This window comes from Alteromonas alvinellae (assembly GCF_902705805.1).
Genome location: NZ_CACSIH010000113.1, coordinates 1 through 57671, shown reverse-complemented (window position 1 = coordinate 57671; position 57671 = coordinate 1). Strand labels below are relative to the sequence as shown.

Genomic DNA, 57671 nt, shown 5'->3' with positions numbered 1-57671 from the left:
TGCGCATATCGCGCTGATACGTCACAAAATTGGTGGCCAAATTTAGTGCCAAGGTCAACGTATGTTGAGCAACGCTATCAGTGCCATAGCCCTCTACATTTTGAACGGTAATACCAGCCTGTTCGCAGTAATCACGGTCGATATTGTTCATGCCGGTCGCCGTTACGCCAATATAGCGAAGCTGACTGGCCTGCTGTAAATCTTTGGCTTGTAGCACGACTTTGTTAACCAGCACAGCATCGGCATTTTTAATGCGCTCGGCAACGTCTTCGGCTTGAGTTTGTTGATGAAGCGTAATCGCGGCGTCGAAATTGTTTTGTACGTCATCGAGTGAAGAGGTATCAAGACTGGGCAAATCCATGGTTTCGGCATCCAGAAAGACAACCTGCTTTTGTTTGCCGTTGCTCATCGCTTGTGATGCATTGTGCTTCGTCATTTTTGCCATGTTCTACATTACTTCCACAATCGACTCTAACGCTGTTTTCACATTAACAGGAATAGGAATGGCCTTGTCGGTTTTTCTGTCTACAAACACATGCACAAATTGGCCATGAGCCACGCGTCGCTTATTCTCTCCGGCATAAACCGATAGACCATAAGTCACTGAACTTCTGCCAATTTTGATAACGCGCAAGCCTACAAAAATGTCTTCAGGGTAGGCTGCCGGAGCAATGTACTGACACTGACTGCTTACCACATACGCCACGGATTGCCCGTTGTGTATATCTAGCCCACCTTCTTCAATTAAAAAGCGGTTTACCGCGGTATCAAAGAAACCATAGTACACAACATTGTTGATATGTCCGTACGCATCATTGTCTTGCCAACGCGTGGCGATAGTGACTTTGTAAGGGTAGTCGGCAAGTGTAGGTGTGATATCAGTCATGATCGTCCCTTAGTGAATAAATGTATCGCTTTGTTGTTGGCGCAAATAATGAAAATCGATGAACGACTAACGCCAATTAATGTTTAATGCGTGGTAGTCTATTGCAGCGATTCTTTTGAGTAGCGCTATGAGTAAAGCACCATATCGTCACGGTGAATGGCAACATCCGTTGTTTCATAACCTAACACACTGGCAATTTCTTTCGACTTTTTCCCTTTTATAAGCGTTAAGTCTTTTGCGTTATATAAGCAAAGCCCCTTGGCAATAACTTCGCCTTGGCACACCACTTCAACAGCGTCGCCTTGTTCAAACAAACCGGCGACATCAACAATACCCGATGGCAGTAATGACGCGCCTTTTCGCACTAACGCCTCTTTCGCACCGCTATCAACGTCTATTCTGCCAGCGGTTTTTAGAGTATGGGTAAGCCATAGTCTGCGCGCGCTGGCGGGAGTGCTGCTTGCATTGAATAAGGTTCCCGGCACTTTACCTTCAAGCAATGCATCGAAGGTTTCGCCTTTTCGCCCGTTTACAATAAGAGTTTGAATACCGCTACTGGTGCACTTATCTGCCGCTTCAATTTTTGTGCGCATGCCCCCTGTACCTACCGCTGTTCCAGCGCCGCCGGCAAGGCCGTAAATGGTGCTGTCTATTTTATCTACCTGTGAAATGAGTGTGGCGTTGGCGTCTTTTCTTGGGTCTGCGGTAAATAAACCGTCGATATCTGAGCAGATAATGAGGGTGTCTGCTTGGGCGACTAGGGCGGTGTAAGCACCCAAGTTATCGTTATCACCTACTTTGAGTTCGTTGACAGCTACCGTGTCGTTTTCATTCACAATAGGTAACGCATTGTGATTCAGAATTTCGCGCAAGGTATTTTTAATATTCACGTAGCGGGTTCTATCGCGCAGATCATCCGCCGTTAACAATACTTGTGCACAGGGAAAGTCGAAAAAGCGCTGCCAGTTGGCCATCATTAAATTCTGGCCAATCGCTGCCATGGCTTGTTTTTCTGCAATAGATGCGTTGTGGCGAATCTTCACTTTGCTGCGGCCCGCGGCAACACTGCCAGAAGAGACAAGAATAATTTCTTTGCCAGCTTCGCGACTAGCAGTAATAAATCGAGCAAGAGACAGCAAATAACGCCCGCTGCATTCGTTGCCTTCAGGAGCAATGAGCGCACTGCCAACTTTTATAACGGCACGTTGCCAATTAAAACGGTTCATATGGGAAAGGAAAAAGATAACAAGAGCTTAAGAATACGACAGTTAAAGCGCGAAACAAAACGATCTGTTACAGTTTTTTTGCGTTAAAACATGGTTAGTTTACGGTCAAAAAATTGGATTGTGGCAGGCATGCTTATATACTAAAGACGGTTATCTTATAACAATTCTAACTTACAAGTTGCAAGGAACCTGCATGAGCACCGCAAAACGACACTTTTTCTGGCTAGCGCCAGTGTTGTCTATGCTGATTTCTCTTCCTAGTACCGCCGCTATTAAACAAACTAAAGGCGATTTCGAAGATAAATTCCGTCAGCTGGACGAAGTTCTCCCTACTCCAAACGTATACCGTAACGCCGCTGGTGAGCCAGGCCACCAATATTGGCAACAACAAGTAGATTACGATATTGACGTAAAGCTACTTGAAGACAAACGCCGCATTGAAGCAAGCGAAACCATTACTTACCACAACAACGCGCCAGATACGCTTAAGTACTTGTGGATCCAGCTTGACCAAAACAAATTCCGCGACGATTCAATGTCTGCGCTTACTACCACGTTTGGCGGTATCGGTAACCGCGGGCCGGGTACGCAAGCTGCTAGCGGCGATGCGCCAGCTAAGCTAAGCATGGGTGCATTGCGCCGTCAGCAGTTTGTTGACGACAACGAGCTGGGCTATACCATTTCTCGTGTTGAAGACAAAGCGGGCAATGACTTACGTCACACAGTAGTTGGCACCTTAATGCGTGTTGACTTGGCTCAACCGTTGAAGCCAGGCAGCAAAGTTACGTTCGATATCGATTTTGCGTTTAACATTGTAGAAGAAGACGCTGTTTCAGCACGTGCAGGTTACGAGCACTTCCCAGATGACGAACGTGAAGGTGGTAACGACATCTTCTTGCTAGCACAGTGGTTCCCACGCCTAGCTGCATACACCGACTACGAAGCATGGACTAATAAAGAATTTATTGGCCGTGGTGAGTTCACGCTAGAGTTCGGTAACTACGAAGTAGATATTACAGTTCCTGCTGACCACATCGTATCGTCAACAGGTGTGCTTCAAAACCCGAAAGACGTGTTAACTAAAACACAGCGCGACCGTCTGAAAAAGGCAGAGAAGGCTGACCGTATCGTATTCATTGTTTCACCAGAAGAAGCAATTGAGAACGAAAAAGAAGGCACGACTAAGCTTAAAACCTGGACCTTTAAGGCAGAAAACGTACGTGACTTTGCATGGGCCTCTTCGCGTAAATTTGCGTGGGATGCGCGTGGTTATCAGCAAGGCGGTGACACTCAACCATTGGTAATGGCCATGTCTTTCTACCCGAAAGAAGGTGGCGAGCTATGGCAGAAGTATTCTACAGAATCAATCATCCACACCATGGATGTTTATAGTCGCTTCAGCTTCGATTACCCATACCCAGTAGCCCAATCAGTAAATGGCCCGGTTGGCGGCATGGAATACCCCATGATCACCTTCAACGGTCCGCGTACAGAGCTTCGTGACGATGGTTCACGCACGTACTCGCTGGCTGAGAAACGTTTCCTTATTGGCGTGGTTATTCACGAAGTAGGTCATATCTATTTCCCTATGACCGTTAACTCTGACGAGCGTCAGTGGACATGGATGGATGAAGGTCTGAACAGCTTCCTAGACGGCGTTGCCGGTCGCGAGTGGGATCCTACGATCCCTTGGGGCGTTGAGCCACGTGATATCACTGGCTACATGAAGTCTCAGACCCAGGTGCCAATTATGACCCAGTCTGACTCAGTTCTTCGCCTTGGCCCAAATGCCTATACCAAGCCTGCAGTAGCGCTTAACATTCTTCGCGAAACTATTCTTGGCCGTGAGCTGTTTGATTTCGCGTTTAAAGAGTACGCGCAGCGTTGGATGTTTAAACGTCCTACACCATCAGATTTCTTCCGTACTATGGAAGAAGCGTCAGGCGTTGATCTAGATTGGTTCTGGCGTGGTTGGTTTTACACCACAGACCACGTAGACATCAGCCTAGACAGCGTATATAAGCTTCGTTTAGACACTGAAGATCCAGATATCGATTTTGCTCGTGAGCGCAAAGCAGAAATGGAAAAACCGAAGTCACTTACCGACCTTCGTAATAAAGAAGAAGGCAAAAAACTTTGGGTAGATCGCTTTGAAGATATCAGTGACTTCTACGACGAAAACGATCGTTACACCGTAACTAACAAAGAGCGCAATAAGTACAAGAAATTCTTGAAAGATCTTGAGCCTTGGGAGCGTAAAGCGTTTGAGCGTGCGGTGAAAGAAGACAAAAACTACTACGTGCTAGATTTCAGCAACAAGGGTGGGTTGGTGATGCCAATCATTCTTGAACTAACGTTTGAAGACGGCACGAAAGAAGAAATGCGTATTCCTGCGGAAATTTGGCGTCGTACACCTAAAGCCGTAAGCAAGCTTATTGTTACCGACAAAGACAAAGAGCTGGTAAGCGTAACCGTTGATCCGCACTGGGAAACCGCAGACGTAGATGTGGAAAATAACCACTACCCGCGTCGTATCATTCCTTCGCGTATTGAAGCGTATAAGAATAAGCCGCGTAACACTTACGAGTACCGCGACCTTATGCACGACTCAAAGACCGAACTGAAAACCGACGACGAGGACAAAGATGACGAATAAGTTGTCTTTGGCTCGCTTGCAGCAGAGCGCGCATGCTCTGCTTGCAAGCGTAAGTGCATTCGCAATTACGGCTGCGTTATTAGTTAGCGCAATGTCGTACAGCTCTGCAGCCCACGCACATCAAATAAAAGCAGCAATTACCACGGTACTGTTTAATCCTAGAACAGAAAATATTGAGGTGATGCACCGCTTTAATTTGCACGACGCTGAGCACGCGGTTAAGGCGCTGTTCGACAAGCACGCAGATATTATGGACGACATAGAAACGCAGCAACAATTCGCTGATTACGTCGCCCATCACTTTGCGATTTTAAATGCGGAAGGCGATCCATTAAAGCTTGCTGATGTAGGTTTTGAAGTTGAAGGTAAACACTTTTGGGTTTATCAGGAAACTGCTGAACCGCCTGTGCTTGAAGGCATTAAAATTCGCCACGATGCATTGCGTGACTTGTGGCCGAAACAGGTGAATACGCTCAATGTAGAAGGCAAGGGTGATATCAAAACCCTGACCTTTGCTGATAGCGTAAATTTGCTTGAAGTAAGCTTCAAAAGCCAAAATAGCGACCATCACTAATACCTAACGGTATAAGTTTGTGAAAGCCCACCCGCATTCCTTGTCAAACGACAGTGATTGCGGGTGGGCTTTTTTGCTCGTGGTGTGAGACCGAAGTCGTATAGTCATCTTGGCATGCATGCTCTACCTTAACTATGAATAAACAGTTACTAAATTCAGTTAATGAGGTACATCATGACCCATAGCGCTACATCACCGTTGCCTTCACAGGTCAAGAAACCCCAATCAAGAAGTGAGCGTAGTGCACGAAAACTACGTGCATCCAAAGCAGCTCAGTGCGCTGTTCAACGAGAAAATGCGCAGCAAACGCAAGATGCCGATGCAAAGAGCGTCAAACAAAACGATGCGTTCGCTGATAAGAAAAATATCATGTGGGTGCTGTTAAGTGGCGCAATGGCGCTAACCTTTGTCGTCATGCTGTTTTTGCCAGATACAGGGATGGGCAGCGGCCTTGTTTCCACTTATTCTGCCATGCTTTGGTGTGGCTTTTTTGGTGCAGCACTTTGGCGTTATAGAGCGACAAGTGGCTGGGCTGGGTTTGCTTATGGAAGCGTTGTTGGACTAGTGATTCAATTTATTTCACAGATAATCTAGCACACAGTGTTTTTACAATTGCCTTGTACAACGTGCCTAGCAAGAAACCGCTGAGCGACTAGGAACGGCAAGTACACATTTCTTTTAAGTACATTATGGGCAATCTAAACGCGGCTTTTAAATCAGACTTCTGTTTAAACAGCTGTCTTATCCGTTGATCGCCCTGTAGGCAACCTCACTTCCTAAACATTAAGTCCTGTTGACCTTTGATGTACAGCAATGGTCAACAGGTCCTCAATGACTTTTGGCTGGAAACCCGATCCAGACGTTTTGTCCGGCAGTATAATTTATAAACTCCAGTTACTTTTTTAGGTTATGTTTAGCCAATAACAAACCAAACGTTCCCCTTCGTCTTTAATAAAACTGAGTGAGCCTATGGCAGAGAAGCCCAATAAATCCGCTGAATCACCGACCCGTTCTAGTAGAGCGGTACCGACGTCGCGTTTATCGCGCATAGGCCGCTTGGGTTCATTGGCAGGTAGAATTGCGGGTAATGTGGTGTCACAAGGTGCAGGGCAACTGTTAAAGGGTGAGAAGCCCGCGTTGTCTTCGCTGCTCTTAACGCCCAAAAACATTTCAAACATTGCAGATCAGCTTGCCAGTATGCGTGGTGCAGCTATGAAGCTCGGGCAGCTTATTTCAATGGATGCAGGAGATTTTCTCCCCGAAGAGCTCGCCGCTATTCTAGGGCGATTACGGGACGACGCTGACCCTATGCCAAAAGACCAGCTAATTACCACGTTGAATCAGTCTTGGGGCGAAAAATGGCAAGATGACTTACTTTACTTTTCCTTTGCCCCTATAGCTGCGGCCTCTATTGGCCAGGTGCATAAAGTCATTACGATGGACGGTCGGATGTTAGCAGTAAAAGTGCAGTATCCTGGCGTAAAAAAAAGCATAGATAGCGATGTAGACAACGTAGCTACACTTATAAAACTTACTGGCTTGGTACCTAAATCACTAGATATCAACCCGCTTTTACAAGAGGCGAAAGCACAGCTTCACCAAGAAGCTGATTACGTTCGAGAAGCTGACATGCTTAACCGTTATCGCGCGTTGGTTGAAAGCACCGACATCCAATGTAAAGGGAGTAAGGCGTTTGTCATTCCGCAAACCTTTGCTCCCCTTACCACCAGTACCGTGTTAGCGATGGATTTCATAGAGGCGCGTGACTTAGATGCGCTATTAAACGAGCCTCAGGACGTCCGAGATGCCGTGATGACGGCGCTAATGACTTTATTTTTTAATGAAATTTTTCATTTTAAGCTGCTGCAGAGCGACCCTAACTTAGCCAACTATCAGTTTAAACCCGATACAAAAGAAATCGTTCTGTTAGATTTTGGTGCTACACGGGACGTGCCTGACGCCATTTCAGCCCAGTATCAGGCGTTACTCAATAGCGCCGCAGCCAACGATAGAGCGATGATGCAGCAAGCCGCGTTTCGCATAGGATTAATTGACGAAAGCCACTCTCAAACGCAAATCGATGCCGTGATAAACATTGGTATGGAGGCGTGTGAAGCGATTCGCTGCGAGGGCGCTTATGACTTTGGCCAAAGCGATCTCATTGCAAGGCTTCACGAAAAGGGAATGGCGCTGACTATGGAGCACAATTTTTGGCATACGCCGCCAGTAGATGCCCTGTTTATACACAGGAAGCTAGGTGGCTTATTTCTGCTGGCTAAACGATTGAAAGCTAAAGTAGATATGCGAAAGGCAGCAGGCACATGGCTGAATCTATAACCTGCACTTCGTTGGTGTGTTAAGCGAGTAAGAAACTACTTATTACACAGCTTATATATCGTTTATATCGGTTTTGCGGTGCTGTGCCATGTTTTACCGTGAAAACGTTGCGCTGCGACCTTACAGAAGGTAATAGAGCCCACGTCAAAAGCCAACAGCGCTCTCAAAACTGTCTAATAGGGCAAATCCATACTGAACGGCAGCGCCATTTGCTCTTTACTTTTTGGCGGGTTGCCAATCATTTCATCATAAGGCGTATCGTGCTTCATTACCGCCTGCTGAACATGACAATGCGCGAAGGCTTCGCGAATGTGGCCGGCACTAAAAAAACGCATGGGTTTATCTTTGTTGTCGTAAAGCATGCCACTTTGACTGCCGATAGTGAGATAAACCAGGTAAACATTCATCTCATACGACTGAACTTCCAGATAATCTATCGCGGTTGGCGACTCATCAATATCTCGAAAATAGAACTTCTGCATTTTTCTACCTCATGAACCAAGTATGCACCTTGCACGCCCTATATTCTTATTTAATGATGGAAGTTAGGGCTAAAAAGCAGAATATATACGTTAGGCAAGGTGCTCAGGTTCATTAGATAGATCTAGCGGAGGTCGGTGGTTTTTAAACCGTACTGCATTTGCCAACACCAGTAAGGATGCAAGAGAGCAGGCACTGTATAGGAGTGCCGCCGTTCCCATTCCAGAAGCAATCCATAGTAATGGAAATACCAGCAACCTAGGGCCTTCAACAGCTAAAGCGACTTTCGCTTTAGACATTATAAAGCCATTTTGTATACTCATAACAATGACAGTCGCTACAGCAATGATCTGATGCTTGTTTGACAAGTTATTGATATTTATAAGGAGATAAAGCATTACTCCCAGCATGATTAGATGCTGCATTACACTGTAGCGTTTTACTGCTCGGTGTAATTTGGGGTGATACTGTCTAAACTTACTCACGCTAATTGTCCTATAAGTGCACATTTAAACTGAAACGGGGTCGTGAGGCTCGAAATATTTATTAATTGTTATAGATAACAACGAGCTAGCATTTGCTTTTCAATGACTAATCAACACATTAGTACACAAACCCAATTTGTTAAACATTTGTTTTAAAATTATTTTTTCATTTACATAATATCGGATGTGAATGAGAAGAAAAAATGGGGGTTTTCCACTAAATTTGTATAAAAAGAAATCGGAAAATGACTTTTTTACGTTCAAAAGTGTTCAAAATAAGGAATTTACAATCGAAGGGAACATTTCTATTGATTGATTTTCTAAATTTGGGTGTTATCTCTGGTAGTATTACCAAAAGGAAAGTTTTGTAGCGGAGTCATTATGAGCGAATCGTCGGAAAAGAAATCGTTAGGCCCACATTTTATTATTGTAGGCATCCTACTTATTGTTATTCTGGCTGTAGTGTTTTGGCCCAGCGACGATGAGCCTGTGCCTGTAGTTACTCCTGAGCCCGAATTGACTGAACCTGAAGTGACTACCCCAGAAGAGCCTGAAGTATTCGAGCCTACTCAGCCAGCCCCAACAGTAGAGCTTGAGGAGAAAGACGAGGTCGAGCCGCTTCCAGAGACAGTGGAACCAGAACCGGAACCTCTGGATACCAGCGATCCTGCGGTGAAAGCTTCACTTATTGAGAGTTCGTCTGCGAGCGAAGAAATGGTTAACCGCATGCTGGTTGACGAAGGTCTAATTCAACGCTTTGTGGTGTCGGTTACGAATCTAGCAAATGATGAGATGGCGCCTAACCACCAGTTACTAACGCCACCCGAGCAGAACTTCCGCGTATACTCTCAAGCAGGCAAGCAATGGATTGATGCAGCAAGCTATAAACGTTATACACCGTATGTAGATATGTTGGAGTCATTCAATAACGAAGCACTGCTTAATATATACGATATTTATAAAGACGATATTCAGGAGAAGTACGCCGAAATTGGAAGTCCTGACCAAGACTTCAACAGCGTATTACTAGATGCAATTGATCAGCTTCTTGATACACCTGAAGTACCGGTTCCTGTAGAGGTTTATACCGACTCGGTGGCCTACAAATATGCTGATGATCGTTTAGAGAGTTTAAACGAGCCACAGAAACAACTTCTTCGTACTGGCCCAGATAACATGCGTCGCATTAAGGCAAAGCTACGCGAACTAAAAGTATTGGTTGAAGAGCGTGGATCTAACTAGATTTCAACAACAGCTCAAGGGCACGTCGTCAAAAACGCGCCCTTTACCTCCTGTTGAACAATGGAATCCCGATTTTTGCGGTGACATTAATCTAACTATAGCGCTTGATGGAAGATGGTTTTACGAAGGCAGCCCTATAGGACGCGCAAGCCTTGTTCAGCTATTTGCCTCTGTGTTGAAGCGTGAAGGCGATAAGTACTTCTTAGTTACGCCCGTAGAGAAAGTGGGTATAACCGTTGAAGACACACCTTTTCTTGTAACTCAATGGCATAGAGAACAGGGTGAATCAGCGAGTGACAACACCTATGTGTTTACCACACAAACGGGCGACATTGTAAGGTTAGAGCGTTCTGATCAGCTCAAACTTCGCGTTCCGCCTAAAGCCATACAAGATCCAGAGGCAACGCCCATTCCCTACCTATGCGTTCGCAGAAACTTGTGGGCAAGACTACATCAAAATACCTATTATCAACTGCTTGAACAAGCTGATGAAAAACCGCATGACGCCGGCACGCAATTTAGTATTCAGTCAAACGGCATCACCTTTATTTTAGGTGAAGTAAGCAACTAGCCTAATTTTGTTGCTTCTGTCTCTTCGAACATATCAAAACGTAATTCATCTTCAATAAAGCACCGTTAACAGCGCTTTGTTTTGCGTTATCCCTCTGACTGCATTACATTCGATATAGTCTATAAAACAATCAACAAGAAGACCTATATCATGAACAAGCCTCTGATTACGCTGGCTGTTGCCAGTACCTTACTCTCATCGCCCTTTTCCACTGTAGCCGACACGCTTATACATGCAGGGAAAGTGTTTACTGGTACATCAAAAAACCTACAGGAAAATGTCACCATTGTTGTGGAAGACAATAAAATTAAGGCGGTTAAAAAAGGGTTTGCTGAAGCCCAAGAAGGCGACACTGTCATCGATTTAAGGTCGTCAACCGTTATGCCTGGACTGATGGACATGCACGTTCATTTATCGTCGCAGCACGGTGGTCCACAAACGTATCTGGAGCGCTTTTCACTAAATGAAGCCGACTATGCATTACGGGCAGCGAACTACGCTAAGATTACGTTAGATTCGGGCTTCACCACGGTTCGCAACTTAGGGGATGGCTACAACGAAACCGTTGCGCTAAGGAACGCTATTAGTAAAGGCTATGCAACAGGCCCGCGTATTTATACCGTTGCTAAATCTATTGCTACTACAGGCGGACATGCCGATCCAAGTAATGGCTTATCTCATTTACTTCGCCCAGACGTAGGCCCTAAGCAAGGTGTGGTTAATGGCGAAGCTGAAGCCCGTGAAGCAGTAAGGACTCGTTACCAAGATGGTGCGGACTTAATCAAAATCACCGCAACCGGCGGCGTATTGAGCGTTGCTAAAAGCGGCCAAAACCCGCAGTTCATGACCGATGAACTAGAAGCAATTGTTGAAACGGCAAAAGACTACGGTATGACAGTAGCAGTGCATGCTCATGGGAAAGAAGGCATGAAGCGGGCTATTGAAGCCGGTGTGGACTCTATTGAACACGGCACTTATATGGACGACGAAATTCGCACATTAATGAAGAAGCACGGCACCTACTATGTGCCAACAATACTGGCAGGAAAGTTCGTAGCAGACAAAGCTAAAATTGATGGTTTCTTTCCGGAATTGGTGCGCCCGAAAGCTGCAGCCATTGGCCCGCTTATCCAAAATACCTTTGAACAAGCGCATAAAGCAGGCGTAAAAATTGCTTTTGGTACAGACAGTGGTGTATCAGCCCACGGCGACAATGCGCAAGAGTTCTCATTAATGATTGAAGCCGGTATGAAGCCTGCCGACGCGCTGCTAAGTGCTACCGTGAATAGCGCGAGCTTACTAGGCATCAGCGGTATTCTTGGCACCCTAGAAGAAGGAAAACTGGCTGACATTGTCGCGGTTAAAGGCAACCCGCTTGACGATATATCGCTTATGGAAAGCGTGTCTTTTGTGATGAAAGACGGAGTTGTTTACAAGCAGTAGAGAAAATAAAGTGGTAGGGATTACATGGAACTAGGTAAAAAGGTTAAGCACAAAACCAAAAAACTTGTCGATTCTAAGCATATGTTAAAGGGCATCACTCTTGCCTCATTTTTAGAATCAACCATTGTTCCCATACCACTAGAAGCTGTTATGGTGCCGTTGATGCAAGCCAGGCGAGAGTCGCTATGGAAAATCGCATTAATGGCCACCGTAGGCTGCGTGATTGGCGCAGTCTTCGGCTATGCACTCGGCTATTACCTTTTTGACCTTGTTGGCCAGTGGGTTATCGATACCTTTTTTAGCCAAGAACAGTTCGAAAGCGTTAAACAACAAATGCAGAATCAAGGCTTTTGGTTTGTGATGACCTTAGGTATTGCCCCAATTCCTTTTCAGGTTGCGATGCTTGCGGCAGGTGCAACCCAATACTCACTTCCACTTTTTCTTTTAGCCACTGTTATTGCACGTTCAATTCGCTATTTTGGGCTCGCAGCTGTGGTGTATTACACAGGAGACAAAGCTGAGCAGCTCATTAAGCGCTACAAAATGAAAGCGGTTATTGCTATCACAGTTGCAGTGCTTCTTTTATGGTGGCTTTCAAATTTAATCAGCCAATAAGCTTGCCTGTACTAGTGACTCAAAGCACTTAATAGGCGAAACAAACGATGCCGTTGGTTCACGACAACGTAAATATCAAATCAACCCAATAGATTTTTTGAACTTTACATTTGATAATGATTCTTATTTGCACTAATGTAATAAAAAACAGGAGGTGCTTATATGAATGTTCAGCGGCTATGCCCAGTTTACAAAAAGTGGCTACAGCTAAACCCTTCAAACGCGCGACAGCATCGCTATGCTATGCAAGCGCAGACGCAGCAAGCCCATCAACAGGGTAGATTGGATTATGCGAGAGAGTTAGGCTATCAGACCTTTGAGGCCGCAAAGGTTATCCTTAATGCGCTTCAGCCTACCTCTTTGCAGAAAGTCAGTGTAGTTCAAGAAGACGTACTCGCTTTTTCCACTATGGGAATGTACTTATCTTCTCTGCTTGCCGAAGAACATAGGAAGCGAGAATCTCACGCTATTTTACAAGAATGTCAGCAACAGCTTATTGCCATATTACCCCTGCATGCCACCAATCCTTCTATATGCAGGCTAATCGCGGCCATTCAGCATACCCTTGAGCAAACCTATGTCCCCCAAGCAAGCAAACGACTCGCTTCTGTGGCCGTGCATTAAATACTTTAGATAAAAGGAGATAGTTATGGCGTCGAAACAAATTTCAAGCGAAGACGGCTTTGTCTCATTAAACGTTAGAGCTTCTGTACTTCAAAAAATGCTTAATGGTGAAGTGCTACACATGACAGATATTCACTGTACCTGTTCGCGAAGCAAGCAGGTTTTGAAGCAACTTTTATTGCAGGCTGCTAGCGGTCGCGAATAGAAACAGTAACAAAAAAGCGCTCAAGCGCGCCCTTTCTTAATAACGTATTGGTAAGGCATGGTCTCGGTTTGAGACGCAACCAGCGTGTGGTCCATAAAGCGGCAAAAGCTAGGAATATCTCTGGCCGTTGAGGGATCGTCAGCCGTGACCGATAAAGTTTCCCCATCGGCCAGCTTTCGAATATTCAGACGCACCATCATTACTGGCTCTGGGCAACGCAATCCTAGCGCATCTAAATGCTGACTAGCCGCGCTAAATGCGCTGTCAAAATCAGATGCCATAATTTTCACGATAGGTGTTAATGGCGCTGATTTCGCTATCAAACCCGCCTTTCTCGGTCAGATAAGCCACGACATCGGCAAGCGATACAATAGAGATAACCTGAGTGCCAAAATCGCGCTCGACCTCTTGAATAGCTGACAGTTCGCCATTACCGCGCTCTTGTCTGTCTAGCGCAATCAGCACGCCAGACAAGCTAGCCTGCTGCTGCTCGATTAAGGTCATCGATTCGCGAATAGCCGTACCCGCAGTGATCACGTCATCCACCAGCATAACCTTACCTTCTAGTGGACTACCAACTAGATTACCGCCTTCACCGTGGGTTTTCGCTTCTTTGCGGTTGAAGCAATAAGGCACGTCAAGATTGTGGCTATCTGCCAGTGCGACTGCGGTAGTAGTCGCAATAGGAATGCCCTTATAGGCTGGACCAAAAAGTACATCGAACTCAACGCCAGCGTCCATTAACGCATCAGCGTAAAAACGCCCCAACTTAGCCAAATCGCCACCGCGATTAAACAAACCTGCATTGAAAAAGTACGGGCTAACGCGGCCTGACTTTAAAGTGAATTCGCCAAATTTCAGTACGCCACGTTCAATGGCAAACTCAATAAAATCACGCTGAAACGCTTTCATGATGACCTCTTAATTTCTAATTTACGCGTTGGTTCTAACTACGTGTCGATGACTCGCTTACGCTAGCGCCGCTTTTTGAATGTCGAACAGTTCACGTAAACCGTGCTTACCAATTTTCAGCATCTCGTCAAGCTCTTCAAACGAGAACGGTTCGCCCTCTGCAGTACCTTGAACTTCAATCAGCTTGCCGGTTTCGGTCATCACGATATTCATGTCTGTCTCTGCCTCAGAGTCTTCGGTGTACTCAAGGTCAGCGATTGGCGTACCTTCGTAAATACCTACTGAAAGGGCGGCAATCATATGTTTAAGCGGGTTAGTTTTGATAATGCTTTTCGCACGCATGTAAGTAAGTGCATCAACAAGAGCTACACACGCACCGGTAATTGACGCTGTGCGCGTACCGCCATCGGCCTGAATAACGTCGCAGTCCAACGTAATGGTGTTTTCACCCAGAAGTTTTAAATCTACCGCTGCGCGTAGTGAACGCGCAATTAGACGCTGGATCTCTAACGTGCGGCCGCCTTGTTTACCGCGCGCCGCTTCACGGCCGCTTCGCGTATGGGTAGCACGTGGAAGCATGCTGTACTCAGCTGTAATCCAGCCTTTCCCTTGGCCCTTCATAAAGCGTGGCACACCTTCTTCTACCGTCGCATTACACAACACCTTAGTGTTACCAAACTCTACAAGAACAGAGCCTTCTGCGTGACAAGTGTATTGGCGAGTAATTGTAACAGGGCGAATTTGACTGGCGGTTCTGCCGCTTGGACGCATAGTGTTCTCCACAACGTAAGTGCTTAAAAAAGGGTAGCGTTTTACAGGTTTTATTGGCGATATGTGAATAGAAAGCCCAGTTCGCGGTCAAAACCTATAAATTCGATGTAGCTACGAAATTGCGCCTAAGTATAACGCAATACCCGCGGCCGTTAAAAACGAACTTTACATGTTTGCTTATTGAATTACGTAAATGTGCGCTAATATACAAAATACAAGAAAACCTGCTGTAGATATTCACGTATACAACACGACGTTCGGGTTGTTTTTGCAGGCTTTCAGTTAAATTTAAAGGATATTTATGATTTACAGCATGACAGCGTTTGCGCGCGTAGAAACCAAAAAAGAGTGGGGCTCAGCCGTGTGGGAAATACGCTCGGTCAACCAACGCTTTTTAGAAACTTATTTTCGCCTGCCGGAGCAGTTTCGCTCATTGGAGCCGGTTTTACGTGAACGATTCCGTAAAAAGCTAGCTCGAGGTAAGGTCGAATGTGCGCTGCGTTTTACTGCCAACGATGCTGCTGTAACTAAGCTAAGCTTAAACGAAGAGTTGGCTAAGCAAGTGCTTCACGCCGCTGACTGGGTGCAATCCCATGGCCAATCCACGGGGGTTAACCCGCTAGACGTTTTGCGCTGGCCTGGGGTAATCGCAGCGGAAGAGGCCGATATGGACACCATCCACGCTGACGTAATGGCCGCGTTCGACCAAGCACTTAACGATTTTATTAGTGCCCGCGCTACCGAAGGGGAAGCCCTTAAAGGTATGATCACCCAGCGCCTAGATGCCATTGAAGTGGAAGCTGAAAAAGTGGCCGCACGTATGCCTGAAATCATGGTGTGGCAGCGAGAAAAAGTGCAAACCCGCTTTGAAGAGGCAAAGGTTGAACTTGATGCAGGCCGTTTTGAACAAGAAATGATCATGCTGGCGCAAAAAGTAGATGTGGCAGAAGAGTTAGATCGTCTAAATGCTCACGTTAAGGAAACCCGCAATATCCTTAAGAAGGGTGGAGCAGTAGGCCGCCGTCTTGATTTCATGATGCAGGAGTTTAACCGCGAATCGAACACGTTAGGTTCAAAGTCTATCAGCACCGACATCACACAATCGGCGGTTGAACTTAAAGTCCTGATTGAGCAGATGCGCGAGCAAATTCAAAACATCGAATAGGTTTTTCACCCGTCCAAGAATGTCTTAAAAGCCCTGTTATTTGCTTGTAAATACAGGGCTTTTTTATTTTTCCCGTCCAAATCGGTTTGCAGATGTCCGTTACCAACTACCTGTTTAGTGGTGGGCAAAACCAGCCGGTAATGTTGGCATGTTGTTATTCAACTCATTGGCAGGTAAAGCGGTTGATGCTGATGGTTTATCCACGGCCATAAGCAGCACCGATACGGCGGGTTTCAATCCACTGGTCGATATCGCTTTCTAACCAGCCCACGGCACGCGCGCCAATCCGGATGGATCGCGGAAATTCACCATTGGCCATCAGGGCATAAATGGTGCTGCGGCCAAAGCCTGTTTTGGCCTTTACCTCGGGCAAGCGCAAAATCCGCTGCTGACGCGCTGGGTTTGTTGATGCGGTGGATGATTGTGTAGTTGGGTTCATCGTTTGCTTCCTCACTGATCTGTTAAGTTCAGTTAGGAGTTTGCCAGTACTAAACGGACGCAGTAGGCAAATAAATGCCCAGATCGTGCAGCTTTCTGAGGGTACAGGTAGCTAGCTGCCCCAGAATTTACATAATGCCCCAAGTAATAAATACCGTGTGGCCAGGGTTGGTGTGTGGCTAAGTGGCGTGAACTAAGGCTTTGCCCAAGCTGCCCCAGATGCCCAAAGGGTAAGTGCCCAAAGCCATCTCAAAAGGGAAAGCCTTGCCCAACGATAACGTCATAACACTTTTATGCGCATAAAAATGTAAAATAACACACTTTTCTGCGCGTAAAAGTGTAAACTGAGTTATACTACAGGCAGTTAACAGTCTTAATTGGCGGGAAATGACAATGCAGCGCAACTTACTCAACGACCTAATAGCATGGAAAAATCAACCTGTACGCAAGCCATTATTGATCGATGGTGCAAGACAAACAGGTAAAACCTATCTGCTGCAAGAGTTGTTAGGAAACACCTTTGCCAACATCCTTCGTATCGACTTCCTTGAAAACCCTGCCTACAAAGAGGCGTTTGATGGCTCATTGTCACCTGACGAGCTAGTAATGAACATTGAGTTGTTAACCAACCAAGCGTTCAACCCAGAAACCGACTTGCTGATATTAGATGAAATTGGCGAATGTGAACGTGCTGTTACCTCGCTTAAGTATTTTGCCGAAAAAGCCCCGTCCTATTTTGTCGCAGCCAGCGGTTCAAATATTGGTTTGCTCAACACCTTCCCTGTGGGCAAGGTAGAGCAATACAATTTACGACCACTGACCTTCCAAGAATTTATTTACGCATCCAACGAGCAAGCACTGATCAAAGCATTTGATAGTCAAGCAAGCACACCGGCGGTGCACGCTAAATTGATGGATAAACTCACTGACTATTTTTTTACCGGTGGTATGCCGGAAGCCGTTTCTGCTTGGTATCAGTTTAAGGATTCAAGCATTCTAGAGCGTGTTGAAAAAGTCACAAAAATTCATGCCGATTTAGTTGAAGGTTATCGCCGCGATTTCGGTAAGTACGCGGGCAAGGTCGATGCCACACTGATTGAATCGGTGTTTAATAGCATTCCAGCCCAGCTATCACTTGTCAGCGATGAGTCAGTTAAACGCTTTAAATTTAAGCATGTGCATGAGCGTAAATCTCGTTATAGCGATTTTGAAACCGCGATCCATTGGCTTAACTGCTGCCGCTTAGCTTTGCCAAACTACCCTATTGAAGGATTACCTAAATCTCCGTTGGCGGCCTATAAAAAAGACAATATGGTTAAACTATTTCTGTTTGATGTGGGCCTGCTCAATCATATGCTGGGCAGCAGTTATAAAGAGATTAAGCAACAAAACTATGAATACAAAGGCTATGTGGCTGAAAACTTTGTGCAACAAGAGCTCACAGCTATTGGCGTTGACCCAAGCTATTCATGGAATGACGCCCGCGCCGAAATCGAATTTATTTTGGCGACCGATGAAGGCGATATCATCCCTGTGGAAGTCAAAAGTGGTAAACGTACAAGAGCAAAATCGTTGGCATCCTACGTTGAAAAATGTACTCCAAATAAAACCTTTAAGTTAACGGGTACACAAGGCTCTTCAGCGTTAGAACAAACCAATATCGTGATGCCTTTGTATTTCACGCAGTATTTACCAAAGAGGTGGTAAAAGCGCGTTGCCTAGCCCCGAAGGTCTACACAAAGTGACTTCATAGGTAACAATTTGTAGACCTTTGGTGGGCTTACAACCTTTCAACCAACCCTCAATCGGTTTTTTGCTAACGTCATTTGGCCAGCCTATCGCCTCATCGTTTAAAGCAAATCACTCAAGCGATTTAACAGTGCTTTACGGCTATTATTCGCCACAACAAAGCGCTTAAAGCGTTGTTCAAACGCCGCTTCATCCGCTTTGAACTGATAGGCCTCAAACAGCTGATGCAGATAGCGTGATGCCGCATCGTAACCACTGGCGCAAGTTCGATCCGCTTGCTCTTGTGATTGCTGCCAGTAGTGCTCACGTTGATTGTAGATATCCGTCAACGCTTTTTCTTTTTCCGCTTTTTCGATAGCTAATTTTTTTGCGAGTGCTGCGGCTTGCTCTTGCTGTAATTGACTTTGCGCTTGCTCAATGAAAGGAGAAATGACGGCGGAGGTTAACCAGTATTGATAGATCTCGTCTGTGTTGACAGGTTCTTTTCGCGTCAGCGCTAAGGCTTGGTGACGGGTTAGCTGGCCTTGCTCAAACAACGTGCGTAATAGCGTGTCTTTCTCTGCTTGCGAGAGATTATGGATCCATTCATCAAATTGAAATTGGGTTTGTTTGGCTAGGTGACTGGGTTGCTCCTTCAGCACCATGGCGAGTGCCTTAACCAATGCTAAGGGAATATCATACAGCGCTGCAAACGCCTGCTCCTCTTCACTGAGGTGCTCAAAATCGAATTGAATTAACGGCACTCGCTCAACGCCATCATTAAAATCAAACGCTTTGAGCCACATAAAGTACACAAGGCGCCAATCCCCTTGCATTAACCCGCCGCGTAAAGCGGCTAAATGCTGGAAAAAGTCGTCAGCATGCTCATCGTCAAAATACTCATCATACTCATCAAGGGAAAAAATCAGCAACTGCCACTCATCGTTTTCGTGAACATGAAGTCCATCACTTGAAAAGCCAAGTAACGCATCTGGAAGCGTTCCTGCTGGTAGCTTGATGTATACATCGATTGAGCCCCAATCGGCATAGTAAAAACCGATATCAAAGTATTTTAACATCAGCTCAAAAGGCTCGGCCTTTAGATCACTGTAGGTGTAATACACCTGAAAGGCCGTAGCGCTGATCTCGGCACGGCTTGAAATGGCTCTGAGTGCTTGACGTGCTTTAGCATCTAAATACCCATCCAGACGCTCAAATTTATAGTATTGATATTCGCTCACGATGACCTTGCTATCTATTTATGGTGAATTGAAAAGTTTGTTTTAACAAAGGCTGTACCTGAATCACTCTAGCGACTTGTTCAGCGTTTATATAACGTCTTGGGTCAATCGTTACAAATCCCCAAAACTGCAAAAATCGCTCAATAAATCGTGATTCGATGAGCATACTTAAGTTTCTTTCTGGCGAGAAGTAATCATCCGTAGGGAATACCAGCAATAGATCAGGGAAAGCTGTCATCACCTCTTTCACAAGCTGATCCACACTGTTGTGGTTTTGAATACGCCACAGCATAAACAGCCAAAAAGTGCGCAAGTCGACATCGTATTCAAAACCGTCCAAATAGCTCCAGTTATATTTGCTGATGGCGACCTCTAACATAGGTTTGAAAAAGGCCTGTATGCCTAGCGCTTGATACTGCTTTTTTGCTGACTTTTTAACATGATAACGACCGCTTCGCCGGTAAATAATGCCGCTAATTTCGGCTAGCACTCTGGTGTAGTGCAAGGCATTGAATTTGTCTTCGTTGCTACCCGCAAACTCGCTAATGCTTATATCACGTTCGAATTGAGCAACGGCAAACTCAGGCAACAACTCACTGGCCTGTTTGACTAACTTAGCGGGTAAGTTGCCTTTACTTGTGGCTTTGAAGGAGCCTTCTTGCGCCATAGCTTCATCAAGAATGAGGGCTAAATAGCGCATCACTGGGCTGGCAGAAAGAGAGTCGGGAGTGCAAATTGTCACCCACTTTAATTCTTCAAAAGGCGCATAAAGCCAATTGGCCATTTGTGTTGGCGTTACGCCACAAAAATCGGGATGAGGTTGATTATTGCGATCTTGCACTTTGTGCTGCAAAGCGGCATTGAGTTCATCAAGACTCAAATTTGGGTTCATGGCCAGCATAGCTTCAACATCATCGAAAACTTGGGCATGTTGCTTGGAAACGCTGCTCATACAACAACGTTTAAATTTTTTACCACTGCCACAATGGCAAGGATCGTTTCGGCCGAGCTTCATTACTGTCCCTTCTTATTGTTATAGAAAAAGCGCTGCATTTTCTTGTTTACGCTGATCCAATGTCTTAGCAATCGCAGACACTGTTGTTTTACTGATCCCTTGTTGCTTGGCAAGATACGTAAATTGGCTGATGGCTTCTGCGACTTCTTCAAAAACTTGCTTTGCATCATTCCAATTCGCAAAGCCAGCACTAGTAGCAAGTTTTTGCATCACCTTAAGCGATGGCGCTTTGCCATAACCACCGAAAGCAGTGGCGTGTTCGTTGAATGGATGCGGGCTGTAGGTAACATCGTAAAAAGGTGCAGGGTTCCATTGACCGTCATCCGCTTGCAAAAACGCCCAGTTTTTACTGTGGTCGTCTTGATTAGACGACAGCAGGTTAAAAACGGCACGGCGAAATTGCAGCTGCCCAGCAGCGGGGGATTTACACAACTGACGGCTGGCTTTGATCAAGTCAATATAATCTAAACTTGGCGTTCGAAAGTCTGCATCCAGCAGCCCGCAAGCGCTGTGCATATGCAATCGACCTGCACTGCGCTTTCTGCCTAAGTCGGCCTGTTCAGTGACATAATCAAAACGCTTAAGCGCCAACCAAGCAGACGCACCGCTTGTAGGTGGTGCTTCAATGAGTTGCCATTGCGGCGGTTGACACTTAGCAACTTCTGCCATTTGTAAATAAACCGCCTCACACAAACCTTCTTCATGGCCAAGTGCGAGATTTTTAGAGGTAAACTTCACCAGCCAAGCCTCATCTCCAAGCAGAGCGAAGGTTCGACAATGCTTTATTTCCCCAGCAGGCATATAAATTTGTGCCTTAGGTCTGGCCCCACCCGAACTACCTCCGGCGACTAATGCAGCCAATACCTGTTGCGTATGCCCATCTAACTCATCGTGGTTGCTATCCATCAAATCTGACATTGAAGCATCGAACAGCGTTTGTGCTTCTAAGCCCAAGGTTGCTAAATCAATGTCCGCGTATGTCGTGGCTGAAAACTCAGACACCGGAGAAAAAGACAGCGCTCCCATGCCTTTATCACCGACAAAGGCCAGTCTATCCATCGCCGTTAATTGATTAGGTAGGATGCCCTTTTGCCGGAAAATACGATCTTGTAACAACATGCCCCAGCCATCGGGCAAACAATCTCCAAATACGCCATGTACACCTTGGTGCGGCGCTTTAGGTGCGGCTTGAACTAGCGTATTCGCTTGCAAGGTAAACGGTGATAAATTGCCAAACTGCTGCAAATAGTCGTCAGTATACTGAAAAAAAACGCCTTGCCGATTCTGCGCCAAGACTCCAACAGATATCTGCTCACCTGAGCTTAGCGTACGAGTAACATTAAGCTTCTGAATCGGTTTAAAACTCATCTTTTAGCACCTCATCAATACTCGTGGGTATAGCAGCACGTTCTTTGCTAGGTTGTGTGAGCTGATAGAGCCTCTCTAGCGAATCAAGGGTCTGCCATAGCAACAGCAATTGGCGAAATGAAATTTGCCCGGTCAGCTCAAATTTCTTAATGGTGGCCGCAGGTACACAGCTTCGCTCAGCCAATGCAGCGCGCGACAGCTTTGCCTGCTTTCGTAACTCACGTAAATAAGCCGCATAGGCTTGGCTTACATCGGTATCATCAAGTAAGGTAAATTTCATCCGCAAAGACCAAATAGATACAGTTATATCTATAATAGCAAAATAAAACAGAAAGTGGATATCATTGTATCCATTATAAAGTGAAATGTTGAAAAAATTACTCGATAAAGCCCTTCAAAACTGCTATGTTTTAGCTCTAACAGCAGCATAAAAACGGCACTGTTTTTCCATTGCTAACCACTAAGATTTAGTAAAAGCCATAGGCAAGTGGTGGGCAGTTTGGTGGGCAAACAGGCATTTTTGAGCGGTTTCTTTTCGATAACTTATTGAGTTTGTTAGAGTCTAGGCCGCTACTCAATGAGCAAATTCAGAATATTGAGTAATATCCGTTGGAGTCCAAAAGCCTCCGCTAAAGCCCAGCCATGCTGGGCTTTTTTATTTTTTATGAAACCCCATGAGTTGATGCACCTCAAAGATAATTTTATATATCGCGGCGAACTGATCGAACAGAAAGTTGAAAACCACCAGGCGCTAAAATTTTATTTAGTACCGAGACGCGAGGATCGGTATTCCCTTTCTCGATATCGCGCAATGTTTTATCAGACACCTTAATAAATTTCGCGTACTGTGTTTGGGTCATGCCATAAAGTTGGGTACGAACCTGCTTTACTAGATCGCCTATGCCGATAACATTGTTCGCAAGATCACTTTCAAGCTGAGCTAAAATTTCTTTTCGTCGTTCGCCCGTCAACCTAACCATCATAGACTCCCATTGCCACTAACTTAGTTTTAGTGTTACTAAAACCAATCGCCGGAAAATTTAATATCTCATCTGGGCAATGTAATCTTTTCAACCTCTCAGGCAGGTCGATTAGTTTTTCTGCCAGTTGCCGCAAAAATAAAATCATTTCATCAGGCTCACAAAAATCTGAAAGCTGCTCTGCAATGATTAAAAAATTAACGTGCCCACCTACTTCGCAACTTCGCCCCCACTTAAATAAACGGGTTATGCCTTCTTCATCGGCTTTCATAGGAGCAAAATCATAGATAGGTGCAAAACAAATATCGCCGTCAAATTTTAAAAATGAAATGTTGCGGCCGTGATTGTCTGAGTTACCGAAGACAATATTTAGAAAATCTCTCACAACATATTGCTTAGCAAATTCGTTTTTCGTCATTTGAGTTGCAGACTTTATTCTTCGCCACACCGTCTCCATCACATCAAAATGATCTTGATAGCTGCCAGGTTCGGCATTAATGATTGAATAAATACTTTCCAACCCAATACGACTAGCCACACCACTTTCTATGCGGACGTCAAAGCGAGGTAGCCATAAACTAGCTTGGCCACTTTGTTTATCTTCTAATGTTTTTAACTTTTCAACATCGATGGTGGAAACATTGGTACCTTTCAGGATCTCCGAAAGAGCCTTATAAAAAACGCCCTCAGCTTTTAAGATGTTGTTATCTCGTGCTGAGCGTCTATTTCTAGCAAACTTGGTTAAATAAGGTGTGGCGGTCAACGGCTTACCTGCAAAGTCCCCATCAATGAAAACATTATCGTCTTCAAGCATGAGTAGCAGTTTTGGGGCAACACCACCAGCTCCTGTCGCCCCTCCTACTGCGGCGCCTTGTTCATTAGCATACTCTAAAAAGTCATATTGCAATGAAATCACGTTCTCAATTGGAAAACGGCGAGAGTCGATATTAGCATCTGTCGGTACGGCTTCTTTTATTCTTAAGTTACCAACGGGCGACATACAAGCATTAGTCAGCAGTGCGTAATTTTGCTGAAACTCGTCTGAGCGACTGACATTAAGATAACTGAGCCACCAATCTCGAGACTTACCCACCGGCAAAATATCATCTAATAGAGCTGGCCAATGAGGGTAGTCTTTAGGAACAATGCTGATAGGTGCATTGACGGAGCATGCCCAGCAATCTTTGACCTCATAGCTTGCGACCTTAACAATATATTCATGCTCATAGTACAGCGAACAACTTGCATTGATCCGCTCATCAGAGAAACACAAAGTAGCAGCATCCCACCATTGACCTTGATTAAATAATTGCAGTGTGACTGTTTGCATCATTTATCCAGTAGTTTATTACCGTTAAGTACTAAATATTAGCAGAATTTCGGTACAATTCTACCGTTTAACTGCAAAGAAGCAATCATTTACAGTAACAAACTACCGTAAACTACAAAATGGATTATCTATTTCAGTACTTTGTATGCGTTTTTCCCAATTTAGATAGCACTAAACCCAGGCTTCTAGCTGGGTATGGTGCTGATGCAGTGTGTTTAGTAACTCTTTAGTTAGAATCTGCTTGGTTCATCGTTAACGCGCGACCTGCCGCCAACATCTAACGCTTCTAATAATTCAATTCAAATACTGTGTTAAAAAGGCCTCGTGCGAGGGAAGTTTAGCTACGTGATTATCCACCTGCTGCTTTAATCCTGCCATAAACTGCTTTAAAGACTGCTCACTCATTTCATCGGCAACACGATGGTACTGGCTTGGTGTCATGCCCTGGCCCATTAATACTTGAGTCCAGGAATCAACACGAAAAATATCACCGTCATCCAAAAACACGCGTCCAGTTTCGGCAAATAAAGCCAATTTATGTTTAAGTGACGGCGGAATCTCCATGCGTTGGCATTGCTGCCAAAAGGGGCTGTCCTCTCGCTGTGTCACCTTGTAATGCATCACAATAAAATCGAGTATGGCCGACATTTCGCTATCAAACTTATTATTGTATTCGTCGATTGCGCTTTGGGTGATGCCATCGAAAGGGAATAGGCGCATTAAGCGTATAAGGCCAGTCATGATTAGATGGATACTGGTCGACTCTAAAGGCTCAATAAAGCCACTGGATAGCCCTAGCGCCACGCAGTTTTTATTCCAACCACGCCTGCGTTTACCAGGCGTAAAACGAATCACTCTAGGCTCATTAATGGGCGCGCCTGTCACCTGAGCTTTAAGTGTATCTATGGCGTCTTCATCGCTCATAAAGCGGCTACAAAATACCAATCCATTACCCATTCGCTCTTGAAGTGGTATCTGCCAGCGCCACCCCGCCTTATGGGCCACGCTTTTGGTGTATGGCACAGGTGGGGCTGTAAGCTCAGTTTGCATAGCTACCGCACTATCGCAAAAAAGATAGTGTCGCCAATCGTAGTAACCGGTGTGAAGCGCCTGTTCAATAAGCAGCCCTTTAAAGCCCGTACAGTCTATAAAGAAGTCACCGTTTATCACTTCTCCGCTTGCTAATTGAAGGGACTGGATGTTGCCTGCTTGTGGGCATACAGTGACCTTTTCTATGTCTCCTTCCTTGTGCGTAACCCCAACTTCACACGCTAGAGACTTTAAAAATCGACCGTAGGCAAAAGCATCAAAATGATAGGCAAAGTTAAGCGGCATGGCTTCTGATGTGGCGAACTTGCTCTGTTTAGCGGCAATAAGTTCCGGGCAATAATCACCAAATTCACCACCAAATCCGTATTCTTTAGCCCTCAGCCAAAAATGGTGAAACTCGCCAGCCCAACACTCTCTTCCGGTTATACCAAAAGAATGAATATAGCTGTGACCTTGTTCACGCCAATTTTCAAACTCAATACCCAGTTTGAACGTGGCTTGTGTGGCACGCATAAATGCTTTTTCGTCGATGCCAAGCAACTTGTGAAATGTTCTAATAGGCGGAATAGTCGCCTCGCCCACACCTACAATACCAATATCTTTCGACTCGACTAACGTAACGTTTATTGACTTACCCAAAAGCCGTGACAGCGCTGTGGCCGCCATCCATCCCGCAGTACCGCCACCCGCAATGACTACGTTCTTAACGGGCGTTTGATTTTTACTGCTATCTAAACCCGATACGGTCATAAGAGGTGTCCTTTTTATCTGAAGTATTTTTTACGTCATTGCAACTCGAAGCTGAAGCGTGTTCGTTCTTTTCACGTTGAGCAAGCGAGGGCACGTGTTGTTTTTCGTTGCTGTAGCGCTTTGCAATATCATTGAGCAAAACTCTGTTAGAAGGCAATCCCTGCAGATAAGCGTTTTTAGTTTGTTGTAAGGTTTCGCGAATATGTAGAGCTTTAAGCTTATTCGCTTCGCTTAGCCGTAATAGGGGCGCAGACGTAGAATAGCCCATGCCGTACAGTACATACTGGTAGCTAGCAGAGGGAAAAATCTCTTCGTTCTCGATAAGATCTAAGCGTGAAGGGCTTTGATACTTCCACAGTTCAAGCAATTCAGCGAGTGAGTCGGGTATGGACGCCTTATCTCTTTGCGCTATCCAATACGGCTCTTCTCTATCGCTCAAAACATAATGTAGTTTTAGAAAGTCGATAACGCGCTGCCAGCGATATGCAAAGCGCGAGTTGTAGCGCTTACTAACTATTTCCATGTGCTTTTTATTGTGCGGAAACGCCTCGCAGAGCATACGCAAGCCAAGCTCGACCATGGCAATGGCTGATGCTTCAAGCGGTTCAACAAACCCCGAAGACATACCTAAGCTTAAACAGTTTTTTACCCAAAACTGTGATCTATAGCCAGGTTCAAAGGAGAGTGTACGAAAAGAAAGCTCTGCATCTTGTGCACTAGGGTAGCGTTCACGAACGTAGTCAATCAGCACCTGCTTTGCTTGCTCTTCATTTGTGAATTGAGAACAGTAAACCAGGCCTACACCTCGGCGGTGCTGCAACGCAATATCCCACGTCCACCCACAGGTTTGTGCAGTAGCTACCGTGGTACTCTTTATTTCTGTATCGGTATCAGAATAAGGCACTTGAAGCGCAACGGCGCGATCGTTAAGCATTGTGCGCTTAACCGGTATCCATGGCACATTAAAATGTTTATCTATAAGTAAGCCGCTGCTCCCTGAACAATCAATAAACAGATCGCCAACGATTTCTTTGCCGCACTCAGTTATCAATTTTTCAATATAACCATCTGAAGACGATTTAATAGACCCAATATGCCCGCTCACATAATCAACATTTAGCTTGTCTACGCAATGTTGTTTCAGCAAATCGGCAAGCTTTGTAGCGTCAAAGTGATAACCGTAATTGAGCACGTGGGCATAGTCTGGGGTAGCTATTTGTTTCGGCGCCTTGCCTGCTACACACATTGCGGCCTGTAACGAGAATGCATCTTGGTATGGCGTGTTTGGCGCTAGTGCCTTCCAGCAAGCATGGATGTCGAGTTCGTTGTAGGCAGCAGGAACAGTAAATGGATGGTAATAGCTGTGCGCATTTTTACGCCAATTCACAAAGCTAGAACCTTGTTTAAAAGCGCCTTGGCATAAAGTTAAAAACTCAGATTCACTAATGCCAATATCCAGAAGGGTATCGCGAAGTGACGGCCATGAACCTTCACCAACGCCGATGGATGAGACAGTAGGAGATTCAACAAGGGTAACTGAATGTTTTGTGCTAAGTTTTGCCCCAAAAACGCCAGCCGCAAGCCATCCTGCTGTCCCACCTCCAACAATGACGACCCGATGTAGACCGCATTGGTTTTGTGAATTATTCATAAGACGATAACCACGCTACATTGAAAAGCACTGTTTCTCTGACGTGTTGAAGCTTGTGTTTACTATTTAAACAGCACTATGACAAAAAAACCCGCTAAAGCGCAACCCTAAGCACTTTAGCGGGTAAACACACCCCAATATTTAAAATGTATATCTGGCGCTTAGCGCATATCTAGCGCCATATTCATCTAAGTTCCAAAGCATTGCGCTGGTACGCCCATGTCTGCGAATATTTTCTTCAGTGATGTTGATCCCTTCAAAGGCTACCGTTAAATCTTCGGTAACATCATAGGAGATACTTAAATCTATCTGTGAATACGCTTCGGTATAACCCGGCTCATTGATGTACTGAGAAGTTGTGTCTAAAAACTTGTCGCGCCAGTTGTATGCAATACGAGCTTGCAAAGCGTCTTTCTCGTACATGAATACAAGATTAGCAGTATCACTTAAACCTACTAGAGCAAATTGTGTAATTAACGGGTTAGCTTCATTGTCAAAACCGATATCTCCAGTAACCGTTGTATAGTTTGCCTGTACACCAAAGCCACTGTCACCAAAGAAGTGCTGTGCCGCGAACTCAAAACCATAAATATTCGCCGCTTTATTGTTAACCGGTTTAGCGTTGACGAAGGTAAGAAGCGGATCATCGCTGTTTGGCAATATATCGAATTGCTGCTCAAACTGGTCATCCGTTAGTGAGTCATAGTCAATACCGTTTTCTAGCGCGGCAACCATGTTGAATAAAGATGTGTCGCTTACTGGAATACCACGAGCTTCCAGTTCGGCCAAGGCTTCTTGTGCCCGTGGTCCGTTGGTTACATCACGCAATCCAAATACGTTTTCCTCTACCTGTTCATCACCAACAAAATTCTTAACTCGCTTGTCGTAGAAACCAATCGACACATAACTGGTTTCTTCGAAATAGTACTCAAACGACAGATCTAGATTATCGGATTCAAGTGGAACAAGCGTTGGATTACCCGAACTAGCCGTAGCCGTTGTGCCACTTCCAATAAGGGTAGGGAAACTCTGTGGCGAGACTGTTGAAGCGGCGCTCAGCCTTTCATAAGTTGGGCGCGCGATAGTCTTGCTATAAGAAAAACGAGCGATCATGTTTTCCACAATTTCTATATCAAAATCTAATGCTGGTAATACATGGTCGTAACTTGTTTTAACGGCAACATCTTCCATTTCACTACCAAAGCGCACGTTAAAATCATTATTACCTTCCCACGCAATACCGCTCGGTAAGCTTATGTTTGCAATAGAAGTAACATCAGTATTTTCATAGCGAACGCCAGTAAGCAGGTTATATTCCATGCCGTTCAACTCACCTGACAAGTCTAGCTCAAAGTAAACTGCGGTTATGTCTTCTTCAATAGTGCGGTTGGTCGCGAATGGATTGTTAGCCACTAAGTCAAATCCATATTCTTGGGCTGCAAATGCACCAATTTCTGCAACACTCCCGGTGAAGCCCTGTGAGAACATACCGCCGGTGTTAAAATCATCAAATTCGTTTACTAAATCGAGCGGAGTTAAAGAGCCCGCAGGAAGTTCACCGGGATTTTCAATACCCCAATTTCCCATTGTGTGGCGCGTTAGTGATTGAAGTGACGTACTTTCCATAGAGCGCGACTCTATACCAAAGTTAATGCTTCCGGTATCCATGACGTAAGACCCATCAAGACGAGCTTGGGTAATCTCGGTATCTTGCGATGAGAAATTCATGTCTAGTATCGATGTACCTACATCATCTTGGTCAAGTACACCATTACCGTTTAGGTTGTCTCGAGCAGCATCGTCAAAATCGACAAACATAATCGGGAAATCGCCTCTGAAATCGACGCCTTGTCCTTTGACCACGTTTGCGCCTAATCCTAAGTTTGTCCATGTTCCATAAGGCGCATCTGGCCGACCTTCAGCTGACGAATTATGAAGGTCAAAAAACAGGGTAAGATCATCATTTACTAAATACTCGAGGTTTAAACCAATAGACTTATTTTCGTTAACTTGGTTTAGCTCCTGGAGTGCCAAGCCTAGGTCGCGAGGCAGTAAATCTCTGCGTTCTTGAGTGATTAATACCGGTGTCCTTACTGCTTCATCGTCAAAGGTCAGTTCCGCAAAGTATCTGTCATCCATCCAAATTGACTGTTCAGCGCGCGCTTCAAATAGATCCTGCCTTGAATACGTGTAATCTAGCGTGGCCGTCATCTTATCCGACGGGGCAAACTGGATTGTTAGCTGTGCATTGGTTCTATCACGCTCGCGGTCTGCCATGTAGTAACGTAAATCAGATGGAATGCCGAAAAGCTGCCCAATAGCAGGGGCGTTGTTCAAAACTACAGGCTCGCCACTGTTTGAATTAGCAGGATCAGGAGATTGCGGTACCGTGCCGTCAAATGAGTTGACTCTCCACTGATTTACAAATGCCCCTTGCGCAGCACTGTCACGCTGTTGGAATGAGCCGGTAAACGTCACACCAAAAGTATTGTCGTCATTGAGGTAATTGATAAAGCCCGAGACTTCTGGCGTGACGTCATCACCAACGCGGTTAGTCGTATCATGCAGTGCCTTAGCACCTACGCTTGCAGTAAAACCGTTGTCTGCTGAATCGAAGGGTCTAGCTGTTTTGATATTAATTGAAGCACCAATCCCGCCTGTTGCGATACTTGCTCTGCCCGTCTTGTAGACTTCTACAGTTCTTACACTTTCAGAAGCTAAGTCAGAAAAGTCATAAGCTCTAGAGTTCGCGACACCGCCACCACCAGGTAATGCGGAACCCGGCATAGTACGCCCATTTAGGGTAACCATATTGTAGTCTGGACCGAAACCGCGAGCGGTTACCTGATTACCTTCACCATTGTTTCGGTTAATAGAAATACCCGTTATACGCTGGAGCGATTCCGCTAAGTTAGTATCTGGGAATTTACCAATATCTTCCGCCGAAATAGCATCGACAATACCGGCGGAGTCGCGTTTTATTCCCATCGACTTCTGAACACTACTTCGTATGCCTGATACCTGAATAACTTCTATGTTTTTTTCTGTTTCTTGCGCCGTCGCAGGTGACATCACGCCGCTACTCAAAGCGGTGCCGAATATCAATGACAAACTTGCTGCGATCTTGCTTTTAATTGGTGTTGTTTGTGTCACGGTCTTTCTCTCTTTAATAGTGGCTTTTATATGTGTTGTGAACCTTACGCGCTACCAGAAAGGGCTTTCTCGAAGAGAAACGATAACACCCATGCACAAGAAAGCGCTTTCCGAACATTAATTCAACAGAAGTTTAAGATCAACACATTTTTTACAATTAATTCACAGGGAGTATCTAGCCCGAGATATTGCAAGCCTCTTTAAAAATAATTTAAACAAATAAATATCAACACTTTACAAAAAAAATAAAAACTCTATGAAATGGCGATAAAAATCCCAAACAAACTATCAAAATTTCAGTTTTATTAACGTAAAAATGAAACAAAAATAAGAAAGCGCTTTCTAATTGATTTTTATTTGTGCTATAAACCGATTCACTATTTTAGATTAATTGTACTGCCAGCATCCTCTTAGAATTTGCGCAGTAAGAAAAAGGTTATCGACATATGAACAGCATTTCGCTTCCCGCAGGCAGTCCCTTACTCAAAAATTCGTTTCTTTATGGAACTGCCACGTCAAGTTTTCAGATAGAAGGGGATGTCGATAACCGTCTCGAATGTATTTGGGATAGATTTTGTGAACGGCCTTCAGCCATCGCTGATCACTCCAATGGCGATGTCGCCTGTGATCATATTGCTCGCTGGAGAGAAGATTTCAACATTTTGTTAGACTTAAATGTAGATGCTTACCGTTTCTCTATTTCTTGGCCGCGCGTTATCACTCAAGAAGGTGAGCTAAACCCAAAAGGCGTTGCCTTTTATAAAACGCTAGTTGATGCGTTAAATGAAAAAGGCATTAAGCCATTTGTTACCCTTTATCACTGGGATCTCCCGCAGCACCTGGAAGATAAGGGTGGGTGGCTTTACCGACAAACCGCTTTTGCATTTGAAGACTATGTTGACAAAATAACGCAGGCGTTAGGCGAGTCCGTTTTTTCCTATGCAACATTCAATGAACCTTTTTGCAGTGCTTATTTAGGGTATGAAATAGGCGTACACGCCCCTGGCAGAATAGGTAGAAAATACGGAAGAACTGCGGCACATCACATTTTGCTAGCACACGGCCTTGGGATGAAGATGCTTAGAAAAAATGTCCCAAATAGTGAAGCTGGCATAGTATTGAATTTTACGCCATGCTACCCCGCCACACAAAAGACTGAAGACCTATTAGCCACCCGCAAAGCAGATGACTATATCAACCAATGGTATATGCAGCCTGTAATGGAGGGAAGCTACCCCGAAGTGTTATTTGATATAGACGAAGCGGATAGACCACCAGTTGAAGCTGGTGATATGGAGACAATCTGTCAGCCTATCGATTTCTTAGGGGTAAATTTCTACACGCGATTACACTACTCTGCGCCCAAAGAGAAAGGCGCATTGTATTTCGAGCAGCCTCATCAAGGTCCATTGACCGATATTGGTTGGGAAATCTATCCAAAAGCGCTTTATGATTTACTTACTTCATTAAACGAACGATATACGCTTCCTCCCATTTTTATAACTGAAAATGGTGCTGCAATGGCAGACGAACTCAAAGATGGTCTTGTTAATGATGTGGATCGGGTTGATTACTACAATGCCCATTTAAACATGGTACACAACGCAGTGATTGATGGAGTAGAAGTGAGTGGTTACTTCGCATGGAGCCTGCTTGATAACTTCGAGTGGGCGGAAGGTTACGAAAAGCGATTTGGGCTAGTTTATGTGGATTTTGAAACGCAAAAGCGTACGCTTAAACTTAGCGCCAATGCTTATAAAGCGCTCATAGCAAGTCGAACATAACAACAGTGGAAATAGCAATGAACCATAAGCTGACATTAAAAGAAAAAGTAGGTTATGGCATGGGCGACGCTGCGGCCAATTTAGTTTGGCGGGGCGCACTTGCATATTTGGCGGTATTTTATACCGATACGTTCGGTATTACAGCCGCTGCAGCTGCGATGCTATTTCTTGTCGTTCGTCTTTCTGACGGTGTGACCGATATTATCATGGGAATGATTGCTGACAGAACCCAAACTAAGATGGGAAAGTTTCGCCCTTGGATATTAGGTTCTACTCCTTTTCTTGGCCTTTTCATGGTCCTTTGCTTTACCACACCTGATCTCTCGTATTCAGGCAAACTCATTTACGCTTACCTGACCTACATCGGACTAACCTTAGCGTATACGGTTAATAATGTACCGTACTCAGCGCTAATGGGCGTGATGACCAGTGATGATAGAGAGCGTACAAGTTTGTCTGGCTTTCGTTTTGCCGGGGCATTCTTTGGTGGACTGCTTGTTATGGGTTGTTTGCCTATGCTGGTGGACATGCTAGGCCAAGGGAACACTGCTGTAGGGTATCAATATACCATGTGGTTGTTTGCCACGTTGCTTGTCATATTAATGTGTGTAACAGTTTTTACCACGAAAGAGCGCGTAACGTTGCAGCAGGTTTCAAAGCCTCAAGACACTAAACTGGACTCTCCAAAAACAGAGACAGGTTCCCAAGTAGCGCCCGCTCCTCGTTCACTAACATCTGAACTCATCGACTTGGGAAAGCAGTTACCGTTAATTCTAGTTCCTCTTTCAGCAATAACCGCCTTCTTTTATTATCGAGACGTATTAACTGGGGCAATCTTCATTACTGTTATAGCGCTTACTACTATTGCAGTTAAACGGTTAACTCGCCGACCGGAAGCCGAAAACACCCGTTCTCAGCAGGATATTATCGACCTGCTTTCCAATAAACCCTGGCTAATTCTGTTAGGAATGGGTTTTCTAACCATGATGTTTAACGGCATCAAATATGGCGTTATTGCCTACTATTTCAAATATTACATGGGCAATGAGCTGCTCACAGGCTACTTTTTCATTTCACTGCTGGTGGTGTCGATTTTCGGTGCATTAGCAACGTCTAAATTAGCCGCTGTTTTTGGACGAAAGAAGCTTTTTATTATCGCGCTGTTAGCAAGTAGTGTATTGACCTCTGGCATTTATTTTGTTCCTCAGAAAAGCGTGAGCGCCATATTCATTCTAGGTTGCAGTGCAGAGTTTTTTGCAGCCATATTACCTACATTATTTTTCTCTATGCTAGGAGACTCAGCAGACTACAGCGAATATAAGACAGGTCGAAGAGCCACCGGACTCGTCTACTCTGCAGGCTCTTTTGTTCAAAAAACAGGGGGAGGTTTTGCAGGGGCGCTCGTCTTATTGGTATTAGGAAGCTATGGCTATAACGGTCTTGATATCAATACAATTAATCAAACGCTTCCGGGCATGAAGTCTTTAATGAGTTGGATACCAGCTCTATTTGGCTTTGCAGGCGCAGCGTTAATTTGTCTATACCCATTAAATGACGAAAAACAAAAAGAAGTTACACAAGCTTTACTCTCTCGACGTAGCGAACAACCGCCGATATCGGCATAATACAATCAATTAGAGTGATTGTTTCAGAGAACGAGGTCTTATCACGTGCCCACCATTTATCAAGTTGCCGAACGTGCAGGTGTTTCTTTATCTACGGTATCCCGCGTATTAAATGGTAAGGCTTCGGTAAACAAAGTACTGAAAGAACGCGTAGAGAAGGCGGTTAAAGAGCTAAATTACCGCCCAAATTCTGTCGCTCGTTCATTGGCAAATAACCGCACCGACAGCGTTGGGGTACTTGTACCTGAACTTAACGCTCCGTTTTTTGGCGACCTAATGCAAGCTGTAGAGTCAACGCTGCGTGCCGCAGATAAACATGTCATTATTTCGGTAGGACGAAATTGCCTAGAAACAGAGAAAGACGCGGTAGAGTTTCTCATTAGTCGTAACTGTGATGCACTCATCATGCATGCAGAAGCATTGCCTGATGAGTATTTATTGGAGTTAAATCAGTCGAAACTTCCCGTTGCTTTGGTTAACAGACGGGTGGAAGGGTTAGCTGAGGCATGCACTAGTCTCGATAATGAAAAGGGTGGATATCTGGCTACCCGCCATTTACTCGAGTTAGGCCATAAAGATATTGCATATATCTCTGGACCTGCTGGCAAGAGTGACGCGATGTTGCGCCTGGAAGGGCACAAGCGCGCCTTGTCGGAAGCAGGGTTGCCCATAAACCCACAGTTAATTTTTAACGGCGACTATTCTGAAGATGACGGTAAGATTGGCCTGTTAGAGCTGATGGCGCGCGATGTGCCCTTCACGGCTTTAGTGTGTGCCAACGACTGGATGGCATCGGGTGCGATAAGCTGCGCGAGAGATTTAGGCATGAGCCTTCCCCAAGACTTATCTATTGTCGGTTTCGATGACGTGGTATTTGCCCACCATGTTTTTCCTCGTCTTACCACAGTCATTAACCCCATTGCGGAAATGGCTGAAATGTCAGCCAAGTATATACTTAATAAAGTATATGGTCAGAGTAATAACGTTCAGCAGTATTTCGAACCATCCTTAATTGTTCGGGAATCTACGGTAAAACATGAAGGATGAAGCAAAGCTGGTAAGTCGTAAACCGACTTTCATCTAAACTCTTAATTAAAACTTTCAGTTAAGTGCCTTTCGCTCCCAATAGCACACTTTGCTATCCATCTTAATGATGGTAGAACCCTCCATAGACGCAAAGGGCTGTTTTATAAATATTTAAGCCAAGGTGAGTGGTGTTTGGATTTGTAGGCGCTAAACCATTTAACAGGGAAATAAAGCACTATACTAAGACCTGCAGCTATTAGCCAAATTTGATAAATGTGGTCTACGCCCACGTACTTTCCTTTATTTGCGCCCCAGATAACGAATGCAATGCCGTACATCACCAGCAATACGTACAAATGCAGGATGTAGAAAAACATCGGAACCGAGCCAAAGGTGTCAAGAAACGCAAACTGCGTTTCCTTAACGCGTTCGAAAGCAAACAACAATAGAAACATGCCGGCCAGCGTAAAGAGCAAAAATGCTAAAGACGGGGGGTATTTGGTTAAATTAAGTAATGACATCAACGTAGTGATGGCACTTTGTTGTAGCTCCCAAGGCAAGGTCTCACCGTAAATATTTAAACCGCGAAGTAGGAAAAATAGGCTGAGCGACACAGTAAATAAACCAAGTAACCACCAACCGCGTCGCGCTTTATCAAGCTGTTGACTGTAAAGGGGCCCACATGCATAACCGAGCAGTATTACCCCTATCCAAGGAAGCACGGGATAACTCACTTTAATGTTTAGGGCGGCTGACTGAAGTATATATCCTCTATCGTGCAGCATTGTCCAAAGCGTATAGCCTGTTTCATGTGGAACATAGCTAATTGACGTTAGTGCATTATGTCCAAAGACAATTAAGAGGCCTAAAATGAGCAACAGAGTTCTTGGAAGATAACTTAATATTGCCAGAGCAATCATACTGATACCTATGGCCCACATCACCTGAAGATAAAGCGTTTGGAAACTCGCCCCCCAGCTAAACGTAATAAAGGTGACCTCCAAGAACAAAATAAACAATCCACGCTTAATTAAGAACTCTCTGACATTGCGTGTCGGCTTGGCTTTATTCGCTGAGTCCATTGGATTGGCATAGAGCCATGCAGACAGCCCCGTCAAAAACACGAATGTGGGTGCACAGTAATGGGCGGCTAACCGTGTGAAAAATAGAGAAGGTGACGTGGTATCGATATCCATAGGATCAGATACCTGCAAATGCAGAAAAAAGCGCTCTCGCACGTGATCGATAAGCATAATGAGCATGACTAAGCCACGCATCATATCAATACTTCGAATACGGTTTCGTTGAATATTTGGAGACATTTTAGCCACTACTTCGATAAGAGATGTTTATTGCCAATATAACGTCGATTAAAAACGCAAAGGCTTTTAAGCTATTGATAACATCGAGAGCCACACTATTAACCCTATGCTATAACATTACACTAAAAAGTTATAATTGTTCGCTTCGAATATACGAATAATGCGTTCAGCAGCATAATAAGAAATCCTAAGAGAAAAACGGAGTCACTATGAAATATCTATTGTTAAGTCTGGTCATGCTTGCTGCAGCGACGGCAGCCGTTGCGAACGACGACCGCGACGCGGTGAATCAGACACTCAACGCCTTACATCACAACGCGTCAGTGGCGGACCTTGATGAGTATTTCAGTTTGTATCACGACAGTGCGATCTTCATTGGCACCGACGCATCTGAAGTATGGACCAAAGAAGCGTTTAAGGCGTACGCCAAACCTCACTTTGATAAAGGCAGAGGATGGACATACCACCCGCGAGACAGGCATATCTATTTTTCCCCTAATAACGACGTAGCCTGGTTCGATGAACTGCTCGATAATGAAAGCCTGGGAGAAACACGAGGCACAGGTGTCTTAATAAAAGAGGGAGCGAAGTGGAAAGTAACCCAATACCATTTAACTATCCCTATACCCAACGCGCTTGCAGATAGCGTTGCTAATCAAATTAAAACAATGCAATAAAAAAGCCCCGACGTCACGGGGCCTTTGTTTCTCTTTAGGTCTTAACTACCTTTAGGTATTAGACTGTGTGAGTGGTTGAATTTCCATCTCTACTCGACGGTTCATTGAGCGGTTTGCTGCACTATTGTTAGGTACTTTAGGTGCGTATTCGCCCATACCTACCGTTGTGATGCGCGTCGGGTTAACAGAATAGTTAATAAGTAAATTCTTAACCGCTCCTGCACGACGCTCAGATAAAGACTGATTATACTGCTCAGAGCCTGTGTCATCCGTATGGCCTTTAATCATAAGAACGGTTTTTTCGTAGTTGTTTACGACTTTGGCAACGTCTTGAAGAACCGGATTGAAGTTAGGGCTGATGCTAGAACTGTCAGTAGCAAAGGTAATGTCGCCCGGCATGATCAATCGTAGATTATCGCCTTCTCGCACAACTTGAACGCCAGTATCAGAAAGCTCATTTCGAAGCTCTTCTTCCTGTTTGTCCATGTAGTTACCTATCGCACCACCTGCGATTGCACCTACCGCAGCGCCCCACGCATAACGACTTTTGTCGTTATCACCTGTCGCTTTACCCAGCAACGCGCCTACTACTGCACCAATAGCGGCACCTTTTTGCGTATTATTCGGATCAGTTGCGCAACCTGCTACCGTTAATGATGCAGCAATCAAACTTACAGCAAGAGTCTTTTTCATAGCGTCCTCTTTTTTAAATTAAAAGCTTAATACTGAAGAGTTGCACTTATCCATTGCCACTCTCAATAAGCTCAGTGTTAATTTTGCCTAAAACAACTACAGTGATAGCAATTAGCGTTCCACTGGCAAATATTCTCTGTGTGAGTAATAACGAATACCTGATCGTCACGAGTTCGCATCCTGCTTAACTTTTCCTAAAGGTCAGCACTCAAAGACATTACAGCACTTCATGTATAGAGTATTGTAGGGCATCAAACCTGAACGTTAGCTAAATGAGCGTTGGAAGAAAGAAGAAAAAATGCGTTGGTGCACAGTGTAAATACTACACTGTGTTGCTAAAAAGTAACGTTTTAGCCTATTGAAACTGAACGCTCAAAAAATGCGTTCACATCAATCTTATAGTCAGACGCTATTACGGCTTTGTTGATACTGATTGTTTTATCCGATGATAGGTCAACATCTTTCGGCGTTAGATAGTGGTTACTGCGAACCGAATAAAAAACCTTCACGAGTGGCGTAAACGGGGAGTCTCTCTGTTCAAGCACCATCGCTAATTTATCATTTGATAATAGAACTAGGCTCCCCACTGGATAAACGCCCAGACACTTTATAAACTGTTGAACGAGCGACTGGTCAAGCCGCGTTGGCGCATCACTCATCAAAATAGAGAATGCCTTTTGGCTAGGCATACCGGCCTTATACACCCGGTCTGCTGTGAGTGCATCGTACATATCGGCAATGGCAAGCATTCGACCCGCTTGGCTAATATCCTCACCTTTGGTCCCAGCAGGGTAACCTAACCCGTCCAATCGTTCATGATGCTCACTAATCGCTTGAATCAGCGGCTGTGCAATTTCCGTACTTTTTAAATAGTCGACCCCATGCTTTACATGACCTTTCATGATTTCCATTTCGCTCTCTGTGAGGCGGCCTGGCTTATGAAGAATTTCATCTGGGATTTTGATTTTGCCCAAGTCATGTAGAAAGCCTGCATAGGAGAGATCTTGCACCTCTTCTTCAGACATTCCTAAATACTTGCCAAAATTGGCGAGTAAAATAGCAACGTTAAGAGAATGCTCTAATAAATAGTCGTCTTTCTCGCGAATTTTAGTCAGGCAAAGCAGCGCGTCGGGGTTTCTATCTACCGATTCAACTAATTTGTTTGAAAATGCTTTAGGAATACTTGCATCAAAAGGCGTCTCTTTTTGCACATTGGCAAGTAACAACTTTTGAAGTTCCTTGCCTTGCTCGTGAAGCTTTGCGGCTCTTACCAGCTCATTTTCAAGTGATATTTTTTTTGATTTTACCGGCTGATCAGAAGGCGAGTTTTGGTGCTTTTCCACAGTGGCCGATGAACTAGGTTGTTCAACGTTAAACGCCTTATCTGTATCAATGGCGAGTGTTTTCACACCTCTCTTTTTAAGCGTTTTAACCACATCACCAGACGTAACGCGCCCTTGGCTCGTTACCGTCAACGCACCTTTTTGCTCTAAAATTTGATGAACAAACATGCCTGGCACTAACTGATCAATAGTAATCTTTTTTATCATCTTATATGCACTGCACTATATTAATCGCCATATATTTGCTAACTGCTCTCATATAAAAAGTGAAAGTTCAGTACTCTAACTCTACTAGTATAGTGTGTAAATCTGGCTTCTAACCAAACTTCGTCATATTCACTCGGTAGTTTTTAACGACCACACCTTCCTCGGCTAATCGCTCTCTCTGCTCATCCGCTTTTTCAGAGCCAGCAGGAAAAGCAATTTTACCGTCAGCACGTAGTACGCGATGCCAGTGGCAGTCAGCATTTATTTCTCTTAAATACTTTCCCATCATTCTTGCCCTACCGGGTAATCCACACAGGTCGGCGAGCAAGGCGTAACTTATTACCTGCCCCTCAGGCACTAAAGAGAGCGTTTTCTCTACTCGAGATTGTACTGCTTCATGTGGCATGTTGTATATTATCCTATCTATTGAGGTACTTAGTTAATAAGTGCGATAAACGTTCAAGAGAGAATAAAGTAATTCAGTTATGCGCCTTTATTGTGAACACTGTGGATATCCTCAAAAAACCTGTATTTGCTCTCACATTAACACAGTAGATACATCGTTAGAGATTGTGATAATTCAACACGAAAAAGAAGCACTTCATGCCAAGAACACGGCGCGCTTAGTTTCATTGTGTATTCCATCAACGCGGATCATACCTGCTAATGATGTCATCGCTATGCAATCCCTATCCAAACACTGCTTACCTCAGCATTCAGTGTTAATTTACCCGAGTGAACATAGTACACCTATAGAAGATGTAAGCGCCGACGAACGTTCTAAACTCAGCAAATTAATTCTTATAGATGGTAGTTGGAAACAAGCATTTGGCTTAGTTAAACAGAATCCATGGCTAGCAAAGTTGCGAGCGTTTCACTTCAATTCTGCACCGGCGTCTAACTATGCTATTCGGCATACGACATTAAGTAACGCACTCTCTACGCTAGAGGCAACCGCTTATGCATTGCTGCGCTTAGATCAAAGCGATATTTCGGGGCTTCACGAGGCCCAAAGAGCCTTACAAGATAAGTGGCAAGGCCCCATGTCACATAGAAGGCATTTGTAGCGTATAACTTCGTTTAGCGCACATTACGCGTTCATGGGAATGAAGCCCTTTTGATCTTTGACTAAACTTATCCAATTTCGAATGGCAGGGTAGGCAGAAAGATCAAAACCACCCTCATGGGCAACGTGGGTATAGGCAAACAGCGAAATATCCGCAAGAGTTAGAGCATCACCAAGTAAAAACGGTGTCGTATTGAGTTGGTGCTCCATAACCGCCAGAGCACGATACCCCCCGGCTTGTTTAGATTCGTATTCCGCTTTCCTGTCCTCGGGTAGCCCTAAATAAACATTGATGTAACGAGCAACGGCGATATAAGGCTCGTGACTGTATTGTTCGAAAAACTGCCACTGCAAAAGCTGCGAAAAACTATAGGGAGAAGAGGGGATCAAAGGGGTATTAGATGCTAGATAGTGCATGATCGCATTAGATTCTGACAACACCCTACCATCATCGAGTTCTAGCAACGGAATTTTTCCGTTCGGGGACTTTTCTAAAAAAGACGGTGCTCTTGTCTCTCCCTTCATTATATCTACATCAACCCATTCGCAGATTTTACCTAATAAAGAAAGAAGCAGTTGGAGCTTGTAGCAATTTCCAGAGCGTTTGTCGCCATATATTCGCACAATAGTAATCTCGTTAACTTATGAACTTTTACCATAGCAATGCTTCGAATCAGCGACAATCAGTATGAAAGAATATATAAAACCATGTGGGCGATGTTTTGTATAAGCAGATGAGGTTGGCTTAAGAGGGGCCCTTCCGATGGCCGCAATTTAGTGGTACCGAGGCAATTGAATTAGCCACTCTACAACAAACAACAAAACCCAAGAAATAGGGATGAGAGCGAGGCATGCTGCAACCCGTGCTTTGTCCCTTGGTGCAAAGATACGAGCCCCCATCTTGAGCACGCGTTCTTTTTCACTTTCTAGCTGTTCGATAGAAACCGCCGTTACAGACTCTTGCTGTTTTGCACATCGCTTGATTCCATCTTCTATGTGTTCTTCAAGAATTAAAACCACTTCTTTTTGCTCGTCTTCCAGTCTTTTTTTCAGCTTGATTACAGGCCAAAATAAATAGAACCCGACAACCCCAGTGAAAAAAGTAACCACTAAAACATCTATAGAAGGTATGTCTTTTTTTAACCAGAAGATTGGGAAGATAGTAAGCGCGCCCATAGCGAAAATACTGTTGGTAGTTCCTAGCTTTAAAATTGTCATTATCGATTTAAGGCGGTCAATATTACCACCAGCATGAGGCAAAACTTTTTTAGTAAGGTATTTAATATTAGAGGATATCTGAAATAAAAATAAAATGGCTAAGAACCAAAAGGGGACTGCCGTTGCAGTGAGAAAGAGGACGTGAATTTCCTGCTTTACCGTTACCAACCCCTCAAACATGCAATACACAATAGTGATCATGATCGAAATAATGATGGCGTTGAAAATGTGGTGTTTGAACTCAAGAGAGAGTTCACTTCGGTGGGATGAAAACTGACTGAGTTGGTTTGTTTTGACAAGCAGGGAAATTAAAGTGCTCGCAACATTCTGATGCATTAAACGCAGTGCGAACCAAAAATACCCCGTTAACAACGACATGCCAATTGCAGAATTGAAGTCTCGCTGCGCTCTTACTTCCCCTACGCCGGGCCAGTCTAAAGCGCCCGTAAAGTAATGCACTGAAAGTAAGATCAGAGTCGCCAATAGAGGGAAAAAACCAATAGAGACTCCCTTTTGCATGTTGGAATACGGGTTTAGCTTCATTTATACAATTCGTTGAAGGCAGCAGCATTGCTATAGTAACCGCATGCTACGTTTTAATTTAATATCTTTAAAACGCATTAACGATAAGCTTTGTATGGCGGGATAGCAATAAAAATAAACGTAAGAGAATGTGAACGTTTACTTTTCGTTCGACAATAAAAAACCCGCCATTTGGCGGGTTTTTTCAAAGCTGTGCTTTTTACTTGCGTAACTTCTGAATAAGACGAAGTTGAGCAATAGCTTCTGCAAGCTCGTGAGCTGCTTCAGCGTAGTTAAAGTCAGCGCCTGGGTTGGCGATGTGCTCTTCTGCACGTCGTTTGGCTTCTTCTGCTGCCTGCTCGTCAAGATCTTCAGCTCGAACCGCGGTATCAGCCAGTACGGTAACATTGCCAGGTTGTACTTCTAGTACACCACCAGCAACATAGATTACTTCTTCTTCACCGTGCTGTTTAACCAAACGCACCATACCAGGTTTAATAGCAGAGATAAGTGGCGCGTGCCCTGGGTGAATACCCAGCTCACCTTCGCTACCTGTCACCTGAATCGCTTCAACGCGACCTGAGAAAATCGCTTTCTCCGCGCTTACTACGTCCAAATGTACTGTCATTGCCATGTGAACCTCCTGATTAGGTACGTTAGCATGATGCTAGGCTAGCAACTGCTAGCCCTGTCATTATGCTTTCTTGGCTTTCTCTAGCGCTTCTTCGATAGAACCAACCATGTAGAAGGCTTGCTCTGGAAGGTGATCGTACTCACCGTCTAGAATGCCTTTAAAGCCACTGATTGTGTCTTTTAGCGATACATATTTACCAGGTGCACCGGTAAATACTTCTGCTACGAAGAACGGCTGCGATAGGAAACGCTGAATCTTACGAGCACGTGATACCACTTGCTTGTCTTCTTCAGATAGTTCGTCCATACCTAGGATCGCGATGATGTCTTTCAGCTCTTTATAGCGCTGAAGAACAGTCTGTACGCCACGTGCTACGTCATAGTGCTCTTGACCAATTACTAGCGGGTCTAGCTGACGAGACGTTGAATCTAGTGGGTCTACCGCAGGGTAGATACCTAGAGACGCGATATCACGAGAAAGTACTACCGTTGCATCCAAGTGAGCAAAGGTTGTCGCTGGAGATGGGTCAGTCAAGTCATCCGCAGGTACGTATACCGCTTGGATTGAAGTGATTGAACCTGTCTTCGTTGACGTAATACGTTCCTGAAGTACACCCATCTCTTCTGCTAGCGTAGGCTGGTAACCTACCGCAGATGGCATACGACCTAGAAGTGCTGATACCTCAGTACCTGCTAGGGTATAACGATAGATGTTATCTACGAAGAATAGTACGTCACGACCTTCGTCACGGAACTTCTCAGCCATTGTTAGACCGGTAAGTGCAACACGTAGACGGTTACCCGGTGGCTCGTTCATCTGACCGTATACAAGCGATACTTTATCAAGTACGTTTGATTCGTTCATTTCGTGATAGAAGTCGTTACCCTCACGCGTACGCTCACCAACACCAGCGAATACTGAGAAACCGCTGTGCTCGATTGCGATGTTACGGATAAGTTCCATCATGTTTACGGTTTTACCTACACCCGCACCACCGAATAGACCAACTTTACCACCCTTAGCGAATGGACAAACCAAGTCGATTACTTTGATACCAGTTTCTAGTAGTTCTACCGAGCTAGACTGATCTTCGTAGCTAGGCGCTTCACGGTGAATAGACATGCGCTCTTCTTCACCAATTGGGCCTGCTTCGTCGATTGGGTTACCCAATACGTCCATGATACGACCTAGTGTCTTCGTACCAACTGGAACCATGATTGGGTTACCGGTATTTTCTACTGCAAGACCACGTTTTAGTCCGTCAGTAGTACCTAGTGCGATGCCACGAACAACACCACCACCTAATTGCTGTTGCACTTCCAGGGTTAGACCTGACAAGTCACCTTCGGTAACTTGTAGTGCGTCATAAACTCTTGGTACCGCATCTTGTGGAAATTCAATATCCACAACGGCGCCAATGATTTGGACGACCTTACCTTGACTCATAATTTGTCCTCGTTATCTCTTTTAAACCTTTGCCTACACCGCTGCGGCACCGCTCACAATCTCACTGATTTCTTGTGTGATTGCAGCCTGACGCGCTTTGTTATATACCAGTTGTAACTCATCAATGAGATTACCGGCGTTGTCGGTTGCTGCCTTCATGGCAACCATTCGCGCAGCTTGTTCTGACGCCGCGTTTTCTACAACACCCTGATACACCTGAGACTCAATGTAACGAACCATTAGTGCTTCCAAAATTTCTTTTGGATCTGGCTCGTAGATGTAGTCCCAACGATGTTGATATTCTTCGTCTTCTGACTTTGGCAAAGGCAATAACTGATTGATCACAGGTTTCTGTGTCATGGTGTTAACGAAGTCATTGAATACCAAGAATACTCGGTCAATTTGTCCTTCGTCGTACGCTTTAAGCATAACGCGTACAACACCCACTACATCGCTCACAGACGGCTTGTCACCTAAACCAGATTCAGCAGCAAGCAACTTGCCACCAAAGCGGTTGAAGAAACTGCACGCCTTAGAACCTAATGCAGCGAAATCCACTTCTACACCTTGTTCACGCCATTTTTTGACGTCTTGAGTGACGAGCTTAAATTCATTGGTGTTCAAGCCACCACATAAGCCTCGGTCAGTGGAAATCACAATGTAACCGACTCGCTTGACTTCACGCTCTTCCAAATAAGGATGGCGATATTCAAGGTTACCGTTTGCAATGTGACCAATCACTTTAAGCATATTTTGTGCATATGGACGGCCAGAAGCCATACGTTCCTGCGCCTTTTTCATTTTAGACGCAGCAACCATTTCCATCGCACTGGTAATCTTCTGAGTATTTTTGATACTCCCAATCTTACCTTTTATTTCTTTACCGCTGGCCATGACTATCTCTCCGATTACTCAACGAATTGCGCTGGTGGTTAAACACCAGCACCATTGATTACCAAGTTTGTGTCGCTTTAAAAGTTGTTAAAGCGTCGTTCAACTTAGAGGCAATCTCGTCGTTGTAGTTACCTGATTCGTTGATAGTCTTCATAAGGTCAGCGTGTTCGCTGTTCATGTAAGAGTGAAGAGCGGCTTCAAAATCTAGGATTTTGTTAAGCTCGATACCCTTAAGGAAACCTTTTTCTACCGCGAACAGAGATACACCCATATCAGCAATTGAAAGTGGTGCGTACTGCTTCTGCTTCATTAGCTCAGTTACGCGCTCACCGTGCTCAAGTTGCTCACGAGTTGCGTCATCAAGGTCAGAAGCAAACTGCGAGAACGCCGCAAGTTCACGATACTGAGCTAGGGCTAGACGGATACCGCCACCCAACTTCTTGATGATTTTAGTCTGTGCAGCACCACCAACACGAGATACCGAGATACCAGCGTTAACCGCTGGACGGATACCTGCGTTAAACAAGTCAGTTTCTAGGAAGATCTGACCGTCGGTAATTGAGATTACGTTAGTTGGTACGAATGCAGATACGTCACCAGCTTGCGTTTCGATAATTGGAAGCGCAGTCAATGAACCTGTCTTACCTTTCACTTCGCCGTTTGTGTAACGCTCAACGTATTGTTCGTTTACACGTGCAGCACGTTCTAGTAGACGTGAGTGAAGGTAGAATACGTCACCTGGGTAAGCTTCACGGCCTGGTGGACGCTTAAGTAGTAGTGAGATTTGACGGTAAGCAACAGCTTGCTTAGACAAATCATCATATACGATTAGCGCGTCTTCACCGCGGTCGCGGAAGAATTCACCCATAGTACAACCAGAGTAAGGCGCTAGGTATTGAAGCGCAGCAGACTCAGATGCAGATGCTGCAACCACGATAGTGTGGTCAAGTGCACCGTGCTCTTCTAGTTTACGTACTACGTTAGCGATAGTAGACGCTTTCTGACCAACCGCTACGTACACACATTTAATGCCTGTACCTTTTTGGTTGATAATAGCGTCAACAGCCATTGCTGTTTTACCACACTGACGGTCACCGATGATAAGCTCACGCTGACCACGACCTACTGGGATCATGGCATCAACTGACTTATAACCAGTTTGTACTGGCTGGTCTACCGATTGACGCTCGATTACGCCAGGTGCAATTTTTTCAACTGGCTCAAAGCCCGCTGCATCGATTGCGCCTTTACCATCGATAGGCTCACCTAGTGTGTTTACAACACGACCTAGTAGTGCGTTACCTACTGGTACTTCAAGAATACGACCAGTAGATTGTACTTTATCGCCTTCTTTAAGGTCCGCATAAGGACCCATAACAACTGCACCTACAGAGTCTCGCTCAAGGTTTAGTGCAATTGCGTAACGGCTTCCAGGAAGCTCGATCATTTCACCTTGCATTACATCTGCAAGGCCGTGAATGCGGATAATACCGTCTGTTACTGCGACGATAGTACCTTCATTACGTGCTTCACTGCTTACATTGAACTGTTCAATTCTTTTCTTGATCAGTTCAGCAATTTCAGTGGAATTAAGTTGCATGCTCTTATCCCCGTTATGCTTGCAACGCGTCTGCTAGACGGTTCAATTTCGACTTTACGGAACCATCAATAACTGTATCGCCGGCATTAATTACCATTCCAGCGATCAGGGCAGGGTCCACGTTACAATTAAGCTTCACTTTACGTGCCAAACGTTTTTCCAAAGATGCAACCAACTCATTTTGTTGTGCATCGGTCAGCGTAGTTGCTGAGGTTACGTCCACTTCTATTTCTTTGTCGTAATCTGCTTTAAATGCATCAAACAAAGTAGAAATTTCAGGCAACGCGGCTAAACGTTTATTTTCAGCCAAAACCTTAACTAGGTTTTGGCCGTGTTCGTCGAGTTGCTCACCACAAACATTGTTAAAAATGTCGGCAAGCGTGTCAGCGGCAACCGCACCAGACAAAAGCTGGTGCATGTCATCGTTCGCTGCTACAGCGCCTGCAAAGGCTAGCATTTCTTGCCATTTTGCAACGGCGTCTTTCTCGACAGCAAAATCGAAAGCAGCTTTAGCATAAGGACGAGCAACGGTTGTCAATTCAGACATGGCTCATCTCCCTATTAAAGCTCAGCGACAAGTTTTTCAACAATGTCGTTTTGTGCGTTTGCATCGATTTCACGTTGTAAGATTTGCTGTGCGCCAGCTACTGCAAGTGCAGAAACCTGCTTGCGCAAATCTTCTTTGGCACGATTGCGTTCAGCTTCAATCTCGGCATAACCAGAAGCGATAATCTTTTCGCGTTCCGCATGGCCTTTTTGCGTTTCTTCGTCAACCAATTGGTTGGCACGCTTTTTAGCCTGCTCGATAATTTCAGCTGCTTGCGCTTTCGCATCTTTCAATTGCTCAGTAGCTTTCGCTTGAGCAAGCTCTAGGTCTTTCTCTGCACGCTCAGAAGCTTCAAGCCCATCGGCAATCTTCTTCTGACGTTCTTCAATCGCTGCCATTAGTGGAGGCCATACATATTTCATGCAGAACACCACGAACACAGCGAAGGCGATTAATTGACCAATAAAAGTGGCGTTAAAATTCACAATCGCCCCTCCTCTTAAAGTTCGCTAAAAAAGTGTTTAGTAGAATTAGGCACCAACAGCGAACAATAGGTATAGAGCGATACCAACACCGATCATCGCGATGGCGTCGATAAGACCCGCTACGATGAACATCTTAACTTGTAGTTGAGGTGCTAGTTCAGGTTGACGAGCAGCAGATTCAAGGAATTTACCACCTAGTAGACCGAAACCAATAGCGGTACCTAGGGCACCAAGACCAATCAGTAGTGCAACAGCGATGTATAACATTTACGTCTCCGATTTAAGTTAAATTTAAAGTTAATGTTTAAAAGTCAAACTCTGTAAAAACGGTGTCGATTAAAAATCAAAACCGACACCCGTTAATGCTTAGTGGTCTTCACACGCCAGGCTTAAGTACACGATGGTAAGCATCATGAAAATAAACGCTTGAAGCGGAAGTACCAGAATATGGAACACAGCCCACATGAAGTGCAGTGGAAGCTGGAAATAACCAATTGTAGCAATCAAAATGAAGATTAGCTCACTGGCATACAAGTTACCGAACAAACGCAGTGCTAGTGAAAGCGGACGCGCAAGCAAAGTAACCGTTTCAAGAATAAAGTTCACCGGAATAAAGATAGGGTGACCGAAAGGCTGCATAGTAAGTTCTTTCGCAAAACCGCCAATGCCTTTCATCTTGATTGAATAGAAAAGAATAAGAATAAACACGCCTGAAGCCAGTGCGAACGTTAAGTTAAGGTCAGTGGTTGGCACTGCCTTGTTGTAAACGTCGTGTGGATCCATGCCAAAAGCCGCTTGTCCGATAAGACCAGATATCCATGGAATAAGATCAACTGGCACCAAGTCCATAAGGTTCATTAGCAATACCCATACAAAGATAGTTAGCGCTAATGGCGCAATAAGTGCGCTCTTACCATGGAAAGTGCTTTTAACGTTGTCGTCAACAAACTCAACAACAAGCTCAACAAACGCCTGCATTTTGCCAGGTACGCCGGTTGTCGCTTTTGAAGCAACGCTTCTAAAGATAATTAGGAAAAGAAGACCAAGACCGATAGACCATGCCAGTGTATCAACATGCCATGCCCAAAAACCGGCGTCAGAACACGCTTTGTTAAAAGCAATTCCGTTGTCAGTTGAGCACATGGTGGCATTGGTCAAGTGGTGCTTGATGTATTCTGAGGTAGTGTATTCAGATGCCATTGTTTAACCCAAGTTGTAAAGTGTAAAAATTTGGTGACTGGTTCTTTTGTCTCAATCGGTCGATTACGTTGTTTTCGTTATCGCAACGCCTAGCGCTGTCTTTATTCTTTCGTACCGTAATGAAACATGGCTAGCCCGTGGCTAGCGGTTGTAATCACGAATGCCATGAAAATTTCTAATGGCGTGGCATTTAAGCCTTTAAAAGCAATTACAAATAAAATGATTGTCAGTGCCAGCTTCAATTTTGAGCCTTGGCTAAAACTCCGTGCAACAAGGTCGTTTTTACTGGCACCTGCGTAGCGAAACGCGAAAGCCATAAAAACACTGTTAGGCAGTATACTAATTAAAGCACCTGCCGCTGCCGACATGGCGGAATGACTTCCTCCTGCGGCAGCTGCGAAAGCGGTAACGAATAGGGCCGTGACAGCCTGAAAAAGTAGCCCTTTCTTGGCGAGGTCTAACCCGCGTTTTGCTAACTTGTTCGTCACTTTTACTCGCAGCTTGTTCACGTCTTACAAAAAGCGTCAGAAGTATACTGTTTTACCGACAATTTTCAACAGTACAACGCTTTTTGAAAGTTATTCTGAAAATTTTCTATTGCTATAACCGGAAAGGAGAGTGTCCGGTGTTAGCACCGAACAGCGTATCAATTGCGGGTAGGCAAAGGGCGCTTCTCTAATAATTTATTTTAAGTTATTGAATTTTAGATATAATTCCATCTAATTGTTCAAGGTCGCTAAAGCTAATCGTCAGCTTACCTTTGCCTTTCGCGTTGTGATCAATGCTCACAGGGGTGCCTAAATTTTCTGAAAGTCGTGTCATAAGGTTTTGCACGTCGGGATCAACTTTCTTCTCAGGCTTAGGTTTAGCTGGCTCCAAAAGCTTTTTAACAAGCTTTTCCGTATCGCGCACGGTGAGACCTTTGCCCGATACTACTTGCGCAGTTTCTGACTGAGTTTCACCTTCTAGCGCTAACAGCGCTCTAGCGTGACCCATTTCAATATCGCCATGCTCGACTAACAGTTTCACGTCGTCGTTCAAATTATTCAGACGAAGTAAATTTGTCACCGTGGTGCGTGATTTGCCCACCGCTTCGGCCACTTCTTGATGGGTAAGCGCGAACTCATTCATTAAACGGTCGAGGGCTTGCGCCTCTTCCATGGCATTTAAATCTTCACGCTGGATATTTTCGATAAGGGCAATGGCCACTGCAGCTTCGTCAGGCACGTTCTTAACCAAACAAGGTACTTCGTCAAGCTGTGCTAATTGTGAAGCTCGCCAGCGACGTTCACCGGCAATGATTTCGTAGCGGTGCTCGTCGACTTTTCTCACTACGATAGGCTGAATAATACCTTGCGCACGAATGGACGATGCCAATTCTTCTAATGCCTCAGGTGACATGTCTTTACGAGGCTGATACTTGCCCGGCACTAAGTATTCAATAGGGAGTTTGCTTAACTCACCGTTAGTTGAATTTACCTCGGCGGCATCTTGTTCTTTTTGAGCAGATGATTGGCTGGTTGCGAGTAGCGCATCTAAACCGCGGCCAAGGCCTCTTTTACGTGCTGACATAGTGTCCTCTATGGCATGTGCTGATAGTGTTCAGCTTATTGTCGTTTAACTTGCTTTTGCCTGTGCAGGCGTTGTTTTGTCCCTACGACGCAGTATTTCACCCGCCAGTGCCAGGTAGGCTTTAGCCCCTGTAGATGACTTATCATAGTACATCGCTGGCGTCCCGAAGCTCGGTGCTTCAGCTAGGCGAACATTGCGCGGAATAACCGTGCGATAAACCTGCTCACCAAAATGGCGCTTCAACTGTTCTGAAACGTCGTTAGCAAGGCGGTTGCGCGGGTCGTACATAGTACGCAATACGCCTTCAATCTTCAATTCTGGATTCACTACGGACGCCAATTTTTGAATGGTATCCATCAGGGCAGTAAGGCCTTCTAGTGCATAATATTCACACTGCATAGGCACCATTACCGAATCGGCAGCCGCCAAGGCGTTCACCGTTAACTGGTTTAGCGAAGGCGGGCAGTCGATAAAGACAAAATCGTAGTAATCCATAACGGGCTTCAGCGCGTTGCGAAGCCTTACTTCACGGGCAAACATTTCCATCAGCTTAATTTCTGCTGCGGTTACGTCACCGTTCGCCGCGATGAGGTCATACTTGCCGCTTGTCGCTTTAACGATAACATCGTTAATTGGCTTTTCTTCAATCAACAATTCAAATGCCGTAGATTCAACGTCGTATTTATCAACGCCGCTTCCCATGGTCGCATTACCTTGTGGATCGAGATCAATGAGCAACACCTTACGTTTGGTTGCTGCCATTGACGCTGCCACGTTAACTGCAGTGGTTGTCTTTCCAACACCACCTTTTTGATTCGCGATCGCGATTACCTTAGCCACGTTAGATCCTGTTCTCGTCTATTTCTATTTTTCGGCTATTTCTTTTTTAGCCAAACCAGATGTCGTTCGCCTACCAAATTTGGCACAGTGAGGTTTTCCGTTTTGCTCACATGGAAGTGATCACTCACTTCGTCTATCTCATCTTGTGGAAACTGACCTTTAAGCGCCAAAAATTGACCTTCTGAATCTACCAGATGCTGACACCAGTGCAACATATCTTTTAGCGAAGCGAAAGCTCGGCTTAGCACAATATCGTAAGGCGTATCGCCATTGTGCTCTTCAACGCGGCTTTGCACAGGAGTAACGTTTGTTAATCCAAGTGTGTGCACACATTGGGTCATAAACCGTACACGCTTGCCCAATGAGTCAAGCAATGTGAATGATTTATCTGGAAACGCGATAGCTAACGGCATACCAGGAAGGCCAGGGCCCGTACCAACATCAATGATATTGTCACCATCAAGAAAGGGCACAATCGCCAGCGAGTCTAGAATGTGTTTGACCATCATTTGCTTAGGATCGCGCACAGAAGTCAGGTTGTACGCCTTATTCCATTTGTCCATAAGCAGCACATAGTCAACTAACTGCTGCTGTTGCTTATCACTTAAATCTAGTGAAAGGGCATCGAGTCCAGACACCAAAATGGTGTGCAATTCTTGCTGTATCGTCATCGAAAAATCTGTCTATTCGCGTTAATGTTTTTTGCTCTACACAGTCCATACCATAAACACGCGCGGCGAATCGTTATTTGCCGCTCATTTACAGCCGTTTGTTATTGCAGCTCTTCATGCTCGATACAAGTGCGCTTGAAGAAGACACATAAATTAATCAAAGCCGCACAACGAATGTAAATTGGTGCAATGGGACAGTGTGAAAAGCGCCGAGTTTTTCTAGTTTTCGCATAGTTTTAGTGATTATGATTATCATAATACGCGAATAAATAGGAAAAACTAAGCGCTGCGAGTAATGCGTTGAGTTAAGCGCGTGTTTTACGCGCTAATTTTCTCTTGCTTGCGCAACATGCCGTGTTTTTTAAGGTAAACCAGCAGTAAAGAGATGGCCGCCGGGGTAATGCCCGAAATACGCGATGCTTTACCGATAGTTTCCGGTCTGGCTTCGGTTAACTTGGCTACAACCTCGTTCGATAGGCCAGAAATCTTGCTGAAGTCCATATCAACCGGCAAGAGGGTGTTTTCGTGTCGCTGCGTTTTCGCGATTTCATCCATTTGACGGGCAATGTAGCCGGCGTACTTAATTTGAATTTCCACTTGCTCTGCAGCAATCGGATCTTCAAGACCTGGGCCAACACTTTCAATTTCCATTAACTGACCGTAAGTCATTTCAGGTCGACGGATCAGCTCTTCAAGAGAATGTTCACGACTCACCGGATTTTTCAGCATGGTATTAAGTTCCGGCGTTGCTGCGTGATCAGGGTGGATCCACTGACCGCGTAGACGCTGCAGTTCACTTTCTACCGCTTCCATCTTGTCGTTAAATTTTGCCCAGCGCGCATCATCAACAAGACCAATCTCTCGGCCCATCGCGGTTAAACGGCTATCGGCATTGTCTTCACGAAGCAGTAGTCTGTATTCTGCACGGCTAGTGAACATGCGGTACGGCTCTTTCGTACCCATGGTAGCCAAGTCGTCGATAAGTACGCCCATGTACGCTTGATCGCGGCGTAAAATCATCGGGTCTTTTTCTTGAACTTGTAGCGCTGCGTTTGCGCCTGCTACTAACCCTTGCGCACCCGCTTCTTCATAGCCAGTGGTACCGTTTATTTGGCCAGCAAAGAACAAGCCTCGAATAAACTTCGTTTCCAGTGTTTGCTTCAGATCGCGTGGATCAAAGAAATCGTATTCAATGGCATAACCCGGGCGAACAATGTGCGCATTTTCAAAACCCTTAATCGAGCGGACAAGGTTCATCTGTACGTCAAATGGCAAACTGGTTGAAATACCATTTGGATAAACTTCAATGCTGTTTAAACCTTCTGGCTCAACAAAAATTTGATGCGATGTCTTGTCTGCAAAACGGGTGATCTTATCTTCGATACTTGGGCAATAGCGCGGTCCGATACCTTCGATAACCCCAGTAAACATGGGTGAGCGATCTAATCCCCCGCGAATGATATCGTGGGTTTTTTCGTTAGTGTGGGTGATATAGCACGGGATCTGTGTAGGGTGCATGGTTCTATCACCCATGAACGAAAATACCGGCGTAGGATTGTCACCAGGTTGAGGCTGCATTACAGAAAAATCTAACGAGCGAGCATCAAGTCTTGCTGGTGTCCCAGTTTTTAAACGGTCAACACGAAACGGAAGGGCACGTAGTCTATCTGCAAGTGCGATAGACGGTGGATCGCCGGCACGACCGCCGCGATAGTTTTCAAGGCCAATGTGAATGGTTCCGCCAAGGAAAGTACCCACTGTCAGTACCACTGACTTAGCTTTAAACTTCAAGCCCATTTGCGTAACAACACCGCATACCTGATCGTTTTCAACAATCAGATCGTCAACGCTCTGTTGGAACAAGGTTAGGTTTTCTTGATTTTCAACAATGTCGCGAATAGCGTTTTTGTAAAGCGTACGGTCCGCTTGCGCACGCGTTGCACGAACAGCTGGGCCTTTAGAAGAATTCAATGTTCTAAACTGAATACCACCTTTGTCGATAGCCAGTGCCATTGCACCGCCTAACGCATCGATCTCTTTTACAAGATGGCCTTTACCGATCCCACCAATTGCAGGGTTACACGACATCTGGCCTATCGTCTCAATATTGTGAGTGAGCAACAGCGTATTTGCACCCATGCGAGCAGCTGCAAGTGCCGCTTCTGTACCTGCATGTCCACCACCTACAACGATGACATCAAATGCTTCAGCATAAAACATGGTTAAACCTCACTATTAACTTACGATAAGCCGATTAAAAACTAATTTTTCTTACGCAGAGACTGCTGAAAAAAGGGCGCGTATTTTATCTGACTTATTGGATAAAGAAAATGATTAAATTTTCCTCAAAACCTGTTTTTGAAAAGGTGTGATCGAATTATAAGATCTTAAGATCTCTTTTAGATCTGTTTATTTTTACTTTTATTAGGATCATCAAGATCTGTGGGTAACCGATCAAAGCACATGAAGATCATCAAGTTACGCGATCAATAACATTGGGAAACCCCGATCCATAACCCTACCTCAAACTTGTGTATAAATGGCCTTTTTATCCACACCCCGATTCGTTTGAAAAGTTATTCTTTTTTCGATCAAAGCTTATGCACAGTGGTTTGTAGGATCCTATCCACAGGGGTGATCAAGATGTGATCCAGCTGGGGATAAAATGTTTGCTATTTATGTATCGCGATCAAAAGATCGTGTAGATACGTGCGTTATAGCGTGATCACATTGTGGAGGAGATCTTTTCCAAAAGCTGTGATTAGATCGCCCGATCGCATTTATCAACACCTTCAGAAAAAGTGCACGTTTTTATGAACGACAAGATTATTTTTTCAAAACAGCCCATTTTTAAGGAGAAAAACATAGGAGATGACCAAAATTCAGTCACTTTTACAAGGAAGAAGTCGGTCTGTAAGAATGGTTATTTGTTTAACAGAAGGAGATCGTTGAGTGTATCTATGAATTAAAACCGTATTGTTTTGGTAAAAGCGTGATCAATAGGCTAAGTGATTCGCTATTACCTGGCACAACAGGAACATGCAATAAGGTTTAATGAAGGAAAAGACCTAGCAGAGTAAGGGCTAGGTTTCGAGAGAGGGGAAACCAGGTGCTATTAGCGCACCTGGTTGGGTTGATAGCGTGGCTGTGAAACAGAGCCTTGCATGTCTTCTTGTTCAATGGTTAAGCCTTCACGGCGGCTTGGGCCTTGGAACCTAACTTTGTAAGTGTCGTACTCTTTAATCGACTCAAAACAATAGGGGCCAAGGGCATTTTCAAGTTCGGCTAAATTGTGATTGGTGATCAAAATACAGTTTTTCTTGTTTACCAAGCGTTGTCTTAGCAGGTTACCAAACCAACTCTGCGCATTTTTCTTTAACACGCTTTCGTTTACACACACCTCATCAAGAATAAGCAGATCAACGTCTAGCAGTTCCTGATTGATCTCCCTGAAGCGCTGCCCCGCGTTGTCCGAAGCCCCAAAATCAAACGAGAAATTGCGCATTTCAAGCAGTGTAGACAGTTGACGATAAAGCACTGAAATTTCGTACTGCTCTATAAGTTGATGGGCAATGGCACCGGCAATATGTGATTTACCACGACCGTAATCGCCGTAAAACAGCATCATATGCGAGCCGCTTTGACGCCACGCAGGATCGTCATGGGCAGCAATAAAAGACTGAGCTATCGATACGGCTTCAATCACATCGTCACTGTCTTCAACTAAGTTGGCGAAGGTCCATTTAGGATTCAGATCAGAACGGCCATGAATAGCCTCTATACGCGCTTTTTTACTACGCTGCTGTATTTGTGATACTTCTTCGTTCGCTTTCGCCTCGTACTGCTTACGCAGCGTTTTATAGTCGATGTATTCACGATTGGGATCGACGTCTTTGTTGAGCGCTCTCGCTAAATTAGCAATTTTGTCGGTTATACGATCCATAACGAATTAACTCTTCTTAGTTGCGGCATACTTTTCCACCAGCTTTCTAGCATTATCATCTGCTTCTATGCCGGCTGCAACTTTCACTTGTTGCGTTCCCACCACCTTTGTTGGGGCGTAGCCTGAAGCGAGACGCTTGCGCTTGATATTGTTGGCAAACTTTTGTGTCCATTGGAATTCGCTAAACACTGAACTAGGTCTTCCTAACCAATAGGCAATGAATTCACCCACCTCGTTGTCATCAAATGTTTTATCAATAATACCAAGTAGCGAGGCCATTTCTTCAAACAACGCTTTATTGGGCGTCCAATTAGGGGTCATAGCGCTATGACGGGCATGTAGTTGGTCGAAGTCCGATTGTGGCTCGCTTAGAAGCGGAAGAAGTAGGGTTTTCCCGTTGATTGTATGCTCAAGATCAAGTTCAAGGGGCAGGGCAACCAAACCCACTTGTTCAAGCTGCTTCACCAAGCTATTGATTTGACGACCGCGTTGGTAAGGCTCGTCTTTGCTGTCGCCGTTTAGCAAGTTCAATAATTGCTTATAATCAATAGGGGCGGACGATGTCGTTGCCGAATTTGCACCTGTTCGAAGCCCAAGTAAATACAGTACCCGGCAATCGTTAGAAAGGGGAGATTGCAACGCCGCCAGTTCAGCTTGGGTGAGGTTGCTGTTCATCGCATTGGTTCCACGTAAAAACGCTTGTTAAGCATTGGCCAGCTTTTCGTCAAACCATTCCACGGCGGCATCTTCAGGGATAGGGTGTTCTAGCACATCAATGTATAGCGCGTCGGTAATTAACGTGCCACCTGCGTTTTTAATATGCTTTTCCATTTCTTTTGCGCCGAAACAAAAGGTGTCGTAACTGGTGTCACCTAGCCCAATAACGTAGGCATTTACTGCGCTTAAATCTGCGCCCTCTAACTGCTTTGCGAACGGCTGGATGTTGTCAGGTAATTCGCCAGCACCGTGTGTTGATGTACACACGATCCACGTTGATTCTGTTTTAATTTCATCCAAATTTGGTTCAGCGTGAATAGTGTGGGTGTGCCCGCTCGCATCAAGTTTTTCCGCAATGGCATCAGCCACATATTCTGCGGCACCTAACATGGTGCCGACGATGATTTCAAAATGCTTGCTCATTACTGGTTCGCTTCTCTATTTACAATTGTCGTCTTAACGTAAGTACGGCTTATCCGTTACGTTATCCACCATCTTACTTATAACTTTATTGGTTGCGCTACTTACCAATACAGAATGTAAAGTTTCTATTATTTTCAATGAGTTGCGATTGTTAGGGAGTAAATAGGGATCAAAAATGTTTGATGCCTACCCTCGTAACCTATTGATTTCTCAATATCCCTCATTCTAACCCCGTCTCTCGATCCACCCAAATGAAATCTTTCAGCCCTTTGTAGTGGTCACCTTCCTAAGTGGGGTTCTAGGGATTTTCCCCTCTAAAA

At 44.8% G+C, this 57671-nt stretch carries 57 protein-coding genes (1 of these 57 running past the window's edge); 17 read left to right on the top strand and 40 right to left on the bottom strand.

Annotated elements, in window-relative coordinates; genetic code table 11:
• From ACX5KA_RS07925 to proB, 3 genes are all read right to left on the bottom strand, one after another.
• On the bottom strand, nucleotides 1–445 hold the 5' portion of the coding sequence (locus ACX5KA_RS07925) for a D-2-hydroxyacid dehydrogenase (RefSeq protein WP_458730826.1). It extends 572 nt beyond the left edge of the window; the window shows 445 of its 1017 coding nt (coding positions 1–445); the start codon lies at nucleotides 443–445; its stop codon lies off the left edge, out of view.
• Between the two features lie 3 nt (nucleotides 446–448).
• Nucleotides 449–886 carry an acyl-CoA thioesterase gene (locus ACX5KA_RS07920; protein ID WP_014951416.1) on the bottom strand — a complete coding sequence of 146 codons (438 nt, stop codon included), beginning with the start codon at nucleotides 884–886 and terminating at the stop codon, nucleotides 449–451.
• A gap of 125 nt (nucleotides 887–1011) precedes the next feature.
• Nucleotides 1012–2112, bottom strand: coding sequence for a glutamate 5-kinase (gene proB, locus ACX5KA_RS07915; protein ID WP_458730825.1), 1101 nt, complete (start codon nucleotides 2110–2112; stop codon nucleotides 1012–1014).
• A 193-nt stretch (nucleotides 2113–2305) separates the two neighbouring features.
• Here proB and ACX5KA_RS07910 point away from each other — a divergent pair, with 193 nt between their 5' ends.
• The 4 genes from ACX5KA_RS07910 (at nucleotide 2306) to ACX5KA_RS07895 (ending at nucleotide 7679) form a co-directional block, all read left to right on the top strand.
• Nucleotides 2306–4768: a M1 family aminopeptidase gene (locus tag ACX5KA_RS07910; RefSeq protein WP_458730824.1), complete on the top strand. Its 2463-nt coding sequence runs from the start codon at nucleotides 2306–2308 to the stop codon at nucleotides 4766–4768.
• A complete protein-coding gene (locus ACX5KA_RS07905; protein WP_458730823.1) occupies nucleotides 4758–5342 on the top strand; it encodes a DUF6702 family protein in 585 nt (194 codons plus the stop codon). Before ACX5KA_RS07910 ends, ACX5KA_RS07905 begins: the two co-directional genes overlap by 11 nt.
• Nucleotides 5343–5516: 174 nt before the next feature.
• Nucleotides 5517–5936, top strand: a complete 420-nt coding sequence (locus tag ACX5KA_RS07900) for a hypothetical protein (RefSeq protein WP_458730822.1) — start codon at nucleotides 5517–5519, stop codon at nucleotides 5934–5936.
• A gap of 375 nt (nucleotides 5937–6311) precedes the next feature.
• Entirely contained in the window at nucleotides 6312–7679 is a 1368-nt protein-coding gene (locus ACX5KA_RS07895) for an ABC1 kinase family protein (protein WP_458730821.1), read from the top strand.
• Nucleotides 7680–7852: 173 nt separating this feature from the next.
• On the opposite strand, the gene ACX5KA_RS07890 is transcribed toward ACX5KA_RS07895, so the two are convergent.
• Together ACX5KA_RS07890 and ACX5KA_RS07885 are read right to left on the bottom strand one after the other, a co-directional pair.
• Complete coding sequence (locus tag ACX5KA_RS07890) at nucleotides 7853–8161, bottom strand: DUF6482 family protein (RefSeq protein ID WP_458730820.1); 309 nt, start codon at nucleotides 8159–8161, stop codon at nucleotides 7853–7855.
• Between the two features lie 90 nt (nucleotides 8162–8251).
• Nucleotides 8252–8644, bottom strand: a complete 393-nt coding sequence (locus ACX5KA_RS07885) for a hypothetical protein (RefSeq protein WP_458730819.1) — start codon at nucleotides 8642–8644, stop codon at nucleotides 8252–8254.
• A gap of 381 nt (nucleotides 8645–9025) precedes the next feature.
• Here ACX5KA_RS07885 and ACX5KA_RS07880 point away from each other — a divergent pair, with 381 nt between their 5' ends.
• From ACX5KA_RS07880 to ACX5KA_RS07855, 6 genes are all read left to right on the top strand, one after another.
• Nucleotides 9026–9886, top strand: coding sequence for a DUF3014 domain-containing protein (locus ACX5KA_RS07880; RefSeq protein WP_458730818.1), 861 nt, complete (start codon nucleotides 9026–9028; stop codon nucleotides 9884–9886).
• Complete coding sequence (locus ACX5KA_RS07875; protein ID WP_039221302.1) at nucleotides 9873–10457, top strand: DUF1285 domain-containing protein; 585 nt, start codon at nucleotides 9873–9875, stop codon at nucleotides 10455–10457. Before ACX5KA_RS07880 ends, ACX5KA_RS07875 begins: the two co-directional genes overlap by 14 nt.
• Before the next feature lie 150 nt (nucleotides 10458–10607).
• Nucleotides 10608–11900 carry an amidohydrolase family protein gene (locus tag ACX5KA_RS07870; RefSeq protein WP_458730817.1) on the top strand — a complete coding sequence of 431 codons (1293 nt, stop codon included), beginning with the start codon at nucleotides 10608–10610 and terminating at the stop codon, nucleotides 11898–11900.
• Nucleotides 11901–11924: 24 nt separating this feature from the next.
• On the top strand, nucleotides 11925–12515 hold the full coding sequence (locus ACX5KA_RS07865; RefSeq protein ID WP_458730816.1) for a YqaA family protein: 591 nt from the start codon (nucleotides 11925–11927) through the stop codon (nucleotides 12513–12515).
• 162 nt (nucleotides 12516–12677) lie between these two features.
• Entirely contained in the window at nucleotides 12678–13139 is a 462-nt protein-coding gene (locus ACX5KA_RS07860) for a hypothetical protein (RefSeq protein WP_014951428.1), read from the top strand.
• A 25-nt stretch (nucleotides 13140–13164) separates the two neighbouring features.
• Complete coding sequence (locus ACX5KA_RS07855; RefSeq protein ID WP_014951429.1) at nucleotides 13165–13344, top strand: hypothetical protein; 180 nt, start codon at nucleotides 13165–13167, stop codon at nucleotides 13342–13344.
• 20 nt (nucleotides 13345–13364) lie between these two features.
• Here the strand turns inward: ACX5KA_RS07855 and tusA are convergent, their stop codons facing one another.
• Genes tusA through rph form a run of 3 tightly spaced genes read right to left on the bottom strand, consistent with a single transcriptional unit; the run spans nucleotide 13365 to nucleotide 15027 of the window.
• The gene (gene tusA, locus ACX5KA_RS07850; protein ID WP_014951430.1) at nucleotides 13365–13625 is read right to left on the bottom strand and encodes a sulfurtransferase TusA; all 261 of its coding nucleotides are present in this window, start codon (nucleotides 13623–13625) and stop codon (nucleotides 13365–13367) included.
• Nucleotides 13615–14256, bottom strand: a complete 642-nt coding sequence (pyrE, locus tag ACX5KA_RS07845) for an orotate phosphoribosyltransferase (RefSeq protein WP_039221293.1) — start codon at nucleotides 14254–14256, stop codon at nucleotides 13615–13617. The genes tusA and pyrE overlap by 11 nt, the downstream gene beginning before the upstream one ends.
• A gap of 57 nt (nucleotides 14257–14313) precedes the next feature.
• Complete coding sequence (gene rph, locus ACX5KA_RS07840) at nucleotides 14314–15027, bottom strand: ribonuclease PH (RefSeq protein ID WP_039228954.1); 714 nt, start codon at nucleotides 15025–15027, stop codon at nucleotides 14314–14316.
• Between the two features lie 301 nt (nucleotides 15028–15328).
• Between rph and ACX5KA_RS07835 the strand changes: the two genes are divergently transcribed.
• Complete coding sequence (locus ACX5KA_RS07835; protein WP_039221292.1) at nucleotides 15329–16192, top strand: YicC/YloC family endoribonuclease; 864 nt, start codon at nucleotides 15329–15331, stop codon at nucleotides 16190–16192.
• A gap of 196 nt (nucleotides 16193–16388) precedes the next feature.
• Here the strand turns inward: ACX5KA_RS07835 and ACX5KA_RS07830 are convergent, their stop codons facing one another.
• Nucleotides 16389–16631 carry a helix-turn-helix transcriptional regulator gene (locus tag ACX5KA_RS07830; protein WP_267701340.1) on the bottom strand — a complete coding sequence of 81 codons (243 nt, stop codon included), beginning with the start codon at nucleotides 16629–16631 and terminating at the stop codon, nucleotides 16389–16391.
• Between the two features lie 392 nt (nucleotides 16632–17023).
• On the opposite strand from ACX5KA_RS07830, the gene ACX5KA_RS07825 reads away from it, so the two are divergent.
• A complete protein-coding gene (locus tag ACX5KA_RS07825; protein ID WP_458730815.1) occupies nucleotides 17024–18337 on the top strand; it encodes an ATP-binding protein in 1314 nt (437 codons plus the stop codon).
• A gap of 143 nt (nucleotides 18338–18480) precedes the next feature.
• Here the strand turns inward: ACX5KA_RS07825 and ACX5KA_RS07820 are convergent, their stop codons facing one another.
• From ACX5KA_RS07820 to ACX5KA_RS07780, 9 genes are all read right to left on the bottom strand, one after another.
• Nucleotides 18481–19599 (bottom strand): hypothetical protein, encoded by a 1119-nt coding sequence (locus tag ACX5KA_RS07820; protein ID WP_203344842.1) that lies wholly within the window; start codon nucleotides 19597–19599, stop codon nucleotides 18481–18483.
• A 10-nt stretch (nucleotides 19600–19609) separates the two neighbouring features.
• The gene (locus ACX5KA_RS07815; RefSeq protein WP_458730814.1) at nucleotides 19610–20614 is read right to left on the bottom strand and encodes a YecA family protein; all 1005 of its coding nucleotides are present in this window, start codon (nucleotides 20612–20614) and stop codon (nucleotides 19610–19612) included.
• An 18-nt stretch (nucleotides 20615–20632) separates the two neighbouring features.
• Nucleotides 20633–21982, bottom strand: a complete 1350-nt coding sequence (locus tag ACX5KA_RS07810; RefSeq protein WP_203344840.1) for a type II toxin-antitoxin system HipA family toxin — start codon at nucleotides 21980–21982, stop codon at nucleotides 20633–20635.
• Nucleotides 21972–22262 (bottom strand): helix-turn-helix domain-containing protein, encoded by a 291-nt coding sequence (locus ACX5KA_RS07805; protein ID WP_190761694.1) that lies wholly within the window; start codon nucleotides 22260–22262, stop codon nucleotides 21972–21974. The genes ACX5KA_RS07810 and ACX5KA_RS07805 overlap by 11 nt, the downstream gene beginning before the upstream one ends.
• A gap of 421 nt (nucleotides 22263–22683) precedes the next feature.
• The gene (locus tag ACX5KA_RS07800) at nucleotides 22684–22962 is read right to left on the bottom strand and encodes a helix-turn-helix transcriptional regulator (protein ID WP_049586396.1); all 279 of its coding nucleotides are present in this window, start codon (nucleotides 22960–22962) and stop codon (nucleotides 22684–22686) included.
• Complete coding sequence (locus tag ACX5KA_RS07795) at nucleotides 22955–24292, bottom strand: HipA domain-containing protein (protein ID WP_239257798.1); 1338 nt, start codon at nucleotides 24290–24292, stop codon at nucleotides 22955–22957. Before ACX5KA_RS07795 ends, ACX5KA_RS07800 begins: the two co-directional genes overlap by 8 nt.
• A gap of 294 nt (nucleotides 24293–24586) precedes the next feature.
• Nucleotides 24587–26092 carry a tryptophan halogenase family protein gene (locus ACX5KA_RS07790; RefSeq protein ID WP_458730813.1) on the bottom strand — a complete coding sequence of 502 codons (1506 nt, stop codon included), beginning with the start codon at nucleotides 26090–26092 and terminating at the stop codon, nucleotides 24587–24589.
• Nucleotides 26070–27743, bottom strand: a complete 1674-nt coding sequence (locus tag ACX5KA_RS07785; protein WP_435787193.1) for a tryptophan halogenase family protein — start codon at nucleotides 27741–27743, stop codon at nucleotides 26070–26072. Before ACX5KA_RS07785 ends, ACX5KA_RS07790 begins: the two co-directional genes overlap by 23 nt.
• A gap of 141 nt (nucleotides 27744–27884) precedes the next feature.
• On the bottom strand, nucleotides 27885–30815 hold the full coding sequence (locus ACX5KA_RS07780) for a TonB-dependent receptor (RefSeq protein ID WP_458730846.1): 2931 nt from the start codon (nucleotides 30813–30815) through the stop codon (nucleotides 27885–27887).
• A 527-nt stretch (nucleotides 30816–31342) separates the two neighbouring features.
• Between ACX5KA_RS07780 and ACX5KA_RS07775 the strand changes: the two genes are divergently transcribed.
• The 3 genes from ACX5KA_RS07775 to ACX5KA_RS07765 are packed head-to-tail and all read left to right on the top strand — an operon-like array spanning nucleotide 31343 to nucleotide 35352.
• On the top strand, nucleotides 31343–32680 hold the full coding sequence (locus ACX5KA_RS07775) for a GH1 family beta-glucosidase (protein WP_458730812.1): 1338 nt from the start codon (nucleotides 31343–31345) through the stop codon (nucleotides 32678–32680).
• A 17-nt stretch (nucleotides 32681–32697) separates the two neighbouring features.
• Entirely contained in the window at nucleotides 32698–34305 is a 1608-nt protein-coding gene (locus ACX5KA_RS07770) for an MFS transporter (RefSeq protein ID WP_202941516.1), read from the top strand.
• Between the two features lie 45 nt (nucleotides 34306–34350).
• Nucleotides 34351–35352, top strand: coding sequence for a LacI family DNA-binding transcriptional regulator (locus ACX5KA_RS07765; protein WP_202941517.1), 1002 nt, complete (start codon nucleotides 34351–34353; stop codon nucleotides 35350–35352).
• 140 nt (nucleotides 35353–35492) lie between these two features.
• Here the strand turns inward: ACX5KA_RS07765 and ACX5KA_RS07760 are convergent, their stop codons facing one another.
• Nucleotides 35493–36653: a DUF1624 domain-containing protein gene (locus tag ACX5KA_RS07760; protein WP_458730811.1), complete on the bottom strand. Its 1161-nt coding sequence runs from the start codon at nucleotides 36651–36653 to the stop codon at nucleotides 35493–35495.
• 209 nt (nucleotides 36654–36862) lie between these two features.
• Here ACX5KA_RS07760 and ACX5KA_RS07755 point away from each other — a divergent pair, with 209 nt between their 5' ends.
• Nucleotides 36863–37330 carry a nuclear transport factor 2 family protein gene (locus ACX5KA_RS07755; RefSeq protein ID WP_039221279.1) on the top strand — a complete coding sequence of 156 codons (468 nt, stop codon included), beginning with the start codon at nucleotides 36863–36865 and terminating at the stop codon, nucleotides 37328–37330.
• Between the two features lie 51 nt (nucleotides 37331–37381).
• Here the strand turns inward: ACX5KA_RS07755 and ACX5KA_RS07750 are convergent, their stop codons facing one another.
• The 3 genes from ACX5KA_RS07750 to ACX5KA_RS07740 all read right to left on the bottom strand — a co-directional run bounded on the left by ACX5KA_RS07750 (nucleotide 37382) and on the right by ACX5KA_RS07740 (nucleotide 39979).
• On the bottom strand, nucleotides 37382–38023 hold the full coding sequence (locus ACX5KA_RS07750; RefSeq protein WP_014951442.1) for an OmpA family protein: 642 nt from the start codon (nucleotides 38021–38023) through the stop codon (nucleotides 37382–37384).
• 350 nt (nucleotides 38024–38373) lie between these two features.
• Nucleotides 38374–39573, bottom strand: a complete 1200-nt coding sequence (locus ACX5KA_RS07745) for an HD-GYP domain-containing protein (RefSeq protein ID WP_039221276.1) — start codon at nucleotides 39571–39573, stop codon at nucleotides 38374–38376.
• A gap of 109 nt (nucleotides 39574–39682) precedes the next feature.
• On the bottom strand, nucleotides 39683–39979 hold the full coding sequence (locus tag ACX5KA_RS07740) for an MGMT family protein (RefSeq protein ID WP_202941518.1): 297 nt from the start codon (nucleotides 39977–39979) through the stop codon (nucleotides 39683–39685).
• Nucleotides 39980–40058: 79 nt separating this feature from the next.
• On the opposite strand from ACX5KA_RS07740, the gene ACX5KA_RS07735 reads away from it, so the two are divergent.
• Nucleotides 40059–40640 carry a tRNA-uridine aminocarboxypropyltransferase gene (locus tag ACX5KA_RS07735; protein WP_039221274.1) on the top strand — a complete coding sequence of 194 codons (582 nt, stop codon included), beginning with the start codon at nucleotides 40059–40061 and terminating at the stop codon, nucleotides 40638–40640.
• A gap of 23 nt (nucleotides 40641–40663) precedes the next feature.
• On the opposite strand, the gene ACX5KA_RS07730 is transcribed toward ACX5KA_RS07735, so the two are convergent.
• The 18 genes from ACX5KA_RS07730 to mioC form a co-directional block, all read right to left on the bottom strand.
• Nucleotides 40664–41263 carry a glutathione S-transferase family protein gene (locus tag ACX5KA_RS07730; protein WP_458730810.1) on the bottom strand — a complete coding sequence of 200 codons (600 nt, stop codon included), beginning with the start codon at nucleotides 41261–41263 and terminating at the stop codon, nucleotides 40664–40666.
• Between the two features lie 150 nt (nucleotides 41264–41413).
• Nucleotides 41414–42400, bottom strand: a complete 987-nt coding sequence (locus tag ACX5KA_RS07725) for a hypothetical protein (RefSeq protein WP_458730809.1) — start codon at nucleotides 42398–42400, stop codon at nucleotides 41414–41416.
• Nucleotides 42401–42599: 199 nt separating this feature from the next.
• Nucleotides 42600–43013 carry a F0F1 ATP synthase subunit epsilon gene (locus ACX5KA_RS07720; protein WP_014951448.1) on the bottom strand — a complete coding sequence of 138 codons (414 nt, stop codon included), beginning with the start codon at nucleotides 43011–43013 and terminating at the stop codon, nucleotides 42600–42602.
• 60 nt (nucleotides 43014–43073) lie between these two features.
• Complete coding sequence (gene atpD / locus ACX5KA_RS07715) at nucleotides 43074–44459, bottom strand: F0F1 ATP synthase subunit beta (RefSeq protein ID WP_039221268.1); 1386 nt, start codon at nucleotides 44457–44459, stop codon at nucleotides 43074–43076.
• A 33-nt stretch (nucleotides 44460–44492) separates the two neighbouring features.
• Nucleotides 44493–45353, bottom strand: coding sequence for a F0F1 ATP synthase subunit gamma (gene atpG / locus ACX5KA_RS07710; RefSeq protein WP_012520217.1), 861 nt, complete (start codon nucleotides 45351–45353; stop codon nucleotides 44493–44495).
• A 58-nt stretch (nucleotides 45354–45411) separates the two neighbouring features.
• Nucleotides 45412–46953 carry a F0F1 ATP synthase subunit alpha gene (atpA, locus tag ACX5KA_RS07705; protein WP_039221264.1) on the bottom strand — a complete coding sequence of 514 codons (1542 nt, stop codon included), beginning with the start codon at nucleotides 46951–46953 and terminating at the stop codon, nucleotides 45412–45414.
• Between the two features lie 13 nt (nucleotides 46954–46966).
• Nucleotides 46967–47500, bottom strand: a complete 534-nt coding sequence (atpH, locus tag ACX5KA_RS07700; RefSeq protein WP_015000145.1) for a F0F1 ATP synthase subunit delta — start codon at nucleotides 47498–47500, stop codon at nucleotides 46967–46969.
• A gap of 14 nt (nucleotides 47501–47514) precedes the next feature.
• Nucleotides 47515–47985, bottom strand: a complete 471-nt coding sequence (atpF, locus tag ACX5KA_RS07695; protein ID WP_014951452.1) for a F0F1 ATP synthase subunit B — start codon at nucleotides 47983–47985, stop codon at nucleotides 47515–47517.
• A 45-nt stretch (nucleotides 47986–48030) separates the two neighbouring features.
• On the bottom strand, nucleotides 48031–48252 hold the full coding sequence (gene atpE, locus ACX5KA_RS07690; RefSeq protein WP_012520222.1) for a F0F1 ATP synthase subunit C: 222 nt from the start codon (nucleotides 48250–48252) through the stop codon (nucleotides 48031–48033).
• A gap of 99 nt (nucleotides 48253–48351) precedes the next feature.
• Entirely contained in the window at nucleotides 48352–49185 is an 834-nt protein-coding gene (gene atpB, locus ACX5KA_RS07685) for a F0F1 ATP synthase subunit A (protein WP_039221257.1), read from the bottom strand.
• Between the two features lie 101 nt (nucleotides 49186–49286).
• Nucleotides 49287–49673, bottom strand: coding sequence for an ATP synthase subunit I (locus ACX5KA_RS07680; RefSeq protein ID WP_458730808.1), 387 nt, complete (start codon nucleotides 49671–49673; stop codon nucleotides 49287–49289).
• 205 nt (nucleotides 49674–49878) lie between these two features.
• Entirely contained in the window at nucleotides 49879–50757 is an 879-nt protein-coding gene (locus tag ACX5KA_RS07675) for a ParB/RepB/Spo0J family partition protein (protein ID WP_015000147.1), read from the bottom strand.
• A 45-nt stretch (nucleotides 50758–50802) separates the two neighbouring features.
• A complete protein-coding gene (locus ACX5KA_RS07670; protein WP_014951455.1) occupies nucleotides 50803–51597 on the bottom strand; it encodes a ParA family protein in 795 nt (264 codons plus the stop codon).
• A 35-nt stretch (nucleotides 51598–51632) separates the two neighbouring features.
• Nucleotides 51633–52268, bottom strand: a complete 636-nt coding sequence (gene rsmG, locus ACX5KA_RS07665; RefSeq protein WP_015000148.1) for a 16S rRNA (guanine(527)-N(7))-methyltransferase RsmG — start codon at nucleotides 52266–52268, stop codon at nucleotides 51633–51635.
• A 318-nt stretch (nucleotides 52269–52586) separates the two neighbouring features.
• A complete protein-coding gene (mnmG, locus tag ACX5KA_RS07660) occupies nucleotides 52587–54488 on the bottom strand; it encodes a tRNA uridine-5-carboxymethylaminomethyl(34) synthesis enzyme MnmG (protein WP_039228881.1) in 1902 nt (633 codons plus the stop codon).
• A gap of 895 nt (nucleotides 54489–55383) precedes the next feature.
• A complete protein-coding gene (locus ACX5KA_RS07655; RefSeq protein WP_458730807.1) occupies nucleotides 55384–56211 on the bottom strand; it encodes an ATP-binding protein in 828 nt (275 codons plus the stop codon).
• Nucleotides 56212–56217: 6 nt separating this feature from the next.
• Nucleotides 56218–56886: a DnaT-like ssDNA-binding domain-containing protein gene (locus ACX5KA_RS07650; protein WP_015000151.1), complete on the bottom strand. Its 669-nt coding sequence runs from the start codon at nucleotides 56884–56886 to the stop codon at nucleotides 56218–56220.
• Between the two features lie 27 nt (nucleotides 56887–56913).
• Entirely contained in the window at nucleotides 56914–57351 is a 438-nt protein-coding gene (gene mioC / locus ACX5KA_RS07645; protein WP_014977843.1) for an FMN-binding protein MioC, read from the bottom strand.
• Nucleotides 57352–57671: the final 320 nt, after the last annotated feature.

Excerpts from the sequence above, each read along its gene's own strand:
- ACX5KA_RS07750 (WP_014951442.1), bottom strand. The coding sequence starts at position 38,023 with ATGAAAAAGACTCTTGCTGTAAGTTTGATTGCTGCATCATTAACGGTA.
- proB (WP_458730825.1), bottom strand. The coding sequence starts at position 2,112 with ATGAACCGTTTTAATTGGCAACGTGCCGTTATAAAAGTTGGCAGTGCG.
- ACX5KA_RS07775 (WP_458730812.1), top strand. The coding sequence starts at position 31,343 with ATGAACAGCATTTCGCTTCCCGCAGGCAGTCCCTTACTCAAAAATTCG.
- ACX5KA_RS07865 (WP_458730816.1), top strand. The coding sequence starts at position 11,925 with ATGGAACTAGGTAAAAAGGTTAAGCACAAAACCAAAAAACTTGTCGAT.
- tusA (WP_014951430.1), bottom strand. The coding sequence starts at position 13,625 with ATGGCATCTGATTTTGACAGCGCATTTAGCGCGGCTAGTCAGCATTTA.
- ACX5KA_RS07770 (WP_202941516.1), top strand. The coding sequence starts at position 32,698 with ATGAACCATAAGCTGACATTAAAAGAAAAAGTAGGTTATGGCATGGGC.
- ACX5KA_RS07760 (WP_458730811.1), bottom strand. The coding sequence starts at position 36,653 with ATGTCTCCAAATATTCAACGAAACCGTATTCGAAGTATTGATATGATG.
- atpB (WP_039221257.1), bottom strand. The coding sequence starts at position 49,185 with ATGGCATCTGAATACACTACCTCAGAATACATCAAGCACCACTTGACC.
- ACX5KA_RS07650 (WP_015000151.1), bottom strand. The coding sequence starts at position 56,886 with ATGAACAGCAACCTCACCCAAGCTGAACTGGCGGCGTTGCAATCTCCC.
- ACX5KA_RS07745 (WP_039221276.1), bottom strand. The coding sequence starts at position 39,573 with ATGATAAAAAAGATTACTATTGATCAGTTAGTGCCAGGCATGTTTGTT.
- ACX5KA_RS07880 (WP_458730818.1), top strand. The coding sequence starts at position 9,026 with ATGAGCGAATCGTCGGAAAAGAAATCGTTAGGCCCACATTTTATTATT.
- ACX5KA_RS07800 (WP_049586396.1), bottom strand. The coding sequence starts at position 22,962 with ATGGTTAGGTTGACGGGCGAACGACGAAAAGAAATTTTAGCTCAGCTT.
- ACX5KA_RS07920 (WP_014951416.1), bottom strand. The coding sequence starts at position 886 with ATGACTGATATCACACCTACACTTGCCGACTACCCTTACAAAGTCACT.
- atpD (WP_039221268.1), bottom strand. The coding sequence starts at position 44,459 with ATGAGTCAAGGTAAGGTCGTCCAAATCATTGGCGCCGTTGTGGATATT.
- rsmG (WP_015000148.1), bottom strand. The coding sequence starts at position 52,268 with ATGACGATACAGCAAGAATTGCACACCATTTTGGTGTCTGGACTCGAT.
- ACX5KA_RS07790 (WP_458730813.1), bottom strand. The coding sequence starts at position 26,092 with ATGACCGTATCGGGTTTAGATAGCAGTAAAAATCAAACGCCCGTTAAG.
- ACX5KA_RS07895 (WP_458730821.1), top strand. The coding sequence starts at position 6,312 with ATGGCAGAGAAGCCCAATAAATCCGCTGAATCACCGACCCGTTCTAGT.
- ACX5KA_RS07780 (WP_458730846.1), bottom strand. The coding sequence starts at position 30,815 with ATGTCACCTGCGACGGCGCAAGAAACAGAAAAAAACATAGAAGTTATT.
- ACX5KA_RS07900 (WP_458730822.1), top strand. The coding sequence starts at position 5,517 with ATGACCCATAGCGCTACATCACCGTTGCCTTCACAGGTCAAGAAACCC.
- ACX5KA_RS07810 (WP_203344840.1), bottom strand. The coding sequence starts at position 21,982 with ATGAGTTTTAAACCGATTCAGAAGCTTAATGTTACTCGTACGCTAAGC.
- atpG (WP_012520217.1), bottom strand. The coding sequence starts at position 45,353 with ATGGCCAGCGGTAAAGAAATAAAAGGTAAGATTGGGAGTATCAAAAAT.
- rph (WP_039228954.1), bottom strand. The coding sequence starts at position 15,027 with ATGCGTCCAAGCGGCAGAACCGCCAGTCAAATTCGCCCTGTTACAATT.
- ACX5KA_RS07835 (WP_039221292.1), top strand. The coding sequence starts at position 15,329 with ATGATTTACAGCATGACAGCGTTTGCGCGCGTAGAAACCAAAAAAGAG.
- ACX5KA_RS07815 (WP_458730814.1), bottom strand. The coding sequence starts at position 20,614 with ATGAAGCTCGGCCGAAACGATCCTTGCCATTGTGGCAGTGGTAAAAAA.
- mioC (WP_014977843.1), bottom strand. The coding sequence starts at position 57,351 with ATGAGCAAGCATTTTGAAATCATCGTCGGCACCATGTTAGGTGCCGCA.
- ACX5KA_RS07755 (WP_039221279.1), top strand. The coding sequence starts at position 36,863 with ATGAAATATCTATTGTTAAGTCTGGTCATGCTTGCTGCAGCGACGGCA.
- ACX5KA_RS07905 (WP_458730823.1), top strand. The coding sequence starts at position 4,758 with ATGACGAATAAGTTGTCTTTGGCTCGCTTGCAGCAGAGCGCGCATGCT.
- ACX5KA_RS07910 (WP_458730824.1), top strand. The coding sequence starts at position 2,306 with ATGAGCACCGCAAAACGACACTTTTTCTGGCTAGCGCCAGTGTTGTCT.
- ACX5KA_RS07870 (WP_458730817.1), top strand. The coding sequence starts at position 10,608 with ATGAACAAGCCTCTGATTACGCTGGCTGTTGCCAGTACCTTACTCTCA.
- mnmG (WP_039228881.1), bottom strand. The coding sequence starts at position 54,488 with ATGTTTTATGCTGAAGCATTTGATGTCATCGTTGTAGGTGGTGGACAT.
- ACX5KA_RS07655 (WP_458730807.1), bottom strand. The coding sequence starts at position 56,211 with ATGGATCGTATAACCGACAAAATTGCTAATTTAGCGAGAGCGCTCAAC.
- pyrE (WP_039221293.1), bottom strand. The coding sequence starts at position 14,256 with ATGAAAGCGTTTCAGCGTGATTTTATTGAGTTTGCCATTGAACGTGGC.
- ACX5KA_RS07720 (WP_014951448.1), bottom strand. The coding sequence starts at position 43,013 with ATGGCAATGACAGTACATTTGGACGTAGTAAGCGCGGAGAAAGCGATT.
- atpA (WP_039221264.1), bottom strand. The coding sequence starts at position 46,953 with ATGCAACTTAATTCCACTGAAATTGCTGAACTGATCAAGAAAAGAATT.
- ACX5KA_RS07795 (WP_239257798.1), bottom strand. The coding sequence starts at position 24,292 with ATGCAAACAGTCACACTGCAATTATTTAATCAAGGTCAATGGTGGGAT.
- ACX5KA_RS07725 (WP_458730809.1), bottom strand. The coding sequence starts at position 42,400 with ATGAAGCTAAACCCGTATTCCAACATGCAAAAGGGAGTCTCTATTGGT.
- ACX5KA_RS07860 (WP_014951428.1), top strand. The coding sequence starts at position 12,678 with ATGAATGTTCAGCGGCTATGCCCAGTTTACAAAAAGTGGCTACAGCTA.
- ACX5KA_RS07740 (WP_202941518.1), bottom strand. The coding sequence starts at position 39,979 with ATGCCACATGAAGCAGTACAATCTCGAGTAGAGAAAACGCTCTCTTTA.
- ACX5KA_RS07890 (WP_458730820.1), bottom strand. The coding sequence starts at position 8,161 with ATGCAGAAGTTCTATTTTCGAGATATTGATGAGTCGCCAACCGCGATA.
- atpE (WP_012520222.1), bottom strand. The coding sequence starts at position 48,252 with ATGTTATACATCGCTGTTGCACTACTGATTGGTCTTGGTGCCCTAGGT.
- ACX5KA_RS07735 (WP_039221274.1), top strand. The coding sequence starts at position 40,059 with ATGCGCCTTTATTGTGAACACTGTGGATATCCTCAAAAAACCTGTATT.
- ACX5KA_RS07675 (WP_015000147.1), bottom strand. The coding sequence starts at position 50,757 with ATGTCAGCACGTAAAAGAGGCCTTGGCCGCGGTTTAGATGCGCTACTC.
- atpH (WP_015000145.1), bottom strand. The coding sequence starts at position 47,500 with ATGTCTGAATTGACAACCGTTGCTCGTCCTTATGCTAAAGCTGCTTTC.
- ACX5KA_RS07825 (WP_458730815.1), top strand. The coding sequence starts at position 17,024 with ATGCAGCGCAACTTACTCAACGACCTAATAGCATGGAAAAATCAACCT.
- ACX5KA_RS07805 (WP_190761694.1), bottom strand. The coding sequence starts at position 22,262 with ATGAAATTTACCTTACTTGATGATACCGATGTAAGCCAAGCCTATGCG.
- ACX5KA_RS07855 (WP_014951429.1), top strand. The coding sequence starts at position 13,165 with ATGGCGTCGAAACAAATTTCAAGCGAAGACGGCTTTGTCTCATTAAAC.
- ACX5KA_RS07830 (WP_267701340.1), bottom strand. The coding sequence starts at position 16,631 with ATGAACCCAACTACACAATCATCCACCGCATCAACAAACCCAGCGCGT.
- ACX5KA_RS07785 (WP_435787193.1), bottom strand. The coding sequence starts at position 27,743 with ATGAATAATTCACAAAACCAATGCGGTCTACATCGGGTCGTCATTGTT.